Origin of the sequence: Pseudarthrobacter sp. TAF60_1, from assembly GCF_052113505.1 — a bacterium.
Lineage (GTDB): Bacteria > Actinomycetota > Actinomycetes > Actinomycetales > Micrococcaceae > Arthrobacter.
Genome location: NZ_JBFRDI010000009.1, coordinates 1 through 55,532 on the forward strand (window position 1 = coordinate 1; position 55,532 = coordinate 55,532).

General features: G+C 65.4%; 58 protein-coding genes. 13 read left to right on the plus strand and 45 right to left on the minus strand.

Annotation, left to right across the window (positions count from 1 at the left end; translation table 11 throughout):
- Window positions 1–48: 48 nt before the first annotated feature.
- From AB4Y73_RS11745 to AB4Y73_RS11780, 8 genes are all read right to left on the minus strand, one after another.
- Window positions 49–1,353, minus strand: coding sequence for an MFS transporter (locus tag AB4Y73_RS11745; RefSeq protein WP_441871724.1), 1,305 nt, complete (start codon window positions 1,351–1,353; stop codon window positions 49–51).
- A gap of 57 nt (window positions 1,354–1,410) precedes the next feature.
- Entirely contained in the window at window positions 1,411–2,307 is an 897-nt protein-coding gene (locus tag AB4Y73_RS11750) for an SseB family protein (RefSeq protein ID WP_441871726.1), read from the minus strand.
- Window positions 2,308–2,316: 9 nt separating this feature from the next.
- The gene (priA, locus tag AB4Y73_RS11755; protein ID WP_441871728.1) at window positions 2,317–3,063 is read right to left on the minus strand and encodes a bifunctional 1-(5-phosphoribosyl)-5-((5-phosphoribosylamino)methylideneamino)imidazole-4-carboxamide isomerase/phosphoribosylanthranilate isomerase PriA; all 747 of its coding nucleotides are present in this window, start codon (window positions 3,061–3,063) and stop codon (window positions 2,317–2,319) included.
- A 75-nt stretch (window positions 3,064–3,138) separates the two neighbouring features.
- On the minus strand, window positions 3,139–3,297 hold the full coding sequence (locus AB4Y73_RS11760; protein WP_441871730.1) for a hypothetical protein: 159 nt from the start codon (window positions 3,295–3,297) through the stop codon (window positions 3,139–3,141).
- Entirely contained in the window at window positions 3,298–4,029 is a 732-nt protein-coding gene (hisH, locus tag AB4Y73_RS11765; protein ID WP_441871731.1) for an imidazole glycerol phosphate synthase subunit HisH, read from the minus strand.
- The gene (gene hisB / locus AB4Y73_RS11770) at window positions 4,026–4,652 is read right to left on the minus strand and encodes an imidazoleglycerol-phosphate dehydratase HisB (RefSeq protein WP_441871733.1); all 627 of its coding nucleotides are present in this window, start codon (window positions 4,650–4,652) and stop codon (window positions 4,026–4,028) included. Before hisB ends, hisH begins: the two co-directional genes overlap by 4 nt.
- Window positions 4,653–4,712: 60 nt before the next feature.
- Entirely contained in the window at window positions 4,713–5,831 is a 1,119-nt protein-coding gene (locus tag AB4Y73_RS11775; RefSeq protein WP_441871735.1) for a histidinol-phosphate transaminase, read from the minus strand.
- An 89-nt stretch (window positions 5,832–5,920) separates the two neighbouring features.
- Window positions 5,921–6,319 carry a LysM peptidoglycan-binding domain-containing protein gene (locus AB4Y73_RS11780; RefSeq protein WP_441871737.1) on the minus strand — a complete coding sequence of 133 codons (399 nt, stop codon included), beginning with the start codon at window positions 6,317–6,319 and terminating at the stop codon, window positions 5,921–5,923.
- A gap of 340 nt (window positions 6,320–6,659) precedes the next feature.
- Between AB4Y73_RS11780 and lexA the strand changes: the two genes are divergently transcribed.
- The gene (lexA, locus tag AB4Y73_RS11785) at window positions 6,660–7,406 is read left to right on the plus strand and encodes a transcriptional repressor LexA (protein ID WP_441871739.1); all 747 of its coding nucleotides are present in this window, start codon (window positions 6,660–6,662) and stop codon (window positions 7,404–7,406) included.
- A 69-nt stretch (window positions 7,407–7,475) separates the two neighbouring features.
- On the opposite strand, the gene AB4Y73_RS11790 is transcribed toward lexA, so the two are convergent.
- On the minus strand, window positions 7,476–9,533 hold the full coding sequence (locus tag AB4Y73_RS11790) for an ATP-dependent DNA helicase (RefSeq protein WP_441871741.1): 2,058 nt from the start codon (window positions 9,531–9,533) through the stop codon (window positions 7,476–7,478).
- The gene (hflX, locus tag AB4Y73_RS11795; RefSeq protein WP_441871743.1) at window positions 9,526–11,091 is read right to left on the minus strand and encodes a GTPase HflX; all 1,566 of its coding nucleotides are present in this window, start codon (window positions 11,089–11,091) and stop codon (window positions 9,526–9,528) included. Before hflX ends, AB4Y73_RS11790 begins: the two co-directional genes overlap by 8 nt.
- 461 nt (window positions 11,092–11,552) lie before the next feature.
- Between hflX and AB4Y73_RS11800 the strand changes: the two genes are divergently transcribed.
- Window positions 11,553–12,167 (plus strand): class I SAM-dependent methyltransferase, encoded by a 615-nt coding sequence (locus AB4Y73_RS11800; protein ID WP_441871745.1) that lies wholly within the window; start codon window positions 11,553–11,555, stop codon window positions 12,165–12,167.
- On the opposite strand, the gene dapF is transcribed toward AB4Y73_RS11800, so the two are convergent.
- From dapF to AB4Y73_RS11830, 6 genes are all read right to left on the minus strand, one after another.
- Window positions 12,148–13,092, minus strand: coding sequence for a diaminopimelate epimerase (dapF, locus tag AB4Y73_RS11805; protein ID WP_441871747.1), 945 nt, complete (start codon window positions 13,090–13,092; stop codon window positions 12,148–12,150). The two genes, AB4Y73_RS11800 and dapF, sit on opposite strands and share 20 nt — an antisense overlap.
- A gap of 88 nt (window positions 13,093–13,180) precedes the next feature.
- A complete protein-coding gene (miaA, locus tag AB4Y73_RS11810) occupies window positions 13,181–14,077 on the minus strand; it encodes a tRNA (adenosine(37)-N6)-dimethylallyltransferase MiaA (protein ID WP_441871749.1) in 897 nt (298 codons plus the stop codon).
- Window positions 14,078–14,080: 3 nt separating this feature from the next.
- Complete coding sequence (gene miaB, locus AB4Y73_RS11815; RefSeq protein ID WP_441871751.1) at window positions 14,081–15,700, minus strand: tRNA (N6-isopentenyl adenosine(37)-C2)-methylthiotransferase MiaB; 1,620 nt, start codon at window positions 15,698–15,700, stop codon at window positions 14,081–14,083.
- Between the two features lie 42 nt (window positions 15,701–15,742).
- Window positions 15,743–16,333, minus strand: a complete 591-nt coding sequence (locus AB4Y73_RS11820; RefSeq protein WP_441872013.1) for a regulatory protein RecX — start codon at window positions 16,331–16,333, stop codon at window positions 15,743–15,745.
- Window positions 16,334–16,440: 107 nt separating this feature from the next.
- Window positions 16,441–17,496 (minus strand): recombinase RecA, encoded by a 1,056-nt coding sequence (gene recA, locus AB4Y73_RS11825; protein ID WP_255770455.1) that lies wholly within the window; start codon window positions 17,494–17,496, stop codon window positions 16,441–16,443.
- Between the two features lie 206 nt (window positions 17,497–17,702).
- Window positions 17,703–17,924 (minus strand): DUF3046 domain-containing protein, encoded by a 222-nt coding sequence (locus tag AB4Y73_RS11830; protein ID WP_441871753.1) that lies wholly within the window; start codon window positions 17,922–17,924, stop codon window positions 17,703–17,705.
- A 41-nt stretch (window positions 17,925–17,965) separates the two neighbouring features.
- On the opposite strand from AB4Y73_RS11830, the gene AB4Y73_RS11835 reads away from it, so the two are divergent.
- On the plus strand, window positions 17,966–18,544 hold the full coding sequence (locus tag AB4Y73_RS11835; RefSeq protein WP_441871755.1) for a MarR family winged helix-turn-helix transcriptional regulator: 579 nt from the start codon (window positions 17,966–17,968) through the stop codon (window positions 18,542–18,544).
- A 72-nt stretch (window positions 18,545–18,616) separates the two neighbouring features.
- Here AB4Y73_RS11835 and AB4Y73_RS11840 read toward each other — a convergent pair whose 3' ends face one another.
- The 8 genes from AB4Y73_RS11840 to AB4Y73_RS11875 form a co-directional block, all read right to left on the minus strand.
- Entirely contained in the window at window positions 18,617–19,069 is a 453-nt protein-coding gene (locus AB4Y73_RS11840; RefSeq protein WP_441871757.1) for a helix-turn-helix domain-containing protein, read from the minus strand.
- A gap of 160 nt (window positions 19,070–19,229) precedes the next feature.
- Window positions 19,230–19,709 (minus strand): CinA family protein, encoded by a 480-nt coding sequence (locus tag AB4Y73_RS11845; protein WP_441871759.1) that lies wholly within the window; start codon window positions 19,707–19,709, stop codon window positions 19,230–19,232.
- An 8-nt stretch (window positions 19,710–19,717) separates the two neighbouring features.
- Window positions 19,718–20,350, minus strand: coding sequence for a CDP-diacylglycerol--glycerol-3-phosphate 3-phosphatidyltransferase (gene pgsA, locus AB4Y73_RS11850; protein WP_441871761.1), 633 nt, complete (start codon window positions 20,348–20,350; stop codon window positions 19,718–19,720).
- 9 nt (window positions 20,351–20,359) lie between these two features.
- Window positions 20,360–23,290, minus strand: a complete 2,931-nt coding sequence (locus tag AB4Y73_RS11855) for a DNA translocase FtsK 4TM domain-containing protein (RefSeq protein WP_441871764.1) — start codon at window positions 23,288–23,290, stop codon at window positions 20,360–20,362.
- A gap of 162 nt (window positions 23,291–23,452) precedes the next feature.
- Entirely contained in the window at window positions 23,453–25,144 is a 1,692-nt protein-coding gene (locus AB4Y73_RS11860) for a ribonuclease J (RefSeq protein WP_441871766.1), read from the minus strand.
- Window positions 25,145–25,185: 41 nt separating this feature from the next.
- Window positions 25,186–26,094: a 4-hydroxy-tetrahydrodipicolinate synthase gene (gene dapA, locus AB4Y73_RS11865; RefSeq protein ID WP_441871768.1), complete on the minus strand. Its 909-nt coding sequence runs from the start codon at window positions 26,092–26,094 to the stop codon at window positions 25,186–25,188.
- A 75-nt stretch (window positions 26,095–26,169) separates the two neighbouring features.
- Complete coding sequence (locus tag AB4Y73_RS11870; RefSeq protein WP_441871770.1) at window positions 26,170–26,916, minus strand: carbon-nitrogen hydrolase family protein; 747 nt, start codon at window positions 26,914–26,916, stop codon at window positions 26,170–26,172.
- Window positions 26,917–26,920: 4 nt separating this feature from the next.
- Window positions 26,921–27,349, minus strand: a complete 429-nt coding sequence (locus tag AB4Y73_RS11875) for a hypothetical protein (protein WP_441871773.1) — start codon at window positions 27,347–27,349, stop codon at window positions 26,921–26,923.
- 130 nt (window positions 27,350–27,479) lie between these two features.
- Between AB4Y73_RS11875 and AB4Y73_RS11880 the strand changes: the two genes are divergently transcribed.
- The 3 genes from AB4Y73_RS11880 (at window position 27,480) to AB4Y73_RS11890 (ending at window position 29,702) form a co-directional block, all read left to right on the plus strand.
- Complete coding sequence (locus AB4Y73_RS11880; RefSeq protein WP_441871775.1) at window positions 27,480–27,737, plus strand: SHOCT domain-containing protein; 258 nt, start codon at window positions 27,480–27,482, stop codon at window positions 27,735–27,737.
- On the plus strand, window positions 27,734–28,306 hold the full coding sequence (locus AB4Y73_RS11885; protein WP_441871777.1) for a sulfocyanin-like copper-binding protein: 573 nt from the start codon (window positions 27,734–27,736) through the stop codon (window positions 28,304–28,306). The genes AB4Y73_RS11880 and AB4Y73_RS11885 overlap by 4 nt, the downstream gene beginning before the upstream one ends.
- Before the next feature lie 160 nt (window positions 28,307–28,466).
- Window positions 28,467–29,702, plus strand: a complete 1,236-nt coding sequence (locus AB4Y73_RS11890; RefSeq protein ID WP_441871779.1) for a heparan-alpha-glucosaminide N-acetyltransferase domain-containing protein — start codon at window positions 28,467–28,469, stop codon at window positions 29,700–29,702.
- Here AB4Y73_RS11890 and AB4Y73_RS11895 read toward each other — a convergent pair.
- The 7 genes from AB4Y73_RS11895 to AB4Y73_RS11925 form a co-directional block, all read right to left on the minus strand.
- Entirely contained in the window at window positions 29,699–30,178 is a 480-nt protein-coding gene (locus AB4Y73_RS11895) for a hypothetical protein (RefSeq protein WP_441871781.1), read from the minus strand. The genes AB4Y73_RS11890 and AB4Y73_RS11895 overlap by 4 nt on opposite strands.
- 3 nt (window positions 30,179–30,181) lie before the next feature.
- Window positions 30,182–30,952 (minus strand): 4-hydroxy-tetrahydrodipicolinate reductase, encoded by a 771-nt coding sequence (gene dapB, locus AB4Y73_RS11900; RefSeq protein ID WP_441871783.1) that lies wholly within the window; start codon window positions 30,950–30,952, stop codon window positions 30,182–30,184.
- 123 nt (window positions 30,953–31,075) lie between these two features.
- Window positions 31,076–31,537, minus strand: coding sequence for a molybdenum cofactor biosynthesis protein MoaE (locus AB4Y73_RS11905; RefSeq protein WP_441871785.1), 462 nt, complete (start codon window positions 31,535–31,537; stop codon window positions 31,076–31,078).
- Window positions 31,527–32,090 (minus strand): MogA/MoaB family molybdenum cofactor biosynthesis protein, encoded by a 564-nt coding sequence (locus tag AB4Y73_RS11910; RefSeq protein WP_441871787.1) that lies wholly within the window; start codon window positions 32,088–32,090, stop codon window positions 31,527–31,529. The genes AB4Y73_RS11905 and AB4Y73_RS11910 overlap by 11 nt, the downstream gene beginning before the upstream one ends.
- A complete protein-coding gene (moaC, locus tag AB4Y73_RS11915; protein WP_441871788.1) occupies window positions 32,087–32,581 on the minus strand; it encodes a cyclic pyranopterin monophosphate synthase MoaC in 495 nt (164 codons plus the stop codon). The genes AB4Y73_RS11910 and moaC overlap by 4 nt, the downstream gene beginning before the upstream one ends.
- On the minus strand, window positions 32,569–33,813 hold the full coding sequence (locus tag AB4Y73_RS11920) for a molybdopterin molybdotransferase MoeA (protein ID WP_441872015.1): 1,245 nt from the start codon (window positions 33,811–33,813) through the stop codon (window positions 32,569–32,571). The genes moaC and AB4Y73_RS11920 overlap by 13 nt, the downstream gene beginning before the upstream one ends.
- A 23-nt stretch (window positions 33,814–33,836) precedes the next feature.
- On the minus strand, window positions 33,837–35,399 hold the full coding sequence (locus AB4Y73_RS11925; RefSeq protein WP_441872017.1) for a molybdopterin-dependent oxidoreductase: 1,563 nt from the start codon (window positions 35,397–35,399) through the stop codon (window positions 33,837–33,839).
- A 198-nt stretch (window positions 35,400–35,597) separates the two neighbouring features.
- Between AB4Y73_RS11925 and moaA the strand changes: the two genes are divergently transcribed.
- The 3 genes from moaA (at window position 35,598) to AB4Y73_RS11940 (ending at window position 38,683) form a co-directional block, all read left to right on the plus strand.
- Window positions 35,598–36,761: a GTP 3',8-cyclase MoaA gene (gene moaA / locus AB4Y73_RS11930; protein ID WP_441871790.1), complete on the plus strand. Its 1,164-nt coding sequence runs from the start codon at window positions 35,598–35,600 to the stop codon at window positions 36,759–36,761.
- Window positions 36,762–36,767: 6 nt separating this feature from the next.
- Complete coding sequence (locus AB4Y73_RS11935) at window positions 36,768–37,034, plus strand: MoaD/ThiS family protein (RefSeq protein ID WP_441871792.1); 267 nt, start codon at window positions 36,768–36,770, stop codon at window positions 37,032–37,034.
- A 140-nt stretch (window positions 37,035–37,174) separates the two neighbouring features.
- A complete protein-coding gene (locus AB4Y73_RS11940) occupies window positions 37,175–38,683 on the plus strand; it encodes a DUF222 domain-containing protein (RefSeq protein WP_441871794.1) in 1,509 nt (502 codons plus the stop codon).
- Between the two features lie 17 nt (window positions 38,684–38,700).
- Here the strand turns inward: AB4Y73_RS11940 and AB4Y73_RS11945 are convergent, their stop codons facing one another.
- Complete coding sequence (locus AB4Y73_RS11945; protein WP_441871796.1) at window positions 38,701–39,813, minus strand: helix-turn-helix transcriptional regulator; 1,113 nt, start codon at window positions 39,811–39,813, stop codon at window positions 38,701–38,703.
- 242 nt (window positions 39,814–40,055) lie between these two features.
- On the opposite strand from AB4Y73_RS11945, the gene AB4Y73_RS11950 reads away from it, so the two are divergent.
- Window positions 40,056–40,337, plus strand: coding sequence for a hypothetical protein (locus tag AB4Y73_RS11950; RefSeq protein ID WP_441871798.1), 282 nt, complete (start codon window positions 40,056–40,058; stop codon window positions 40,335–40,337).
- A gap of 126 nt (window positions 40,338–40,463) precedes the next feature.
- Here the strand turns inward: AB4Y73_RS11950 and AB4Y73_RS11955 are convergent, their stop codons facing one another.
- From AB4Y73_RS11955 to AB4Y73_RS11985, 7 genes are all read right to left on the minus strand, one after another.
- The gene (locus tag AB4Y73_RS11955; RefSeq protein WP_441871800.1) at window positions 40,464–40,925 is read right to left on the minus strand and encodes a DUF1579 domain-containing protein; all 462 of its coding nucleotides are present in this window, start codon (window positions 40,923–40,925) and stop codon (window positions 40,464–40,466) included.
- Between the two features lie 86 nt (window positions 40,926–41,011).
- On the minus strand, window positions 41,012–42,355 hold the full coding sequence (locus AB4Y73_RS11960) for a M16 family metallopeptidase (RefSeq protein WP_441871802.1): 1,344 nt from the start codon (window positions 42,353–42,355) through the stop codon (window positions 41,012–41,014).
- Between the two features lie 126 nt (window positions 42,356–42,481).
- Window positions 42,482–44,737 (minus strand): polyribonucleotide nucleotidyltransferase, encoded by a 2,256-nt coding sequence (locus AB4Y73_RS11965; protein ID WP_441872020.1) that lies wholly within the window; start codon window positions 44,735–44,737, stop codon window positions 42,482–42,484.
- Between the two features lie 242 nt (window positions 44,738–44,979).
- The gene (gene rpsO / locus AB4Y73_RS11970) at window positions 44,980–45,249 is read right to left on the minus strand and encodes a 30S ribosomal protein S15 (protein WP_441871804.1); all 270 of its coding nucleotides are present in this window, start codon (window positions 45,247–45,249) and stop codon (window positions 44,980–44,982) included.
- 216 nt (window positions 45,250–45,465) lie between these two features.
- Complete coding sequence (gene kynU / locus AB4Y73_RS11975; RefSeq protein WP_441871806.1) at window positions 45,466–46,725, minus strand: kynureninase; 1,260 nt, start codon at window positions 46,723–46,725, stop codon at window positions 45,466–45,468.
- Window positions 46,722–47,576: a tryptophan 2,3-dioxygenase gene (gene kynA / locus AB4Y73_RS11980; RefSeq protein ID WP_441871808.1), complete on the minus strand. Its 855-nt coding sequence runs from the start codon at window positions 47,574–47,576 to the stop codon at window positions 46,722–46,724. The genes kynU and kynA overlap by 4 nt, the downstream gene beginning before the upstream one ends.
- Before the next feature lie 51 nt (window positions 47,577–47,627).
- The gene (locus tag AB4Y73_RS11985) at window positions 47,628–48,611 is read right to left on the minus strand and encodes a bifunctional riboflavin kinase/FAD synthetase (RefSeq protein ID WP_441871810.1); all 984 of its coding nucleotides are present in this window, start codon (window positions 48,609–48,611) and stop codon (window positions 47,628–47,630) included.
- Window positions 48,612–48,864: 253 nt separating this feature from the next.
- Here AB4Y73_RS11985 and AB4Y73_RS11990 point away from each other — a divergent pair, with 253 nt between their 5' ends.
- A complete protein-coding gene (locus AB4Y73_RS11990) occupies window positions 48,865–49,506 on the plus strand; it encodes a DUF937 domain-containing protein (RefSeq protein ID WP_441871813.1) in 642 nt (213 codons plus the stop codon).
- Between the two features lie 24 nt (window positions 49,507–49,530).
- Here AB4Y73_RS11990 and AB4Y73_RS11995 read toward each other — a convergent pair whose 3' ends face one another.
- From AB4Y73_RS11995 to truB, 3 genes are read right to left on the minus strand one after another with little or no spacing between them, the layout of a single operon-like run.
- Window positions 49,531–50,013 (minus strand): hypothetical protein, encoded by a 483-nt coding sequence (locus tag AB4Y73_RS11995; RefSeq protein ID WP_441871814.1) that lies wholly within the window; start codon window positions 50,011–50,013, stop codon window positions 49,531–49,533.
- A 1-nt stretch (window position 50,014) separates the two neighbouring features.
- Window positions 50,015–50,368, minus strand: a complete 354-nt coding sequence (locus AB4Y73_RS12000) for a hypothetical protein (RefSeq protein ID WP_441871816.1) — start codon at window positions 50,366–50,368, stop codon at window positions 50,015–50,017.
- Between the two features lie 2 nt (window positions 50,369–50,370).
- On the minus strand, window positions 50,371–51,309 hold the full coding sequence (truB, locus tag AB4Y73_RS12005) for a tRNA pseudouridine(55) synthase TruB (protein ID WP_441871818.1): 939 nt from the start codon (window positions 51,307–51,309) through the stop codon (window positions 50,371–50,373).
- 128 nt (window positions 51,310–51,437) lie between these two features.
- On the opposite strand from truB, the gene AB4Y73_RS12010 reads away from it, so the two are divergent.
- Window positions 51,438–52,601 (plus strand): pyridoxal phosphate-dependent aminotransferase, encoded by a 1,164-nt coding sequence (locus AB4Y73_RS12010; RefSeq protein WP_441871820.1) that lies wholly within the window; start codon window positions 51,438–51,440, stop codon window positions 52,599–52,601.
- A gap of 10 nt (window positions 52,602–52,611) precedes the next feature.
- Here AB4Y73_RS12010 and trxA read toward each other — a convergent pair whose 3' ends face one another.
- Window positions 52,612–53,046, minus strand: a complete 435-nt coding sequence (gene trxA, locus AB4Y73_RS12015; protein WP_441871822.1) for a thioredoxin — start codon at window positions 53,044–53,046, stop codon at window positions 52,612–52,614.
- A gap of 14 nt (window positions 53,047–53,060) precedes the next feature.
- Window positions 53,061–53,546 carry a nucleoside deaminase gene (locus AB4Y73_RS12020; RefSeq protein WP_441871824.1) on the minus strand — a complete coding sequence of 162 codons (486 nt, stop codon included), beginning with the start codon at window positions 53,544–53,546 and terminating at the stop codon, window positions 53,061–53,063.
- Between the two features lie 199 nt (window positions 53,547–53,745).
- Between AB4Y73_RS12020 and AB4Y73_RS12025 the strand changes: the two genes are divergently transcribed.
- Complete coding sequence (locus tag AB4Y73_RS12025; protein WP_441871826.1) at window positions 53,746–54,858, plus strand: ScyD/ScyE family protein; 1,113 nt, start codon at window positions 53,746–53,748, stop codon at window positions 54,856–54,858.
- A 93-nt stretch (window positions 54,859–54,951) separates the two neighbouring features.
- Here the strand turns inward: AB4Y73_RS12025 and rbfA are convergent, their stop codons facing one another.
- The gene (rbfA, locus tag AB4Y73_RS12030) at window positions 54,952–55,461 is read right to left on the minus strand and encodes a 30S ribosome-binding factor RbfA (protein WP_441871828.1); all 510 of its coding nucleotides are present in this window, start codon (window positions 55,459–55,461) and stop codon (window positions 54,952–54,954) included.
- Window positions 55,462–55,532: the final 71 nt, after the last annotated feature.

Genomic DNA, 55,532 nt, shown 5'->3' on the forward strand with positions numbered 1-55,532 from the left:
GGGCGGACCACGGTGGTCCGCCCGCCGCCGTCGTTGGTTCCGGAAGCGTCAGCCGCCCACCCGGCGGCGCCGCAGCGCCTGGAGCAGCAGCCCCACCAGGCAAAGCAGGACTCCGGCCACGCCCACCGCAACAAACCCCCCGGACGGTCCCGACCCGTCGATGAAGATTCCGGCGAGCGGCGCGCCCAGCGCAACACCGGCGGTCAAGGCCGAGCCGTACCAGCCCATCGCCTCGCCGCGACGGTCCTCGGCCACCAGCTCCGCCACCTTTTCGGAAGCTGCCGAGAGCACGGGTGCGCACATCAGTCCCGGAAGGATCGAAACAAACGCCAGGGTCCAGGTATCGTGCGCGAAGCCCATCGGGATGGTCAGGGCCGCCATGCCGAGGAGCAGGAGGATGGGCGACACCGGCCGGTGCATGGCCCCGTAGACCAGCCCGCCGATCACGGACGCGGCGCACCAAAAGAGGAATACGATGCCGATTTCGCTTTGGTGCCCGCCGGTTTCCAGGGCCGCAACAATTCCGACGTCGGTGCCGCTGAGCACCATTCCAGCTCCAGCCGCAACCGCAAAGACCGCTGCGACGGCGGCAGTGAACCAGGCAAAATTGTGGGCGACCTTGCCCCGCAGGCCGGGCTGCCCGGCGCGGGCGGTTTCCACGCCGGCCGGCACAAGATCGGCCGCCGCCTCCTGGACGTGGACCGGTGCCGTGGACACCACTGCCGCTTCCGCCGCGTGCTGCTGATCCGTCCCGGCGTCCTCGGTCTGAGCAGAGCTGCGCGTGGGCGGATTGAACCACATCAGGAACAGACCTGCCAGGGACGTGGACAAGCCCACCACGGTAAGACCCAGCACGGTGAAGCCGCTGGTGGCGACGACGGCGCCCGCCGCGGGTCCGACCATGAACACCACCTCTGTGGTGATCGAGTCCAGGGCGAAAGCGGTCCGCCGCTGGGTCCCGTCGGCCAGCACGCCCAAGGACTGACGGATGACGCTGAAGATCGGCAGGGTCAGCAGGCCACCGATGAACACCAACGGCAACAGGAGTTCATAACTGACGTGCGGCACCACGGACCAGATGACGGTTTCGGAAATCACTGACGGGATCAGGGCCCTGCGCAGCCCAACCGTGTCAACACGCCGCCCGCGCCATGGCGCTCCCACGGCGATGCCAATGGTCATGATCGCTGCTGCTGCGCCGGCGGCGGCGTAGCCTTTGTCCAGGGTGAGGACAATGTGCAAGGTCAGCAGGACGCCTGCGGCAGAGTGTGGAATGCGGGCAACCATACCCACAAGCAGGAGCCGTCTGATCGGCTCGACGGCGAGCAACTCCCGGTAGAGAGCGAAATTCACGGATAATCCTTTGGGTCTGGCACGGTCAGCCCGAGGGGTCTCCCCGCTGACCGTCAGCTAGTGAACCGCGCGCCGCAACTTAATTTCCATCGAATCGACCCGCTCCCCAAACAATACATTCCGGGACCAGGCAGCTTGGAGTCCGGCGACGAGCTCCTGCACCCCGGCGGCATCAAGGCCGTCCTCGAGGTAGAGCACCACCTGCAGTTCGGGTCCGGCGCCGCCCCCCGGGAGCATGGCACCACCACCGGTCACCGCTGCAACTCCCGAGCCCGGCAGCAGCTCGATGTTACGGACGGCCGGGAAGGCAGCTGCTGCGGCGGCCATTTCGGCTGCCAGCACGGCATCGGTGTAAGAGGGAATCCACTCCTGTTGCTGTGCCAGCGCCCATACGGCGGGCCGACGGACCACGAAGGTAACGTCCGAGCCGGGGTCAAGGACGAGCAGTTCGGCCCCTTCGGCCACGGCTGATAGCGCGGCGCGGGCCGCGTACACGGCCACGGGCCGAGCGTCAGGGTGCCAGGCGGCGAGGTTGCCCGCGGACGTGAACACAGGCATGGCTGTCCGGCCGTCTGCGGCCTTGAGGGTGACCAGCGCCATGTCGGCCTGCTTATCTGCCGTCAGCCCGTCCACGCCCTCCGCTTCGGCGCCGAGCTGGGCGATGATGGGGATGAAGACACGGGCAGTGGCGAGCGATGCCACCACGGCCCCTTCGTCACTGCTGCCGCCGACCAGCGCCTTCACGGCGGCGAGGTAACCGGCATCGGCTGTCCCGTCGTCGTCCTCGAAGTTGTGGATCCTGGCGTCGTCCCCGGCCAGGCTCCGGCCTTCCCAGGGCCTCCCCGCCGAGTCGGTCGGGCCACCCGCACCGGCCAGGGCTGCCGCGATGTGTCCGGGGAGGTGGCGCTGGACAGGAGTCCCGCCTGCCGCTCCTGAATTGTGCGTGCTGTCCACGGGAACCGGCTAGCGGCGGCCGGCGACGTCGAGGGCTTCCGGCAGGGTAAAGGCACCCGCGTAGAGCGCCTTACCGACAATTGCGCCCTCCACGCCCAGGGGCACCAGAGACCGGAGCACTTTAAGGTCGTCGAGGCTGGAGATACCGCCCGAGGCCACCACCGGCTTGCCGGTCTTCTCCACCATCTGACGCAGCAGTTCCACGTTGGGCCCCTGCAGGGTGCCGTCCTTGGTGACGTCGGTGACAACGTACCGGGAGCAGCCGGCGTCTTCCAGGCGGCCCAAAACCTCCCAGAGGTCGCCGCCTTCCTTGGTCCAGCCGCGGCCCGCGAGCGTCGTGCCACGGACGTCAAGGCCGACGGCGATCTTGTCGCCGAAGCGTTCGATGGCCTTGCGGGTCCATTCCGGGTTCTCCAGCGCCGCAGTCCCAAGGTTGACGCGGGCCACGCCCAGGTCAAGTGCCGCCTCGAGGGACTCGTCGTCCCGGAGCCCGCCGGAGAGCTCCACCTTGATGTCCAACCGGCCCACGACTTCGCGGAGCAGTTCGGCGTTGGAACCACGGCCGAAGGCAGCGTCGAGGTCCACCAGGTGCACCCACTCGGCACCCTGCTGTTGCCAGTTGAGGGCCGCCTCCAGCGGCGTGCCGTAGCTCGTCTCGCTGCCGGCCTCCCCCTGGACCAGCCGAACGGCCTGGCCGTTTACGACGTCGACGGCGGGCAGCAGTTCAAGAACCGGCAGGTCGGTTGCGGTGGTCATCTCAAATCCTCTTCAATATTCTGATGCTATGGGAGCGAAGTGTGGTGCTACAGAATCCGGTGGTGTGGCGGGCGACTAGTTGCCGGGAAGCGTCAGCAGGTAGGCCGCCAACAGCGACATTCCCGCCAGGACGTAGAAGCTGATCTGCGTCCACAGCGGTTTGCGCTGCTGCCTGAAGGACAATGCTCCGCCCATCAGGAGGCCCGCCAGGCCCATCAGGACGATGGACCACATTTAGGCCGCATCCGTGGTGGCCGGCTTGCGAAGGCCGTCCACCCAGTTGCGCAGCAGCCGTGCCCCGGCATCGCCGGACTTTTCCGGGTGGAACTGGGTGGCGCAGAGCGGTCCGTTCTCCACCGCGGCGACGAAGCGGGCGCCGTGCTCGGACCACGTCACTAGCGGCGCAGTCATCCGGGGCTGGATTACATCGAAGTTCCAGTCCTGGACGCCGTAGGAGTGGACGAAGTAGAACCGCTCGTTCTCAACGCCGGCGAATAGCTTTGAGCCTTCCGGCACCTCCACGGTGTTCCAGCCCATGTGCGGCACAACCTCCGCAGGGAGCAGCTCCACCTTGCCGGGCCACTCCCCCATGCCTTCGGCCTCGGTCCCGTGCTCAACCCCGGCTTCGAACATCACTTGCAGGCCCACGCAGATGGCCAGCACCGGACGCCCGCCGGCCACCCGCCGGCCAATCAGCCGGATGCCGTCCACGGCTTTGAGCTCGCGCATCACCGTTTCAAAGGCACCCACGCCAGGCACCACCAGCCCGTCGGCATTGAGAACATCCTCAGGCTTGGCGCTCAGGATGACCTCTGCACCGGCCCGTTCGAGGGCGCGTACCGCTGAGCGGACGTTGCCTGACCCGTAGTCCAGAACGGTGACCGTGGGTTTGCCTTGGGGCGACACCGGCTTCTTACCCGTAGCGGGATCGATGACAGCGCCATCACGAAGGATCTGGCCGGTCACAAGGCACCCTTCGTGGACGGAATCCCCTCAACCCGGGGGTCGGGTTCGACGGCGGCGCGCAGGGCGCGGGCGAAGGCTTTGAACTGCGCTTCCACGATGTGGTGCGGGTCGCGGCCGGCAATGACGGTCATGTGCAGGCAGATGCCCGCGTGCAGCGTGATGGCCTCGAAAACGTGACGGGTCAGCGATCCGGTGAAGTGGCCGCCAATCAGGTGATACTCCTGCCCGGCAGGCTCACCGCCGTGGACGAGGTACGGGCGCCCCGAGACATCCACGACGGCGTTCGCAAGGGCCTCGTCGAGGGGCACAGTGGCCTCCCCGAACCTGCGGATGCCGGCCTTGTTGCCCAGCGCGGAGCGCAGGACCTCGCCGAAGGTAATGGCGACGTCTTCCACCGTGTGGTGGACGTCAATGTGGGTGTCACCGGTGGCCTTGACCGTCATGTCAATAAGCGAGTGCTTGCACAGCGCCGTCAGCATGTGGTCGTAGAACGGGACGGACGTGTCGATGTCCGATACGCCTGTTCCGTCGAGGTTGATCTCCACAAGCACTGACGATTCGCTGGTGGCACGCTCCATGCGTGCGGTCCGGGGCTCGGCAGCATTCGATCCGGTGGAACTCATGATTATCTGGTCCTTTAACGCAGGAGTGGTGGGGCGCACTGGAGCGCCGGTACTTCAAGTCTAGGCGGGGAGCTTCGCCTGGCTGGCCAGGATGCCTTCCAGGGAGGTCAGGAAGGCTGTGGTTTCACTCTCAGTTCCGGCCGTGACCCGCAGGTGGCCGGGGATCCCGACGTCCCGAATCAGGACGCCAGCATCCAGCAATTGCTGCCACACCTCGCGCGGGCTTTCCAGGCCGCCGAAGAAGACATAGTTCGAATCAGAGGCCGCCGGCTTGAGGCCCATCCGGGTCAGTTCAGTGACTATGCGGTCCCGCTGCTCCTTGATGTCCTGGACGTCTGCCATCAGGGCAGTCCGGTGCTGGAGGGCGGCCAGGGCGGTGGCCTGGGTGATCGCGGAGAGGTGGTAAGGCAACCTGACCAGGCGGAGGGCATCCGTCACCTCCGGCGCGGCCGCCATGTAGCCGAGACGCGCCCCCGCAAGGGCAAACGCCTTGCTCATGGTGCGGGAAACGATCAGGCGCTCCCTGCCTGGCAGCAGCGTCAGGGCGCTGGGCGTTCCATCATGCGCGAACTCGTGGTACGCCTCGTCCACAATCACAATGGTCTTGCTGGCCTCGCCGGCCGCGTACACGGCCTCCACCACGTCAAGGCCGAGGCCGGTCCCGGTGGGGTTGTTGGGCGAGCAGAGGAAGACTATGTTCGGCTGCAGCTCCTTGACCTGCAATGCGGCTGATTCCGCGCTCAGGCCGTACCCTTCAGCGCGCTGACCCACGATGTAGTCGGTGTCGGTGCCGCTGGCCAGCAAGGGGTACATGGAGTACGTGGGCGGGAACCCGAGGGCCTTACGACCTGGCCCGCCAAATGCCTGCAGGATCTGTTGGAGGACCTCGTTGGATCCATTGGCGGCCCAGATGTTCGTGGCATCCAGTCCGTGGCCAAGGTATTCGGCCAGCGCTTCCCGGAGCTCGGTGAACTCACGGTCCGGGTAGCGGTTGAGCCCAACTGCGGCTTCCGTTACAGCTGCTGCGATGGCGGCCTGCACGTCCGCCGGAACGCCATGCGTATTCTCATTGACGTTCAGCAGGATGGGAACATCCAACTGCGGGGCACCGTAGGGGGTAAGTCCGCGAAGGTTGGTCCGGAGGGGAAGTCGGTTCAGACGCTCTAGCTGGTCATTCACCTGAACAGTTTAGTTCCGAAGCAGACCGCCGGAAAATGTGACGGGCGCCGGTGGACGAATCCCGTGCTTCCACCGGCCCCTCCCTGCGGCTAACGGCTGGGAACGAAAAGCTGCTGGCCGGGCACCACCCCACCGCCCGTGAGGTTGTTCAGCTGAACGATGTCCGCAATGACATCCCGGGCGTCGCGCTGGGGTGCTGCTGTGCCCGCAATGGCCCAGAGGGACTGCCCCGGCTGGACCGTCACCGTGATGGTGGGGGTGACGGACAGACCAGCTGCTGAATCCGCCGCCTTTGCCGGAGAGGTCAGAAAACCAACCAGTGAGAGAAGGACCGCAGCAAGGAGCACCAACGGGATGCCGATGAGGACTACCCTGCCCCTGCGGGTGAGCCGGAGCGGCGGCAGGGATTCCTTGCGCTGCTGGGACGTCAGGTGCTCGACGGAAACGAACTGCGGACGGGAATCCTGTGAAGCAGATATAGCTGACATGAGATGAGCCCTCCTGGACCATACTGTGCTGCCCGGCGTGGCCTCCACGTTGCCAATGCGCTAAGGCTCAGGCCTCCGCATGTAGCGGATATTCGAATCCGCCGGCAATGAGTAGAACACATATTCGAACTTTGCTTTCTCAGTTTTAGCACTTATCAACGAACATTGTCGAGACTCGCTAGAACAAATGTTTGAAAAAGCCATGTGGCTGGCCTACGTTTGGATCAAAGATCAGCCACTTGTGTAGTTGATCAGCAGGGTCTGACATTCAAAGCAGCCCGGGCATTCCGGCAACTAACGGCCGGACCGGAACCGGGGCAACCGAAAGGCATTGGCGAACATGGCAGCACCAGCCGCCGAGGGCAAGGCGACTCCGCAGGGCCGCCAGCCCCAGAGGACCCCCAAGGGGCTCACTGCCCGTCAGAAGAAGATCCTTGAAACCATCCAGCGTTCCGTCAATGACAACGGCTACCCGCCCTCCATGCGGGAAATCGGAGACACTGTGGGCCTGGCCAGTCTTTCGAGCGTCACCCACCAGCTCTCCCAGCTGGAAAAGCTGGGCTACCTCCGCCGGGACCCGAAGCGGCCCCGGGCCATGGAAGTTCTGATGCCTCTGACGCTGGACGGCGGAACCGGCAAGAACGGCACCTCGGCAAAGCCGGCAGTCCTGCACAGCGTCGGCGGTGCTGTCACCGAACTGCCCACCGCCATGGACACTGCCATGGTGCCGCTGGTTGGGCGCATCGCGGCGGGTGGACCGATCCTGGCCGACCAGGTGGTGGAGGACGTGATGCCGCTGCCCCGCCAGCTTGTGGGTCAGGGTGAACTCTTTATGCTTCGCGTGGCCGGCGACTCCATGGTGGACGCCGCCATCTGCGACGGCGACTGGGTAGTGGTCCGCCGGCAGGCAGACGCCGCCAATGGGGACATCGTTGCGGCCCTGCTGGACGACGAAGCCACTGTCAAGACGTTCCGCCAGCGCGATGGCCACACATGGCTGTTGCCCCAGAACACCCAGTACGAGCCGATCCTCGGGGATCACGCCACGATCATGGGTAAAGTCGTCTCGGTCCTGCGGTCGCTGTAGAACCGGTCGCTTCAGAACCGCTCGCGGCAGGGTCCGGACGCCCTTATTCCGGGCGCCGCTATCGCGCTCTCAGGCGCCTTTCCCGGCCAGCCTTTCAAGGGCGGCAAATGCTGTCTTGCGGTCCGTAGTGGGCCAGAAGGGCGGAAGCGCAGCGCGAAGGAAACCGGCGTAACGCTCCGTGGCAAGACGTGAATCGAGTACGGCCACCACCCCCTTGTCCCCCGTCGAGCGGATCAGCCGGCCTGCCCCCTGGGCCAGGCGGATGGCCGCGTGCGTAGCTGAGACCGCCATGAAGCCGTTACCGCCTGCCTGCGCCACGGCGCGGGAGCGGGCAGTCATAAGCGGATCATCGGGCCGCGGGAACGGAATGCGGTCAATCACCACCAGCCGGCACGACCCGCCGGGAACATCTACACCCTGCCACAGCGACATGGTGCCGAACAGGCAGGTATCGGATTCGTCGGCGAACTGCTTCACGAGCGCCGTCATGGTGGAGTCCCCCTGGCAAAGAATGCTGAGCCCGAGCCGGGGGCGCATCGCCTCAGCCGCCTCTTCCGCTGCACGGCGGGATGAGAAGAGGCACAATGCACCGCCGCCGGAAGCACGGATCAGTGCCTCCAGTTCGTCCAGCGCCGCCGGTGACGCACCGCGCCCAGGCTTGGGCAGGTGGCCGGCCACATAGAGGATTCCCTGCTTGGGGTAGTCGAACGGCGAGCCGACATCAATGCCGGTCCAACTCGGCGCGCCCTCCCCTACGAGCCCCAGTCCTCCGGCGGCCGGTTCAAACGCTGAGCCGATAGCCAGGGTTGCCGAAGTCAGCACCACGGTGTGGCCGGCGAACAACCCCTCACGCAACTTGCCGGCAACACTGAGCGGCGCGATGTTGATCAGCGGGGGGGCTGTCTCGTCGGGTTGCGAGTAGCCCTGCTGCGGGTCGAAGGAGTTGGCCCGGGAAAACCACACCACTTCGCGGTTCTCGCGGGCCACGATGAGGCGTTCGCACAGTTCAAGGATCAGCATCAGCCGCGAGCGGGCAAGCTGCCGCCCGCCGTCGGCCGTTTGGCTGCCGTCCCCCTTGGAATCTGAAAGGGCAGCCCGGCAGGCCTCCCGCAACTGATCCACGCAGTCCAACTGTTCGTCATTGAGCCCGTTGGGCAGCAGCCCGTTCGGAACCCCGGCCAGGGCGAGTTCGAGGTTGGCGGCGGCCGCATTAAGGGCATCAACAGTGATGGCGGTATGTTTACGGGCGCCCGCCGCCGCCGCGTGGACCATGGCCACGGAAAGCTGACCGGAGACCGCACCCGTGACCCTGTCCTGGAGTTCGTGGGCCTCGTCCACTACCACCACGTCATATTCCGGCAGCACGGCCAGGCCCTCAAAGGCGCTGACTGCCAGCATGGCATGGTTGGTGACCACGACGTCGGCTTCGGCCGCATCGTGGCGTGCCAGTTCGCTGAAGCACTCGGCCGCCATCGGGCACTTCTGCGCGCCCAAGCATTCCATCGACGTCACAGAGACCTGTCGCCAGGCGCGGTCGGTGACGCCGGGAAGGAGCTCGTCACGGTCTCCGGTGGCGGTCTTTTCCGCCCATTCGCGCAGCCGGACCACTTCCTTGCCCAGCTGCGAGGACGGGCCGCCGAGGGCGGCGGCGAAGTGCGGGACGCTGGTGTCTTCGCCGAGGGAAAAGAGTTGGCCCTCGGCGGGTTCCTCGGAGGGGAACCCACCTTCGAGCTTGTGCCGGCACACATAGTTTGAGCGGCCCTTGACCAGGGCCACCTTGACGGGGCGGTCCAGGGCAGGGGTAATGGTTTTCAGCAGCCGGGGAAGGTCCCTGCCCACAATCTGGGTCTGCAGGGCAAGGGTGGCAGTGGAAACGAGGGTGGGCTTGTCGCTCACGAGGGAATGCGCGATGAGCGGGATCAGGTAAGCGAGGGACTTGCCGGTGCCGGTGCCGGCCTGGACCAGGAGATGATCGCCGGTTTCGATGGCCTTCGCCACCTGCCGCGCCATTTCGTGCTGACCGGCCCGGCTTTGGCCGCCCATCCCGGCGACGGCACGGTCGAGCAGTTCAAGGACGAACTGCTCGCCGGCCGTATCGGAAATCTCCCCTGCCACCAGGTCAGTCATTGCTGACGAAGGGTTCCAGTTCAGCCGCCAGGCCCTCCCGGACCATGACCACAACGCGTGTGCCGTGTTCGCCGTGATCCAGGCTGAGGATCTCGGCATCGGTCTCGTGCAGCTTGCTGATGAGGTCGCCACGGTCGTACGGGATCAGCAGCTCAAGTTTGACGCTGGGCCGCGGAATGCCGTCGCTGATGGCCTTGAGGAGTTCGGCAATCCCCTGGCCGGTCCGGGCGGACACCACCACGTGGCGGGGCTCCCGCTGCTTGAGGCGCTCCACCACAAACGGGTCGGCGGCGTCGGCCTTGTTAAGGACGATGATCTCGGGCACGTTGCGGGCGTCCACTTCGCTGAACACCTTGCGGACGGCAGCGATCTGGCCTTCTGGGTCCGGATGCGAAACATCCACCACGTGCAGGATCAGATCGGAGTCAGCCACTTCCTCCAACGTGGAGCGGAACGCTTCCACCAACTGGGTAGGCAGGGACCGGACGAATCCCACGGTATCGGCCAGCGTGTAGCCCAGCCCGTCGGAGGTCTCTGCTTTGCGAACAGTGGGATCCAGGGTGGCGAACAGGGCGTTCTCCACCAGCACACCGGCGTCGGTAAGCCGGTTGAGCAGGGAGGACTTTCCGGCGTTCGTGTACCCTGCGATTGCCACAGACGGCACTGAATTACGACGGCGGTTGGCCCGCTTGGTCTCCCGTGCCGGCTTCATCGCGGCGATCTCCCGCCGCAGCTTGGCCATGCGCGTACGGATCCGGCGGCGGTCCAATTCGATCTTCGTCTCGCCGGGTCCACGCGAACCCATGCCGGCGCCGGCGCCACCCACCTGGCCACCGGCCTGGCGGGACATCGATTCACCCCAGCCACGCAGGCGTGGCAGCAGGTATTCAAGCTGCGCCAGTTCTACCTGGGCCTTGCCTTCACGGCTCTTGGCGTGCTGGGCGAAGATGTCCAGGATCAGGGCCGTGCGGTCAATGACCTTGACCTTGACGATGTCCTCGAGGCTACGGCGCTGGGACGGCGCCAGTTCGGCATCGACCACCACGGTGTCCGCGCCGGTAGCCATGACGATTTCCTTGAGCTCCTGTGCCTTGCCGGAGCCAAGGAATGTGCCCGGGTCCGGCTTGGCACGGCGCTGCACCAACCCGTCCAGGACTTCCGAGCCTGCCGTCTCGGCGAGGGCTGCGAGCTCCCGGAGGGAGTTCTCAGCGTCCGCGAGGGTGCCCTCGGACCAGAGCCCTGCCAGCACCACCCGCTCGAGCCGCAACTGCCGGTATTCGACTTCGGTGACGTCTTCGAGTTCGGTGGAGAGGCCGGCCACGCGGCGCAGGGCCCGGCGTTCGTCGAGGTCCTGCTGGTCGCCGTCGTAGCTTGTGTGTTCGTCTTCCTGGCGGGAAATGGCCTGTGCCCTGCCAAGCACGGCCTTCTCGCCGTCGGTGGCCTTGACGTTCCGGGCCGGGACATCCTTGGCGAGAATCCGGTCGATGACAGCTTGGATTTCCTCGGGACTCATGTCCTGGGCTGCTGGATCGGAACCGGTGTTGGGCTGGCTGGTCATGTTCTCCTTTGAAGGGTGGGCAATTTCAGAATAGTGCCGTTTATTGGTGTCTGGTGAAGTATTCGCGCTGGGCTGACGGCTTGCAGTCATCCTGGCCTCCTGGTCTGCCCTGCGTTCCGTTCAAAGCGGCGTCGCGCAGGGTGGGTGGCATCACTGCTGATGCATGGAGTGATGGAAGTGGCGCAGGCAAGCTCAGAAAAGGGACCGGCGGGGGCTGATCACTCGAGTCTGGCCCTGGGGCAGGACAGGTGCTGACGACCTGCCCTGTGTCGCACAGACGGAAGGCTGATTACCTGCATCGCTGTGGGGCACGGGCTACGGGACGGGCGGCGTGGAATACACGGGCCCGGGCCGGCTACTCGAAGATCAAGGACATGGGTTCAAGATTAGCAGAACCGGGCGCTTTGATTTCGCGTTGCCCGTTTCGCTTTGTCCTGCACGGCCAACTAATCTGGCCAGTTATGGAGTCCGCACACTATTTCAGCGCATCGCCCGCCGGGCCGTTCACCCGCAAGCCCCTCACGGTGGAACTGGCCGGCGCCACGCGCACGCTGCAGACCTCCGCGGGGATCTTCAGCCCCGACGGCATCGACAAGGGAACAGCGGTCCTCCTTGCTGAAGCCCCGGCACCTTCACCCACCGGCAACCTTCTGGACATCGGCTGTGGCTGGGGGCCCATCGCCCTGACCCTCGCCCTGCGGGCTCCCCATGCTCGGGTCTACGCGGTGGACGTCAATGAACGCTGCATCACGCTGACCAACGAAAACGCGGCCCTGCTGGGGCTGGGGAACGTGGTGGCCAGCACCCCTGACGCGGTGGACCCCGGCCTGCGCTTCGATACCATCTGGTCCAATCCGCCTATCCGGATCGGCAAGGACGAACTGCACAGCCTGCTCATGCTGTGGCTCCCCCGGCTGGCCCCCGGCGGCTCAGCGTGGCTGGTGGTGCAGAAGAACCTTGGTTCCGACTCGCTTCAGCGCTGGCTGTCCGCTGAGCTGGATGGCTCGTTCACCGTCTCCAGGGAAAGCACCGCAAAGTCCTTCCGGATCCTCCGGGTCAGGAAAGCGTCCCGCTAGCCACAATCACGGCAGGGCCGCTCAGTTCGACGTGCTCGTGGCCTGCGGCCCCGGCGAAGAACTTGACCCCGACTACCCCGCCCGGCACGTTAACCAGCCAGGAGTCCGGCGCCTCGGCCCCTGCCCAGTGCCTGGTGGCCACCGCTGCGGCGCAGGCGCCGGTGCCGCAGGACTGCGTCTCGCCGACGCCCCGTTCGTGGACACGCATGGTGACGGTGCCGACGCCGTTGTGGACCAGCGGTTCGGCGGGCACTACAAATTCGACGTTGGTGCCGTTAGCGGGCACGGGATCCACCAGCGGGGCGGTGAAAAGCCTGGTGGCTTCCAGCTCGGACAGTTCCGCGAGGGCCACCACAGTGTGTGGATTTCCCATGCTGACGGACAGCGCAGGCCTGGGAACTTCCAGGCCGTCCGCGGTCACGAGGGAATCCACGGCCTTGGCCGTTGCTTCCCCGGGGAAGATGAACGCCCACGGCCCCATGTCCACCGCGTAGCTGTCGCCTGTCCGGACGACCGTCTTGGGACCCCCACGCGTTCCGATGGTAAGCGATCCGCCGTCGGGCAGGTCAACCAGGCCTTCAGCACGCAGGAAGTGCACAAAAACGCGGACACCGTTGCCGCACATCTCCGAGAGGGACCCGTCCCCGTTGCGGTAGTCCATGAACCATTCCGCTTCGGGGCTGGTTTGCAGCAGTTCGCGGCCTTCGGACAAGTAGCGCGACGGAACGGCCCTGATCAGGCCGTCCCCGCCGATGCCGCGGTGCCGGTCGCACAGGACGGCTACCTGCCCGGCGTCGATGGTGTGGACGCCGTCAGGATCGGCGATCAGCACAAAGTCGTTGCCCGTGCCGTGGCCCTTGGAGAAGCGGAGACCGCCCAGCGAACGGTAGGCGGGCTCGGTGGTCTCTGCGGGGGTTGCGTCCATGTTCCTAGGTTACCGGCCTGGCATTATTCGGCTAAAACGGCCGACGGCGGCGGACACTTTGTGGGAATGCGACAAGGTCGCTGCCGCGTCAGTTACATAGCGCAGCGGCCTGGGCAACGAGGTGCGGCGCCTGCCAGTCCAGCCAGCTGATGCGGGGATCCGCACGGAACCAGGTGAGCTGGCGCCGGGCGAATTGCCGGGTGGCCACGATGGTGTCCTCGGTTGCCTCCGCGACGGTTGAGACGCCGTCGAGCACCTTCAGGAACTGGGCATAGCCCAGGGCCCGCTGCGCGGTTTTGCCGCCACGCAGCCCAGCGGCGTCCAGCTGGCGGACTTCCTCCAGCAAGCCTTGGTCCATCATCCGGTGGACCCGCAATGCCAGCCGTTCACGCAGTACGTCGCGGTCCACGGCCAGCCCGATCTGCACAGCAGGCTGGAAATACTCGCGCTGGGGCATGAAGGAACTGAACGGCCTGCCGGTGAGCTGGTGAACCTCGAGGGCCCTGACGATGCGCCGGGCATCGTTGACCCGGCCGGCGGTAACCGGATCCACATCCCGGAGCCGGGTCAAGAGAGCCTCCTGACCGACCTCCGCGAGCTCGGCCTCAAGCTGGCGCCGAAGATCGGGGTCTGTGCCCGGGAACTCCAGCACGTCCAGGGCTGCCCGGACGTAGAGGCCGGATCCGCCAGCCAGGATGGCCCGCTTGCCGCGGGCGTGGATGCCCCTGATGACCTCCCTGGCATGCTGCTGGAAGTCAGAAACGCTGGCTTCCTCGGTGACGTCCAGGGTGTCCAGGAGGTGGTGGGGTACGCCGCGCCGTTCGGCCGGGGTGATCTTGGCGGTACCGATGTCCATGCCCCGGTAGAACTGCATGGCATCGGCATTGATCACCTCACCGTCCAGCTCGAGTGCAAGGCTGACCGCAAGATCGGATTTACCTGAGCCAGTGGGACCGACTACCGCGACGACCGGAGGTTCGGCCACCGGTCAGCGGCTCCGGACCGGCAGCGTAGGCATGCCGAGCGAGACCCCGGTCCGGCCTGCGCCCGCGCCACCTTCCGCGCCACCTGCGGCGCCTGGTGCCGGAGCGCCGCACGAATCGGCCTGCGACCTGTCCCAGGCATCCCCGGCACGCGACCGGCGCAGGCTGTAGTCCTGCAATGCAGGGTCCGCTACCAGGTGGAAGGCGGCGGCTTCCGTCACCGTGACCGTGACCAGGTCACCGGGGCGCGGCGACTCGGCACCTTCGGGAACCGAGAAGTGCACCAGCCGCTGGTCCCGCGACCGGCCGGAGAGCCGGTGGGTCTCTTCAGACTTCCGCCCGGATTGGGCAGTGACCATGACCTCCACACGCCGGCCCAGCTGCTTCGCGTTTTCTTCGGCGGCAATCCGGTCCTGCAAGGCGGTCAGGCGTTCGAAGCGCTCCTGGACTACGGCCTTGGGCAGCTGATCGGGCAGGTCCGCGGCAGGAGTGCCCGGCCGCTTGGAATACTGGAATGTGAAGGCGGTAGCGAAGCGCGATTTCTCCACCACATCGAGGGTGGCCTGGAAGTCCTCCTCCGTCTCACCGGGGAAACCCACGATGATATCGGTGGAAATGGCGGCATGCGGAATTTTTTCACGGACCTTGTCCAGGATGCCCAGGAACTTGGTGGACCGGTAGGAGCGCTTCATGTCTTTCAGGACCTTGTCCGATCCGGACTGCAGCGGCATGTGCAGCTGCGGCATGACGTTGGGAGTCTCGGCCATCGCATCAATGACATCGTCCGTGAATGCGGCCGGGTGGGGGCTGGTGAACCGAACCCTCTCCAGGCCTTCAATTTCCCCGCAGGCGCGCAGCAGCTTCGAGAAGGCCTGCCTGTCGCCGAACTCCACGCCATAGGAGTTGACGTTCTGCCCGAGGAGGGTGACTTCAATCGCCCCATCGTCCACAAGCGCCTGGATTTCGGCCAGGATCTCGCCGGGGCGGCGGTCTTTTTCCTTGCCGCGCAGGGCCGGGACGATACAGAACGTGCAGGTGTTGTTGCAGCCGACAGAGATGGAGACCCATCCGGAGTAGACCGAGTCCCGCTTAGTGGGCAACGTGGAGGGGAAAACATCGAGGGATTCGAGGATCTCCAACTGGGCCTCGTTGTTGTGCCGGGCCCGGTCCAGCAACGCCGGAAGCGCTCCGACATTGTGGGTACCGAACACGGCATCCACCCAAGGGGCCTTCTTCAGGATGGCCTCGCGGTCCTTTTGCGCCAGGCAGCCGCCCACCGCGATCTGCATCCCCGGGTTGGCCGCCTTCACCGGGGCCAGCATGCCCAGGTTGCCGTAGAGCTTGTTGTCCGCATTCTCACGGACCGCGCAGGTGTTGAACACCACAACGTCTGCCTGCTCACCCTGGGCCGCCACGTAACCGGCTGCCTCGAGCATGCCGGCCATCCGCTCCGAATCATGGACGTTCATCTGGCAGCCGAAGGTGCGCACCTGATAGGTGCGCGGCTGCGGCGCGTCTGTAGCGTAAGGCGCGTCTGTGGCGTGCAGTGCGTCTGTAGCCTGCGGTGCGCCAGAGGCTGCGGAGGGGACGGTACCGGATGCGGGGGAAGGAATGGTCAAACTCACCTGTTAAGGGTACCGGCTCCGCGGAGGCGCCGCCCCGGCAGCCTACAGCTCAGGCTCGTAGCCGTCATGGTCGGCTTGGTGGCCACCCAGCCGGGCGTCGATGACCTCCCCTACCACCCTGAATGCCTGGGCGGGCTGGTAGCCCTTCCTGGCCAGCATGGAGGCGAGGCGCCTCGTCATTTTGTCCCGCTCTGCCCTGTCCGACAGGTCCGTGCCGGGCCGCAGCTTGCGTTCCACCAGTACGCGGGCGGCGGCTTCCTCATCCGCGTCGGAGAGTTGCTCCAGAGCGGCAGCGGCGGTGTCGGCGTCGATGCCCTTGTCTGACAACTCGCGGCGGAGCGCCCCCTTGGCCAGCTTCCGCGACTGGGACCGGCTGCGTACCCACATGTCGGCGAAGTCGGCGTCGTCGATCAGGCGGACTTCCTCGAACCGGTCCAGGACCGCTTCGGCGACGTCTTCGGGGACGTTTCGTTCCGCGAGCTTGCGGGCCAGCTGCAGTCGGCTTTTCGCCGAACTGGTCAGCTGGCGCAGCACTATGGCGCGTGCAACGGAGGCGGGGTCAGGCTCTACGTCTTCAATCACGGGCGACGCCGGATCGGGTCCGTCCGGGGCTGGACTGCCGGGCCGGGCCATGCTGCGCCGCCCGCTGGTCCCCTTACGCCGCCCGCGTCCCTCCCCGGTGTCCCACTCACCCATGAATTCGAGGTGCTTTAGAACGCACGGCCCTGTAACCCGTCAATTTAGAAGCCGTCGACGGCTTTCAGCTTGGGCGAATCCTTGGACTCGTCTGCAGCGGGCTTGACACCCACGCCCAGCTTCTCCTTGATCAGGCGCTCCAGTTCAGCGGCCAGTTCCGGGTTGTCGCGCAGGAAACGGCGGGAATTCTCCATGCCCTGGCCCAGCTGGTCGCCGTCGTAGGTGAACCACGAACCGGACTTCTTGATGATGCCGTGCTCAACGCCCATGTCGATGATGCCGCCCTCACGGGAAATGCCCTGGCCGTAGATGATGTCGAACTCGGCGATCTTGAAGGGGGGCGCCATCTTGTTCTTGACGATCTTGGCTTTGGTGCGGTTACCGACAGAGTCGGCACCTTCCTTGAGGGTCTGGATCCGGCGGACGTCGATGCGGATGGAGGCGTAGAACTTCAGGGCCTTACCACCGGTGGTGGTTTCCGGGGAGCCGAAGAACACGCCGATCTTTTCGCGGAGCTGGTTGATGAAGATGGCAGTGGTCTTGGTCTGGCTCAGGCGGCCGGTGATTTTACGCAGCGCCTGGCTCATCAAGCGGGCCTGCAGACCCACGTGGCTGTCACCCATGTCACCCTCGATTTCCGCACGCGGTACCAGTGCGGCGACGGAGTCGATGACGATGACGTCCAGCGAGCCGGAACCGATCAGCATGTCCATGATTTCCAGGGCCTGCTCACCGGTGTCAGGCTGGGAGACCAGGAGTGCGTCGGTGTCGACACCCAGTTTTGCGGCGTATTCCGGGTCCAGGGCGTGCTCGGCATCGATGAACGCGGCGATGCCGCCCTGGCGCTGGGCATTCGCGACGGCGTGCAGGGCCACTGTGGTTTTACCGGAGGACTCCGGGCCATAGATCTCTACGACGCGACCGCGGGGCAGCCCCCCAATTCCCAGGGCGACGTCCAGGGCGATGGAGCCGGTGGGGATGACCTCGATGGGGGCACGGACTTCGTCCCCCAGGCGCATGACCGATCCTTTGCCGAACTGCTTGTCAATCTGGGCCAGCGCTGCTTCCAACGCTTTTTCACGATCCGGGGCTGCCGCCATGGTTCACACCTCTAATGCTTTCTCGCTTTGGAGTGGCCTCAGGGGCCTTTATTGGTCATCTCTGACGCTAATGGCACCCTCCGACATTCAAGCCGGGCGACATCGCGTATGTGGATAACCCACTACAAAAAGCATAGCTTTACCCGAACAGATATTCGAACAGATCCGACGGCGTGTCAGCGGCAGGGAGTTCAGCGGCAAGGAGATTAGTCGCGGGGCTTCACGTCGCGTCCCAGGCGCCGTTCCGGCGGAACGTCCTGCACCTCGCACACGGCCAGCCATACGTCGCGTGGGCTCACCCCGGCGCCCAAGGCCTGGTCTGCGGTGCGTCCCCCGACACCGGCCAGGACCAGGGTGCTGCTCAGGACCCGGGAGTAGCCTGCCCCGAATTCGTCGTCCATAAGCCGCCAATAGTCACTGATCCGCACCAATAGAGTCTCTCATGATCCCGGACCCTAGAATTGTTGCCATGAGCAACCCAGCCGATGGCCGTCCAATGGAAGCACCTGCTGAGGCAGGCGTTCCTGCCACGGGTGCCCGTGGGGACACCCTCGACGAAACGCTCAACACGGTGGAGCACCAGATCAGTCTATTTTGGCGGCGTGCGCGGTCAGTGTCCCAGCAGCTCTCACGCCAGGTCCACCCGGACATGGAGCCGGCGGCCTACGGCCTGCTCGCGGTCATCCGGCGGGAGGGCCCCATCCGTTTAACCGACCTTGCCCAGAACATTGGCGTGGGCAAGCCGTCTGTCAGCCGCCAGATCGCCTTCCTGGAGAGCATCGGGTTGGTCTCCAAGGAGGCCGATCCCCTGGACGGTCGGGCGCAGGCCATCCGCCTTACCGAAAAAGGTGAGGAGAAGATGCACCAGGTCCAGGACGCACGCCGGCGGGACTTCCGTGAGCGCTTGGAGGAATGGCCGGTGGAGGAACTGCAGACGCTCGCCGAATACATGGCCAAGCTCAACTCGATCTTTGACCTGGATGTCCTGGGCAAGGACTCAGCCGCGCGAGGCGGCGCGGCGCGCCGGGAGGGCAACACCACCAGGTAGCCGCAGACGACGAAGCCTCGGGCCGCTGGCCGGAGGCTTCGTCATGAGCGGGTAAAACCTCTGCGGGCCGGCTTACCGTGCGCCGGAAAGGAGCCCTGTGGAGAGTTCGTTTGTGAGTTCAGCGTTCAGGTCGCGCTCAAGATCGCGGCCGTAGCGCTGTGAGAATTCCTGGGGAACGGTGTCCGGAACAGCAACGCCTTCGGCGACAGCTACGCGGTCGCTGACTTCACGAAGCATGATGGACAACGGAACGTCCAGGGCGGAGCAAATTGACGAGAGGAGCTCTGACGAGGCTTCCTTCTGGCCGCGCTCCACTTCGCTGAGGTAGCCGAGGGATACGCGGGCACTATGCGAGACTTCGCGGAGCGTACGCCCCTGGCGTTGGCGGACATCGCGCAGGACATCACCGATTTCGTGGCGAAGTACAACCATTTTGCGCTCCTTCTGTTCGCTCTTAGCCTGATTGGCGAGGCCCACATCCTTCCAGCGGACAACGCCGTTTACGGATACGGGCTGTTTTACCATCTGTATCGCCTTGCTCCTTCATCAGTCCGGCCATGAGAACCGGAGTTGTTATTTATCCTAGGCGCCTCGGCTCTGCCAAAGCGACACAATGTAATAACTAATAGGTTCGGGGATTTGTTCCCGGCAACTTTACGCCCGGTAGCTTCCAGGGGATAGGGCCCTAAGGAGACAGGACGGTGAGCAGCCTTTCCAAGGCCGCCCCGCAAGCTTGCCCGCGGATATCTGCGCGGTTCCCGGTGAAACTGTATTGGAACGCGGAGGCGCCTTCGGCGGTTGCTACCCCGATAAAGACCGTGCCGACTTCTTTGCCGTCGTGTGCCTCCGGTCCGGCGACCCCGGTGGTGGCGACCCCGATGTCCGCGCCGAGCGCAGACCGGACGCCCGTGGCCATGGCGGCGGCGACGTCGCCATCCACCGAGCCGACGGCGTCCAGCAGCTGGGCCGAAACACCCAGGACGTCGACTTTCACGGAGTTCTGGTACGCCACCACCCCGCCCTGCAGCATCCCGGAGGCCCCGGCTGTATCGGCCAGTACGGCGGTGACCATCCCCGCGGTAAGTGACTCGGCGGCAGCAACGGTGCGGCCCGTTTCCAGGGCATTCCTGACTGCCTGTTCCGCCAAATGGTGAAGATTTGTCACGTCAGCTCCTAGGTGCCAAGCGTTGTGTTCCGCCGCTTTCCCTGCGCCCGCAGACGAAGGGCTTCCACCACGTATTCGACGCCGGTCCATACCGTGATGAGCACAGCCACCATCATGACCGAGAAGGCCACCCATACGAGCCAGGGTGCCAACGCGCCCAGTGGCAGCAGATACAGGAAGATCGCGGCAGTCTGCACCACGGTCTTGAGCTTGCCGCCGCGCGAGGCCGGGATGACACCGTAGCGGATGACAAAAAAGCGAAGTGCGGTGATGCCCCATTCCCGGACGAGGATCACGATGGTGACCCACCATGGCAGCTCACCAAGCAGGCACAGCATCACGAGCGCCGAGCCGATCAGGAGCTTGTCGGCGATGGGATCGGCGATCTTGCCGAAATTGGTGACGAGCCCTCGGCTCCTGGCGATATCGCCGTCGAGCTTGTCCGTGTAGATTGCGACAGCAAAGGCCAGCACTGCCGCCCACCGCCACGGACCTGACTCGCTGAGCAGCCCGGGGGCATCGAGGACGAGGAACCAGACGAAGAACGGGACGAGCGCGATGCGCAGCATGGTCAGGATGTTGGGGAGATTCCAAATCCCGGGGCTGCTCGAGCCGGCGGCAGTTGCTTCGGTGCTAGTCACCCTTCTAGGCTACCGTCCGGTGAGCGACCAGGCGTCTTCGGACCCGTCTTCGTCGTCGCCATTGGAACTCGTGTCTGCGCCGTCGAAGTATTCGACGCCCTGGCTGCGCTGGTCCAGGTCCGCCTGGACCAAATCTTCCGCGTAGCCACCCTGGGCAATGTTGGCGTTGGCGTTATCGCTGAGCGCAGCGGTCTGGGAGTCCGCAACAACCGGCGCGTCCTGACCCTTCATGGCTGCCAGCACCGCGGCCAGATCGTCGGGTTTGACCAGGACGTCGCGTGCCTTGGAACCTTCCGAGGGGCCAACCACTCCCCTGGACTCCAGCAGGTCCATGAGCCGGCCTGCCTTGGCGAAACCGACGCGAAGCTTGCGCTGGAGCATCGAGGTGGAACCGAACTGCGTAGTGACCACGAGTTCGGTGGCCTGCAGCAGGACTTCGAGATCGTCCCCGATGTCGTCGTCGATCTGCTTCTTCTGTGCCTCGGGTGCCACGTCATCGCGGTACACGGCCTTGAGCTGGCCCTTAACGTGTTCCACTACCTTGTGGATTTCCGACTCGGTGACCCAGGCGCCCTGGACGCGCATGGCTTTTGAGGCGCCCATGGGCAGGAACAGGGCATCGCCCTGGCCGATGAGCTTCTCCGCGCCGGGCTGGTCGAGGACCACGCGTGAGTCGGTGACCGACGAGGTGGCAAACGCCATGCGGGACGGCACGTTGGCCTTGATCAGGCCGGTCACAACGTCCACCGACGGCCGCTGCGTGGCCAGGACCAGGTGGATACCGGCAGCACGCGCCAACTGAGTGATGCGGACGATGGAATCTTCGACGTCGCGGGGGGCCACCATCATGAGGTCCGCGAGCTCGTCAACGATCACCAGCAGATAGGGGTAGGGCCGGATGACTCGCTTGGAACCCTCGGGCGGGATCACTTTGCCGGCCCGGACCGCCTTGTTGAAGTCGTCGATGTGTTTGAACCCGTAGTTGGCGAGGTCGTCGTAGCGGGCATCCATTTCCCGCACCACCCACTGCAAGGCTTCGGCGGCCTTCTTCGGGTTGGTGATGATGGGGGTGATCAGGTGCGGCACGCCTTCATAAGCGGTCAGTTCTACGCGCTTGGGGTCCACCATGACCATGCGCACTTCGTCGGGGGTGGCCCGCATCAGGATGGATGTGATCATCGAGTTCACGAAGGAGGACTTACCGGCGCCGGTGGCACCGGCGACGAGCAGGTGCGGCATTTTTGCGAGGTTCGCCACGACGTAGCCGCCTTCGACGTCCTTGCCCACGCCCATCACCATGGGGTGATCGGTCCGGCGGGCGTTCTGGCTGCGGAGCACATCGCCGAGGGATACCGTCTCGCGGTCCGTATTGGGGATCTCGATGCCGATGGCCGACTTCCCGGGAATGGGACTCAGGATGCGCACGTCGCTGGAAGCCACAGCGTAGGAGATGTTCTTGGACAGGGCCGTGACCCGCTCCACCTTGGTTCCCGATGCCAGTTCAATCTCGTAGCGGGTCACGGTGGGGCCACGGCTGAAGCCGGTCACCGTGGCATCCACGTTGAACTGCTGGAGGGTGTCGGTCAGGGCGGCGACGACGGCGTCATTGGCCTCCGTGCGCTCCTTCGGGATGGACCCGGGGGTGAGAACGTCCGACGACGGCAGGGTGTACGTGACGTCGCCCGCGAGTGAGAGTTGCTCGGTCCGCTGGGGAATGGGTGTGGGCAGCGGCACCGGGGTGACGGGTTTGGCCGGCACCTGCGGGACGGCGGCGGGGGCCGCGTTGAGCGAGCCGGCGGCCACCATCCCGGGGGACACCAAGGGAATGGCTTCTGTAGCGTTCTCCGCCGGGCTGTGTCCTGCAGTACCGAGGCCCTGGGCGGCCTTGATCTTTTCGACGGCGATTTCAGCCTGCGTGGGGCGGCGCACACCAGGAGCAGGACGGGGTCCGCGGCCTGATTTTTCACCTTCGACATCTTCGTCGTCGATGACCGCGTGCTCAAAGGCCTCGTCACCCACGTAGCCTTCGAGCCCGGCGTCGGACTCTTCATCCTTGCCGAAGAAGCGGCGCTTCTTCTTCCTCGGGGGCGCCGTGGGGCGGGTTTCTTCAAGATAGCTGCGGTCGTGGCGGTCACCGGCGTCCCCGGGCTCCTGCAGGTCCAGGCCCATGAGGTGTTCGTAGGCTGCGCGGAGCCTACGAGGAATGGCCGCGAAGGGTGTGGCCGTGATGATCAGCAGCGAGATAAAGGCCAGGACGCCGTACAGCACAAGGGGCACCACGGGATGAATGGCGGCTAGCGGTGTAGCCGCCAGGAAACCGAGCATGCCGCCCGCCTGGCGGAGGCCATCGAAGCCATCGGCGACCGTGGGCTGTCCGCCCAGCACGTGCGCGAGGCCGCAGCCGGCGAACGTCATGATGAGGAAGCCGATCCCCACGCGGTTGTTTCCGCGGCCGTCGTCGGGCTGCCGGAAAAGCCGGAAAGCGCAGACAAAAAGCATCAGCGGCAGGAGCAGTGACACCCAGCCGAACGTGCCGTTGACAACGCTGTAGACGGCGTCCGGGAACCATCCCGTGAGACCCCACCAGGCGAAGGTAGCGATAAATACACCGAGCGCGAGGTTGAACAGCGCTGCGCCGTCGCGGCGGTCCTCTGCCGGCAGGTCACTGACGTCGGAACCGATCCTGCGGACTCCCCCGCCCACCAGGTGCCCTACGCCCAGCCACGCACCACCGACCACGCGCAGGAGCCAGGGCTGCCGCTGCTCGACGGCGGGAAGCTGGCGGGTGCGCGCGGCACCGGTGGAGGATCCGGCCCTTCCGCTGGCGCCGCCGCCTCTCGGCGCTGCTGAACCTGCGCCGCGGCCCGCGGAGCTGCCGGATTTGGCGGTGTTCGTGCCTCGGGCGGTGCCTTTGGGCGCGGGGGTAGTACGAGTGGCCATACTTGCCACGGTACCGGATCTGGTGCAATATTCCGCGGATTTCCGCCTGATCCGGGGCCTCCATGTTGCCCACCGGCAGGCCCGCCAGCCATGTCCAGGGACAGCGGAAGGCCCGGTTCCGAAGAACCGGGCCTTTCAGCTCGCCGTAAGGTTCGGGCGCTGCTACGCCTCGAGGACCACCGGGATGATCATGGGCTTGCGGCGCAGCTTGCGGTTGACCCACGTGCCCACCACACGCCGGACAACCTGCTGAAGCTGGTGCGTTGTGTGGTCCGTGCGGTTGAGCACGGCTTCTTCCAGGGCGGCGTTGATCTTGGGGATGATTTCGTCGAAGACGGAATCGTCCTCGGCAACACCGCGGGCGTGGATCTCGGGTCCCGAGACCACCTTGCCGGTGGCGCGGTGGATGACCGTGATGATGGAAATGAAGCCTTCATCACCGAGCGTCTGACGGTCCTTGAGGTCAGCTTCCGTGACCTCGCCGACGCTGGAACCATCCACGTAGACAAAGCCCACTTCGACCTGGCCCACTACGTCGGCGCGGTGATCCTTGAGGTCGATGACGGTGCCGTTGTCGGCAAGGATGACGCTGGCGGTGGGAACGCCGGACTCGATGGCGATCTTGCCGTTGGCGATCAGGTGCCGGGTCTCGCCGTGCACCGGCATGGCGTTGAGCGGCTCAAGGATGTTGTAGCAGTACAGCAGTTCGCCGGCCGCTGCGTGTCCCGAGACGTGGACCTTTGCGTTGCCCTTGTGGATGACGTCGGCACCGAGCTTCAGCAGGCCGTTGATGATCCGGAACACGGCGTTCTCGTTGCCCGGGATCAGGCTGGACGCCAGAATCACGGTATCGCCGTCGCCCACCACCACGCGGTGGTCGCCGTTGGCCATGCGGGACAGTGCAGCCATCGGTTCGCCCTGCGATCCGGTGGACATCAGCACAACACGGTTGTCCGGGAGGTTGTCAATGTTCTTGATGTCTACCAGAAGTCCCTCGGGCACGTCGAGGTAGCCGAGCTTTGCCGCGATGGCCATATTGCGGACCATGGAGCGGCCCACAAAGGCCACTTTCCGGTTGTGCTTGGCCGCTGCGTCAAGGACCTGCTGCACGCGGTGAACGTGCGAGGAGAAGGACGCCACAATGATGCGCTTGGTGGCCTGGCCAAAGAGCCGTTCCAGCGTGGGGCCGATTTCCTTTTCGGCCGTAGTGAACCCCGGCACGTCAGCGTTGGTGGAATCGGACATAAAGAGGTCAACGCCCTCTTCGCCCAGCTTGGCGAAATGACGGAGATCGGTGATCCGGCCGTCCAGCGGAAGCTGGTCCATCTTGAAGTCGCCCGTGTGCAGGACGGTGCCGCCGGCGGTGCGGAGAAATACTGCCAGGGCATCCGGGATGGAGTGGTTGACTGCAACGAACTCGCACTCAAAGGGGCCGAATTTTTCGACCTGGCCTTCTTCAACGGTCATCGTGTAAGGACGGATCCGGTGTTCCTGCAGCTTGGCCTCAATGAGCGCCAGCGTCAGCTGTGAGCCCACCAGGGGGATGTCGGCGCGCAGCCGCAGGAGGTAGGGAACGGCGCCGATGTGGTCCTCGTGGCCGTGGGTCAGGACAACGGCCACGATGTCGTCGAGACGGTCCTCGATGTAGGAGAAATCGGGCAGGATCAGGTCAACGCCGGGCTGGGTTTCCTCAGGGAAGAGGACACCGCAGTCGACGATCAGCAGTTTGCCGTCGATCTCGAACACGGCCATGTTCCGGCCGATTTCCCCCAGCCCGCCAAGCGGAACAATGCGAAGCGTGCCTTGCGGCAGGCGTGGGGGCGTGACAAGGCCGGGAAGGGCGGTTTGGGTCATAGTGCACTACTTTCCAGGCGGAAGGGTGCCGGTCTTAGCCCTCAGGAAAAGACCAGCCCCGCTTCCGCCAAGTCCTCGCGGATGGTTTCGATCTCGGCTTCGTCCGGCTCCACGAGGGGCAAACGGACAATCGAGTTGGGCAGGACTCCCTGCCATTTAAGAATTTGTTTGGCTGCAACGGCTCCCTGGACGCGGGTCATCGTTGCCCGGACCACGGGCAGCAGCTCGAAGTTGATCTTGCGGGCGGTTTCCTGATCGTTGGCGTTGACGGCGTCGATCAGTTCGCGGAAGCGGCGGGTAGCGATGTGGGTTGTCACGCCCACCAGGCCGACAGCGCCCAGGGACATCCAGGGCAGGGTCAGCCCGTCATCTCCCGAATAGAAATACAGGTCCGTCTCTGCCATCACGCGGCTGGCCGCCATGAAATCTGCTTTGGCATCCTTGACGGCAACAATGTTCGGGTGCTGGGCAAGACGAATCATGGTTTCGGGCTCGATGGGAATGGAGGAGCGGCCCGGAATGTCATAAAGCATGACCGGCACGTCCGTGGATGACGCAACGGTCTCGAAGTGCGCACGGACGCCGGCCTGGCTGGGCTTGTTGTAGTAGGGCGTGACGAGCAGGAGGCCATCGACGCCGAGGGCGGCCGCCTGCTGGGAGAGGTGCACGGAGTGTGCGGTGTCGTTGGTTCCGGTACCGGCAATGATGGCGGCACGGTCCCCCACAGCTTCCTTGACGGCGCGGAACATGCCAAGGTTTTCTTCGTCCGAAAGGGTGGAGGTTTCCCCTGTGGTGCCGGTGACCACGAGTCCGTCGCAACCATCATCCACGAGCTTGGTGGCCAGCTCCGCCGCCTGCCGGTAGTCCACGGCACCGTCCTTGGTGAAGGGCGTGACCATGGCGGTGAGGAGCGTACCAAGGGCAGGGATGGTGGAGGAATTGTGAGGCATGGAAAAAACGTTACCCTGTCAGCCGCCGGTTAGGACAATGGCAGAGGGGTGATACGCGTCAAATAGCTGCCCTCATCAGCGGAATTTGCCCAAAGCGCCTCGCTGCAGGACCGCCGTGATGACTTCGGTGCCGGTTCCAACCGCGTGTTCCATCCGGTGGCCATCAGGCCCCCAGAATCCGCTAAGCCCGCAGGAATGCCCCAGCGGCGTGGCCCCGCCCAGGTTCGCCAGCACGCCAAACATCCGTTGGTCCATGGCCCTGGCACCGAGGTGCAGGGCAAGCCGCCGCTCCTCCTCCACCGTGTAGACCGCCGACACCGCATAGATGTCGGCGCCTGTCATCGCCGCCTCGGTGGAGTGGGCGGGGACCGACGCATCGGCTCCGATAGCCAGTGCTATGCGCCAGCCGTCCAATTCAAGGAGAAGGGCGCCGTCGCCTGCGGTGAAGAGGGCCTGTTCCGGCCCGCGGAGGTGGGTCGTGAACCCGAAATCGATGGAACCGCCCGGGTGGATGGCAAGGGTCGCCAGCCGGTGCGTGCCGTCAGGCTCCCGATGGGCAGCCCCGGCAACGGCAGTAATTCCTGTCCTGCGGCAGATTTCACGGAGGTCGCCCAGCCGCGGATCGTCCAGCCGGAGCCAGGCCTCATCAGCAGACAGCAAAGCCAGGTCGTAACCGGTCAACGACATTTCCGGGAAGATCACCAGCCTCGCGCCGTGGGATTCGGCGTCTTCGATCAGCCGGACGTGTTCCTCAACATTCGGCACGATCCCGCCCGTCAGTGCCTGGTATTGGATGGCGGATACTGTCAGGGCCTCGGTCACCCTTTCATCCTAGGCAACCACCCTGCCGTGGCGCACCAGGCAGCTTTGCATCCGGCACGTCGCCCGGATGGCAGTACCTCTGGACTGCGGCCTCCCGCAATCCTTCTGCCCAGGCTGCCAGCCGCTGGGCGGACCGGACGTAGTGAAACAGCTCCGTAGGCGTGAGCGCGTCAAGGTCCGTTTCGCCCAGCCGGCGCGCCAGTTCGGCTCCCGGCGGCTGTGCTGTGAGGGCTATGCCTTCCTGGTGCCACTGGATGTCCTCCGCCGACCGGCCCGCCACCAGTTGGCGGAAGAGGAAGTCAACCACCCCCGGGCTCATGGCCTTCATTAGCCCGGCCGGCTGCACCGCGGTGCCGGTGTCAGGTGCGGACCCCTCGCGTCCGCCAGCGGCTGGAGGTTTCGGGAACTGCTGCGGCTCGAATGGAGTGTGCATAACGTTCATGTTATTCGAACATATATTCGAATACAAGCGGTGGCGGGGTAGCGGCATGCGCACCCGCCGGGCCCTTATGCCCTGTTCCGGGAGGCGGCATGAACGTAGCTTCGCAAGAGGAGGTCTGATCATGATGGGTGGCTGGTACGGGAATGGCTGGGGTATCGGGGCGTGGGTGGCCATGGCTCTGTTGATGCTGATTTTCTGGGGTGGAGTGGTAACCGTCGTTGTGCTCCTGGTCCGGCGTCCCCATGCGGGTGAGAGACCAGCCGCACCGCAGCCGCCGCACCAGGAGGCCGAGCGTATTCTCGGTGAGCGTTTCGCCCGCGGGGAAATCGACGAACAGGAGTTCACAGCCAAGCGGGCGGCGCTCAGGCGCCAGGAATGAAGACCCCTTCCCGCCGCGGGCAGGTCATCCTCGGGACTACCTCCGTGATTCTTCTGACCGCACTCTCCCTCGTGGCGGTCGGCATCGTGGGCAGTCTGCTGAACCCCGGGGGTGGCGGTTTTCTGTCCCGGACCCGGTGCGTGGTTCCGGATCTCCCCGGGCAAGTCGTCGGCGTTTCATTGACGGACATGGCCGGGCCCATGATGCGCCGGCCCAACGGCATGATGGGCGGCGCCATGCGGATGGCGGCAGACCGAAGCACGGTGGCACACGGCACTGTGTCTTTCCTGGTAACCAACGCGGGCAGCGTTAGGCATGAACTGGTGATCCTTCCCCTTCCTGACAACCAGATCCCTGGCACCCGCCCGATTGGCGGGGACGCCAAAATCGAGGAGACGGCCAGCCTAGGGGAAGCGTCCAACACCTGCGCCGACGGCGCCGGGCAAGGAATCCTGCCCGGTGTCTCAGGCTGGGTCACCATCACGCTGCCGCCAGGGCGCTATGAACTGGTCTGCAACCTCCCCGGCCACTACGCCGCCGGCATGTACACCCAGCTCACGGTGATCTAGTCCCGTGCGGGAGAGCTGAACCTGGCAGGGAACAGCTGCTGCCGTCGGAGACCGGCTTCGCTGCGGCCCAAAAGCCACCCGCTACCGATATTCCCGCCGGCCCAGCATGTTGGGGACCTGTTGACTGGGGCTGGGCAGATGGGTGTGAGACCATCGCCTCATGACGTCCCGAGCCACAGCAAGACCCTCCCGGGCGCCCCGACCTTCCTCCCCCGCCAGCCGCCTCCGTGGAATCGACGCGGCCAGGGGGCTCGCCCTCCTGGGCATGATGGCCACGCATCTGCTGCCCACGTTCGAAGCCAACGCGGACCTGACTCCCACCTGGATCGGCCTGACTTTCTCTGGCCGGTCAGCGGCCCTGTTCGCTGTGCTGGCGGGAGTCGGACTGGCACTGTCAACCGGCAAGCAGGTGCCGCCGGAAGGAGCTGCCCTCACCGCTGCCCGCCGCGGCGTCGCCCTGCGTGCACTCGTGATTGCCGCCGTCGGACTTTCCCTGGGCGGCTTGGAAGTCAACGTTGCCATCATCCTGGTCCACTATGCCCTGCTGTTTCTGTGCGTCCTGCCGTTCCTGGGACTGAGGCTTAAAGTGCTCTGTGCGTGGGCCGTCGGCTGGATCCTGCTGTCACCGGTGCTCGCGTACCTGCTCCGCCCCTGGCTGATGGCAGCCACCCCGCCCCTGCACCTGGGCCGGAACCCGTCCTGGGAGGACCTGTCAACGCCCCTCCCCCTCCTGGGCGACCTGTTCCTGACCGGCTACTACCCTGTCTTCCAGTGGTTGGCCTATTTGCTGGTTGGCCTGGTGATTGGCCGGCTGGCACTGACAACGGTGCTGGTTCCGATCCTGCTGCTGACCGTCGGTACAGCAGTGGCCGCCCTGGCCAAGGCCTTGGGTACTGCCGCCATGGAGAGCTGGGGTGGTCGCGCAGCGCTGGTGCAAGTGCTGAACGCCCCGGACTATCCTCTCGATAGCGTGCTCCGGGTCAACCTCACCGGAATCCGGCAGGAAGGCTCGTGGTGGTGGTTGGCGTCCGCTGCGCCGCATTCCGCCACCACCCTGGACCTTGCGCACACCTCAGGGGTGGCCGCAGCGGTGGTGGGCGCGTGCCTCCTGCTCGGCAGGCTGGCGGACTGGCTGGACCTGGACCTCTTGCTCCCGCTGCGTGCTGCAGGCGCCATGACGCTGACGCTCTACTCGGCGCACGTCTGGGTGGTGTCCGGGTTCTACCTGAAGCCCCTGCCGGCCGGCTGGACGGAGGACGGCATGTACTTTGCGCACGCCGCGACAGCCATCACGGTGGGCATCGTTTTTGTACTCCTCAAGAGGCGCGGGCCGCTCGAATGGCTGGGCCACGCGGCCAACCAGCGTGGCCGCAGCGGACGGATCGGCCCCGGTTAGGCCGGAGCGTTGTCGCGGAAGAGACGGCCGGCGTCCCGCATTGAGGCACGGGCGCGCTTGCGGTCCCCGGCGGCGTCGTAGGCGCAGCTCAGGCGGAACCAGGAGCGCCAGTCCTCGGGTGCGGCTTCAGCTTCGGCCTTGTACTTCTCAAACTCCTGGTCAGCTGCAGCCCGGATGATCCGGCCAGCAGGGGTGCGCGGGAGATCGTCCACGGGCAGTCCGCCCTCGGCTTCCAGAATGCGGGCCATCTTTTCAGTGCGGGCACCGAACATGAGCTCCCGGATCAGCGCCCAGGCACCGACGATCGGCAGCACCAGGTACGCGGCGCCGATGGCTTTGGCCGCAAGGTTGTTGTCCGTGAGCAGCAATATGGAGCGCTGGAAGGACACCACCAGGTAAAAGACCAGCAGCAGCGTAACGGCACCCACCCAAATCTTGGTGCGGTTCTTCCGGAACGCGATGAGGAAAGCGCCCACGGCCTAGAGCCCCAGGTCCAGGTAGCCGTCCAGGCCCACCGTCAGTCCCGGGTTCGCCGCGACCTTGCGGACGCCGAGCAGCACACCGGGCATGAAGGAGGCGCGGTCAAAGGAGTCGTGCCGGAACGTCAGCTGCTCCCCCGGCCCGCCGAGCAGGACTTCCTGGTGTGCCACGAGTCCGCGAAGCCTGACACTGTGGACGCGCACTCCGTCCACGTCGCAGCCACGGGCGCCGGCGAGTTCGCTGGTGGTTGCGTCAGGGCTGGCCGGCACGTTTGCCGCTGCGCGTTCCGCAGCGATGAGCTGGGCGGTGCGGACGGCGGTTCCGGAGGGCGCATCCACCTTGTCCGGGTGGTGCAGTTCGATGATTTCCACGGATTCAAAGTACTGGGCGGCCTTGGCGGCGAACGCCGAGGCAAGCACCGAACCGAGGGCAAAGTTGGGCGCGATCAGCACGCCCGTCTCCGGGTGCTCGGCGAGCAGGGCTTCCAAGGCGGCGAGCCGGGCGGCATCCCACCCGGTGGTTCCCACCACGGCGTGCATACCGTGCTCGACGGCGTACCTTACGTTCGCTTCGGTGCTCTCGGGAACGGTGAGGTCCACCACGAATTCGGCTCCGGAGGTTGCCAGTTGATCCAGCGAATCGCCGCGCCCCAGGGCGGCTACGAGCTGCATATCGGCGGCGGCTTCGACAGCCTTGACGGCTTCGGCGCCCATGCGCCCGTTGGCGCCAAGGACAGCCACACGGCTGACGGCGGGGTGTTGTTCGGTCATGCCATTAACCCTACCGTCGGGCCCGGTACGGGACGGAACCTGCGGGCGTGCGTTACCTCGCATGCGTCGGGTCCCGCGCGGAAGCGGCCGGCGGTTAGTGCCAGCAGCACGTGCCCGCCATAGTCAGCTGCCCGCGCCGACCCATTCCACGGTGCCGTCGGTGAAGAACTGTTCCTTCCAAATGGGAACCTGGTCCTTGATCCGGTCCACCAGTTCGGCGCACACGGCGAACGCCTGGCCCCGGTGGGCGGCAGAGACCGCGCATACCAGTGCAGGATCACCGATTTCCAGCATGCCGACGCGGTGCGCGGCCCAGATCCGGACAGGTTGCGTGCCGGATTTGCCGTCTGCGTGCTCGGCAACCAGCCGGGCGACGACGTCAGCCATCACCTGGTGCGCCGTGGGGTGCGCGCTGTAGCTGAGACGCTCGACTGCCTTGCCGCCGTCGTGATTCCTTACCACCCCGCTGAAGCTGACCACCGCGCCGGCGGTGTCCGACTCGACGGCGGCGATGGCCTTTTCCACGGAGATCGGCTCCGCGCTCAAGACGGCGTGGACAATTTCAAAAACTGATTCAGTGCCCATTCCGGCCCTCCAACTGGTCGCAAAGGTGCCCGATCACGGGATCGAGGACGGCAAGCCCGTCCATGACTCCCTTGGGTGAACCGGGCAGGTTGATGATGAACGTGCGGCCGGCAGCTCCGGCGTAGCCCCGGCTCAGCACGGCAAGCGGCGTTTTGGCCGCCCCGGCACGCCTGATGGCCTCCATAATTCCGGGGATCTCCCGGTCCAGCAGGGGAAGTGTCACATCAGGGGTCCGGTCGTCCGGGCTGAGCCCGGTCCCTCCGCTGGTGATGACGACGGCGGGGTGCTGGGTGAGGAGCGCCCGGATCGCCGCACCAACGGGCTCGCCGTCGGGCACCACCATGGCGGGATAGGCCTCGAAGCCGTGTTCGGTCAGCCAATCGATGATCACGGGGCCGGTCTCGTCCTCGTAAATTCCGGCCGCGGCCCGGGTGGAGGCAATGACAACCCCCGCCTTCCGGCCCTGTACCTCGCCGTGGGTATGGTTCCCATGCGCGTGCGGCTCCGGCGTATGTGGCTCGGGCAGGAACGTGTTTTCGGTGGTTCCGCTCATAGTGTCCAGTCCCCGCTCTTGCCGCCGCTTTTCGCCAGCACTTTGATGTCGGTCAGTACCGCGTGCTTATCGACGGCCTTGATCATGTCGTACACGCTGAGGGCCGCCACGGACGCCGCCGTGAGCGCTTCCATTTCCACTCCGGTAACGCCGCGCGTCTTGACCGTGGCAAGGATAGCCACGGACTCCGTCCCCAGCTCAAAGTCGACGGTGACTTTGGAGAGCGGCAGCGGATGGCAGAGCGGAATGAGGTCCGGCGTCTTCTTGGCCGCCATGATCCCAGCCACGCGGGCGACAGCCAGGGCGTCACCCTTGGGCAGTCCGCCGGAGCCGAGCAGGCCCAGCACTTCGCGCGTTGTCCGGACGGTGGCGGTAGCGGTGGCCACCCGGGTGGTTTCGGCCTTATTCGACACGTCCACCATCTGGGCGCTGCCATCCTGGCGCAGGTGGGTCAGTGCCGAAGGGCTTTGTTCTGGATTCACAGCATCCATACTTCCACCTCGTCACCCTCGGCGAGCGCCGAGACCCCCGCCGGGACATGAACCAGCGCGTTGGACCCGGCCAGCGCATGCATGAGATGGGAGCTGTCGCCCCCTTCCAGGCGCACAGTGCCGCCACGATCGAAGCTTCCCCGGCGGACCTGGTGTTTGTGTTCCGGCGATGTGAGGCCATGAGCCAGCCGCGCCGGAATTGCGGTCCGGGGTGCGGGCGAGCCAAACATTTCGGAGAGCACCGGCCGCAGGAACATCTCAAAGGACACGAGGCAGCTCACGGGGTTACCAGGGAATCCCAGGAACGGCACGCCGTCGAACGTCCCGATCCCCTGCGGGCCACCCGGCTGCATGGCGACGTGCACGAACTCGGTTGTTTGGCCGTCCATCGCCTGCCGAACCACTTCGTAGGCCCCCTTACTGACCCCGCCGGTGGTAACAATCAGGTCCACGGCTCCCAGGTGGCTGCTTAGCAGGGCCCGAAGTTCTTCCGGCCGGTCAGAAGCGATGGCGGTGCGCACCACGGCCAAGCCCGCCTGGCGCATGGCACTTTCGAGGAGTGTGCCATTGGAGTCGTAGATCTTTCCTGCCGGCAGGGGTTGGCCAGGCTCCACCACTTCGTCCCCGGTGGTGGCCAACAGCACCGTCACTGTCCGGTGCACCGTCACCTCCCCGATGCCCAGGGCCGCCAACAGTCCAAGCTGCGCCGGCCCCAAATATGCTCCGGCTGCCAGCGCCCGCTCCCCCGCCGCAATATCACTGCCGACCGCGCGGACAAAAGTGCCTTCCGCCGTAGCGGGCAGCCACACGGCGCTTGCCACTCCGGGGACGGGAAACCTGTCCGGAACCGCACGTTCCACGGGCACGACGGCGTCGGCCCCGGCAGGAATCATGGCCCCCGTCATGATGGGGGCGGCTGTGCCGCGCTCAAGGGGAACGGGGGTGGCACCTGCCGGGACGGGATCAACCACCCTGAGCTCCGCACCGCCGTCGGGCAGGTCCGCACTGTTGATGGCGAAGCCGTCCATTTGGGAGTTCGCGAACGGCGGAAGGCTTAAGGGCGCCGTAATGTCCCGGGCCAGGCCCTTCCCCAGAGCGTCCCGTAACTCCAGCGTTTCCGCCCGCGCTTCGGTCAGCAGGGGCGCGAGCAGTTGGGCGACGGCGGCACGATGCTCGGCCACGGACCGCGCCGTGTGCGGAGCAGCGCCGTGGTGGTGCGGAGGGCTGTGCATGGTCCTGCCTTCGGTGGACGCCGTCATGGATTCACGTCAACTCTAATGGTGTGGAAGCCGGTGGCTCCGTCCGGCGCAACCGGCCGGCGCTCCTCAGCCTGCGGATCACCGTTGAGGTCCGTGGCGCGGACCTGGACTTCGTACTGGCCCGGCGTCAACTGCATGCCCAGCTGCCATTGGTACCACGTATCCAAGGAGATTCCGGGGGCGAGGTCGGCCTGCTGCCACGGTCCGCCGTTGACGCGCAACTCCACCTTGCCGATGCCGGTGTGCTGCGACCAGGCCACGCCGCCGAACATCACCCGGCCCGACCTGACTCCCCTGCCGCTGCGCGGCGCATCGATCCGGGACGCCGTCTTGATGGGGCCGCGCTCGGACCAGCCGCGGGGCGTCCAATAGCCTTCGTCGTTGGCGAATTTGGTGAGGCGGAGTTCCGTGAGCCATTTAGTGGCGGACACGTAGCCGTAGAGGCCGGGCACTATCATCCGCACGGGGAAGCCATGCTCGAGCGGCAGCGGTTCGCCGTTCATACCTACGGCGAGCAGGGCGTCCCTGGTATCGGTGAGGACCTCCAGCGGAGTGCCTGCCGTCCAGCCGTCGGAGCTTCGTGACAACACCATGTCTGCACCGGCCTGCGGGCGTGCCATGGCGAGCAGTTCCCGCACCGGCCACCCTAGCCAGCGGGCGTTGCCGATCAGGTCCCCACCCACTTCATTGGACACGCAGGCGATGGTGATGTGCCGTTCAATCAGCGGTTTGGCCAGCAGGTCGGCCAGGTTCAGTTGGATCTCCTGGTCCACCATCCCCGTCACCCTGAGTGTCCAGGTATCGGGGTCAACGCCCGGGACGATCAGGGCGGTGTCGATCCGGTAGAAATCCCTGTTCGGTGTGACCAGGGGCTGCATGCCGTCAAGGCTTACTTCAGCGCCCGCCGGAATCGCAGGTGCCCCTGATGCTGCGGCGGGCAGCTTCAATTTCTCGCGGGCGGTACTGATGCCCGCGGCCGCGCCCCGCCAGACTCCGGCAACTATCCCGCCCACAGCCGTCACGCCAGCAGCGGTTGCCAGGACCTGCAGGAACGTGCGCCGCCCAGTTCCGTGCTTTATCTCTGGGGCCGAGTCGGCTGGAGTATCTTCCTTGAGCCGGCGGATGAGGAACCGCAACAGGAGTACGCCAGCAACCGCTGCGGCCAGAGGGACCGGAACGGCCCCGGGGGTCAGCTGCGCGCGGGTCAGGACGGCTGCGAGCCCAACCAGCCCAAAGACGGAAATCACGGCCGCGCCGGCGAAACGCCTTCGCTGCTCCAGGATTCCGGCGAAAGCCCCGACAGCTGCAATCACGAGGAGCATGCCTGCCACGAATACTGTCTTGTCGGCCGTGCCAAACAGGCCAACAGCCCACTCCTTCACGCCCGGCGGCAGCGCGTCGATCAAGGCCCCGCCCACCGCCGTCAGCGGTGACAGGGAGGGACTCAGCATTCCGGCCAGGAGCTCGCCGGCCACCACCGCCGCGACCGCTGAAACTATCCCCGCCGTGGCGGCCCAGCGGCTGCTGCCTTGAGCGGCACGCGGGCTAACGGGCCGCATTCCGGGGCTCGCGCCGTCGTCGGCCGTTTGCTCCACGGGCTGGGACCTGTCCATGCCTCCAGCATAGGTTCGCGGCAGCTTGTCGGCACCGGGCTTTGCCGCATATCGGCTGGAGGCAGGTGCCGGACCGGACGTTGCGCCCGGTCCCGGGCGTCACGGGCGTGATGCGCCGGGGCAAACGTGGCGTAGCCTGAATTCATGAGCGTTCAGCTAGGCATGCCGCAACCCCGGGACGGTGCTGGTCCTGCCCTGCCTCCTGCCCGGCCGGCGGACGCGCCCGCGGGGCTCGCCGACCGGTTTGGCCGCCGCGCCACCGACATGCGGCTGTCTCTGACGGACAAGTGCAATCTTCGCTGTACATACTGCATGCCGGCCGAGGGCCTTGAGTGGCTTGCCAAGCAGGCGGTGATGACTGCGGAAGAGATCGTGCGAATCGTCCGGATCGGCGTGGAACTGCTGGGTGTGCGGGAACTTCGCCTGACTGGCGGGGAGCCCCTGGTCAGGGCGGACCTGGTGGATATCATCGCCGCGCTCCGCAGCAATCATCCGGATCTCCCGATCTCCATGACTACCAACGGTGTTGGGCTGGACAAGAAGGCTGCCGCGCTCAAGGCTGCGGGTCTCACGCGCATCAACGTGTCGCTGGATTCGCTGCACGAAGAGACCTTCGCCAAGCTCACGCGCCGGCCGTTCCTGGACCGTGTGCTCGCGGGGGTCGATGCCGCGTGGGCGGCCGGTCTGGGGCCCGTCAAGCTCAATGCCGTGCTGATGCGGGGCATCAACGACGCCGAGTCCCCGGCCCTGCTCGCCTGGGCCCTGGACCGTGGCTACGAACTCCGGTTTATCGAGCAGATGCCGCTGGACGCCGACCATGGCTGGACCCGCCGGAACATGATCACAGCCACGGAAATCCGTTCCCTGCTTTCCGTGGACTATATCCTGAGCCCGGACCCGCGCGCCCGCGACGGCGCCCCTGCCGAGCGCTTTGAAGTACGACGGCGGGAGGCCGGGTCTGGCTTCGGCGCCGATGGGGCTGCCTTAGGCGCTGAGGGTCCGGTGCTGGATACAGATGCTCCGGTGCTGGGCACCGTGGGGATCATCGCCTCTGTTACGGAGCCGTTCTGCGCTGACTGCAGGCGCACCCGGATTACCGCCGAGGGCAAGATCATGAGCTGCCTCTTCTCGCGGGAGGAGTTTGATTTGCTTGGCCTTCTTCGCCAGGGGGCCAGCGACGAAGCCTTGGCCGAACGCTGGCAGGACGCCATGTGGGTCAAGCCCAAGGCGCATGGAATGGACCACACGGGGCTCGGCGCAGCGGACTTCGTCCAGCCGGACCGCAGCATGAGCGCCATCGGAGGCTGAATTTTCTTGAACGTACGTTACTTCGCTGCCGCGCGTGCCGCTGCAGGTGTGGAGGAGGAAGTGTACGAGCTTCCCGCCGGGGCCACTGTGGCCGATCTGTTGGAGACAGTCCTCGCAGTGGAACGGGCCGAGCCGCCTGCCGGCACTCCTCCCCTGCAGCGCATCCTCTCCCGGAGCAGTTTCCTGCTCAACGAGGTGGCCGTCCGCGACCACGCCACTGTGTTAAATCCCGGCGACGTGGTGGACGTGCTGCCGCCGTTCGCCGGCGGATAAAAGGTTCCGGCCAAGGCCGAAGCGGCGGTTCGCAAAGCCTTGCTGTTGCTACGTTCATTTTCGCGGGGCCGCCCTCAAGGTTATCCACATAGCCGCTAATCCACGGGCTATTTGTCGGTGCCTGCTGGGATGCTTTGGGTATGGAACGCAGAGCGGCGGTGGAGGCAGCGGAGGCCCTGGTAGCTTCGGCCACCGCGCTTGTTGAAGCTTTGCGGGGAACTGGAACGGCCGCTGCCGCTGCCCAGCCCGGTGATCGTGATGCTGATCCGCTACGCGCGATGGCGGATGATTTCTTGGGCGCGCTGGCCCAGGCCTCGCGGATTGATGCCCAAGTGGCAGCGGTGCGGGTCCATCTGGCGGCGGGTTACTCGCATGCCATGGAGGCCCTCGCTCCGCCGCCTGCGTCCCCGCAGGAACACACAGCTCAGGAGATGGCCGTCGTAGCGGAGGTCGCTTGTGCCATGACGGTCAGGGAACCGGCCGCCGCAGGTCTGTTGGTAGAGGCCCGGGAGCTGACGTCGGTGCTGCCTTTGACGTTGTCGGCGTTGGAGGCGGGGTCGATTTCGTGGCAGCATGCCCGGATCATGGTGGATGAGACCAGCGGCCTGGGGCCGGTGGGGGCGCGGGCATTGGAGGCGCATTTTCTTGACCCTGACGAGCCGAGATCGGTTCGTGCCTGCCCAGTAGGTGAGTTGGTCCCCGGCCGGTTCCGTGCAAAGGCCCGGATGTGGCGGGAACGGCACCACCCGGCGAGCATCGAGAAGCGTCATGCGAAATGTGTCGCGGACCGGCGGGTGTTGTTTTCCCCCGACCGGGACGGCATGGCCTGGCTCTCGGCCTACCTGCCGGCGGACACCGCGTCCGGGATATGGGAGCGGACCACCACCGCCGCCCGCGCCATGCAGGGCCCCGACGAGACCCGCACGCTCACCCAGCTGCGCGCCGATAACGTCGCCGCGTGGCTCCTTGGGGGGAATACCTGGGCCGGGGAACGACCCGACGGCACAGCCGCGACTACTGCCGGTGACGTGCCGTCGCCGAGGGCTCAGGTGCTGGTGACCGTGCCGGTGTTCGCTCTGATGGGCCTGACCGATGAGCCGGCGATGCTGGATGGGTACGGGCCCATCCCGCCGTCGATGGCCCGGCGTCTTGTCGCCGATGGTGCCGAGTCGTTCCACCGTGTCCTGATCGACCCGCGTGACGGTGCGCCGCTGGAGATCGGCCGGACCAGTTACCGGGTGACCAAAGCCCAACGCCAGTGGCTCAGGCTCCGCGACGGGAAGTGCCCGTTCCCCGGCTGCAACAACCAGTCCCTGGACAACGAAGCCGACCACGTCCTCGCCTGGGCCAAAGGCGGCGCCACCGGGATCAGCAACCTCGGCCAGCCATGCCGCCGCCACCACCGCCTCCGCCACACCACCGCCTGGACACCCACAGGCGCGACCAAGGACAAACCACCCGGCTGGATCTCACCCGCCGGACGGCACTACCAAAGCGAACACCCCGATTGGGAACCACCCCACTGGCCGGAACAGCTGCCCCCGGTTGCCAAGGGGGACCCATCGGGCCACGACGATCGTCCTGATGACCTCGACGGAGCATTGTTGACGTATCCCAAGGACGGCAACTCCGAGTTTGAGCTGCCCTAGGTGCACCGACCCCCGGCTTATGGCGCCGTGCCTAAGGCCATAGCCAACAGGGTTGCCCGGCTGCGAACGCCGCAGGCATCAAATACTTGTTTGAACTGATCCTGAACGGTGTAGGTGCTGATGCCGAGGGCCGTCGCCATCGCAGCGGTGTCAACGCCTCCTGTACCTAGCTCAAGCAACTCCCTTTGCCGTGGTGTCAGGCCAAAACTCCGGGCGAAAATATCCAGCCGATCCTCAGGAGGACAAGCCTGGATAGTGACCGCCAACGGCGGCGTGGACCCCGATGCAGCGGGCCCCATCCGGCTGGCCCTGAGCATGGCCCAGCGGCCAGACCCCAGATACGCGCGGGACCATGCGGGATGGCCATCCACTCCCGCCTCGAGGGCCAACAGTTGGGCGGCGACATTCAATACCTCGGCCGGAACACGCTGGAAGGGCGACGGTCCAGCTTGGAGAAGCCCCAGCCATTCGTCAACAGAAGACGTTCCACCCACGACTGCCATGTCCTCGTCTAGGGTCAGGAGACCCTGTGGAGGCAAGTCGGCTTTCGGACGTCCGCCCATAGGCGAGGCTTTCGTCGAGGGAGTTGGCCCCGGTCTGGAAAACTGCCTTGAGACAGACCGGCGAAGCGCCGGCGTCACTCGGTGGACTACCGCCGCCACGAACCGAACCTCTTCGGCCGCGAAAGCCCCTTGATCAGTCGTCCGCCAGAGATCAAGCCAGCCCCAGTAGCCATACTTGTCCGAAAAGCCCGCATACAGGACATCCGACACCCCGTAGCGGCTCAGCAACCTCTCCCAGACAAGGCTCTGCGATGGATTCCCGCCAGTTTCGCCCAACAGTGTCGTCACGGGTGATCCCCTGCCCGCCAGCGTGGTCCAGCGCCCTACGGTCGTCAGATACTTCAGCCGGATCAGCTGCGGCAGATCCTCCGGGTATGGAAACCGAGCCATGGGGGAAACTCCCGCTCCCGTAACAGGGTCTGAAAGCGGCCAGACGAAGGCAGTGAACGGCATGACGCGGCCCAACTCGGCCAGCACACCGGCACGCAAGGCGTGGGAGTCCGGCATCGAATCACCCAGGAGTCGGATCCGCTCCAGGCTTCGGCTCCAGGACGTTCCGGTCGTCATTCCCTCAGTATGCACTCCGGCGACTCCATCTCCCTGCGGATCAGTATCGCCGTGCGGATCGCTATCGCCCTGTGCATCAGTATCGCCCTGTGCATCAGCGTCCCCGCATCCCGGGCAGTCCCCCAGAATTCTGGGATGGCCCACGGATCGCCGGGCACTTACGGTGAGAATACCCACCCGAGGAATACAACCGGTAACTGCAGAGCCCCAGAACATTGCTGTCCGGCTAAGGAGAATCAGTCATGTACACACTTCAGATAGAGCATGGAATTACGGACTTTGGCCTATGGAAGCAGGCCTTCGACCGCGATCCGGTGGATCGAGCTGCGTCCGGGGTTGTCGGCCACAGGATTTCCCGGCCGGTGAACGACTCCCATTACATCGTGGTGGAGCTCGACTTCAATGAACTCAACCAGGCCCAGCAGTTGCTGGCGAATCTGCAAGCCAGGGTTTGGAACTCATCAGCCGCCTCCCCTGCCTTGCACGGGGCACCGCAGACCCGAATCTTGGAAACAGCAGGCTGAGGCGGTACCCCGGCTGAGCCTGCACACGCGCTGAGGCAATACCCGGCTGTGCTCGGGCGCTGAGCCCTACGCGGACGTGCTGAGCCTGCGCGGACGTCGAGGCGCCGCACGCGGGCTGACTGGGTCTCAGGCCCGGCGGCACTCCGAGCTCATCAATGGCGCGTAGTCTGGGGAATCGCCTCGACGCAGCTCCGCGATGTGCGTAAGTACTCCCTCATCCACCCGAAAGGTGTGGCGCGCAGTCCCCCGGTCGCTGTGGCGCTCCACCCGGAGAACACCGCCGTGCCACGTGCACCGGGAGGGCGCTTCGTGCGGCAAGCCCATGCTGTCCCCGTGATACCAGAGGACGTCGTTATGGTCCGGATCGACAGTGAACACCCCGTGGCCGTCAAGATGAGCGCCGTTTGTTTCAGTATGCCGGTAGCTCTGTACCACGGCGAACCCTCCCGCCGCCCGGGTGAAGCTGATTTCCGCCACGGCAGACCGCTCGGGCCCCCCAGCTGACGACGCAAAACGCGTGGTTCCCCGCCAATGCCCCAGGAAGTCTTCCAGCACGGCGTGCACTGCGCCTGACTGCGGAGGGTTCATGGCTTCATTATCGCCGCACAATGGCTTTCCGGACAGCAACCTCTCCGGCCAGCGTCACCGCCGGCTGACCCCCCCGCTGATCACGGTCAGAGGCCGAACGTCTCAGACTCCTCGAACGGCCCGACTACGGTGACGGTCCGCGGGGCGGCCGCCAATTCCCGGGCCAAGTCCTGGACCTCCTGGGCCGTGACCGACTTGATGAGCCGCAGCGTTTCGTCGATGTCCTGGTACTCGCCGGAGACGAGCTCGGCGCGGCCCAGGCGGGACATCCTGGAACCGGTGTCCTCAAGGGCCAGGACAATACCGCCGCAGAGCTGGCCCACAGCTTTGCGGAGTTCGTCGTCGGAGATCCCGCCTTCGGCGAGCTTGTCCAGCTCCCGGCCCAGCAGATCCAGCACTTGGCGAACCTTGGACGGTGTGCACCCCGCGTACATTCCGAAGTAGCCGGCGTCGGCGTAGGAAGACGCGAAGGAGTACGTGGAGTACACGAGGCCTCGCTTCTCGCGGATCTCCTGGAACAGCCGGGACGACATGCCCCCGCCCAGGACAGCGTTGAGCACGCTCATGACGTAGCGGCGCTCATCCGTGGCAACGATTGTGGGACAACCCATGATGATATTGGCCTGCTCCACCGCACGCTTGACCACGTGCAGGCCGGCAGTGCCAACGATTTCCGCGCGCTCGGTGGAACGGCGATCAACAGGGGCGGCGTCGGGCTCAAGGGACCAACCGGCAGAGTGGAGCGCATCGACCACAAGGCTGCAGACGACGTCGTGCTCCAAGCCACCGGCAGCGGTGATAACCAGCTCGTCCGGGCGGTAGTAGCGGCGGTAGTGATCCCAGACCGAGTCCCGGGCGACGGCGCGGATGGCAGCCGGAGTGCCGCCGATAGGGCGGCCCAAGGGGTGGGTACCCAACACGGCCGCAACAAAGTTTTCATGCGCCACGTCCGTGGGATCATCGCTGTCCATGGCGATCTCTTCCAGGATGACGTCGCGTTCCTGCTCCATCTCGGCCGGATCCAGGACCGCGCCGGTGATCATGTCGGCAATGACGTCGATGGCCATGGGCAGGTCCGTGTCCAGCACCCGTGCAAAGTAGCAGGTGCTCTCCTTGGCCGTGGCAGCGTTGGACTCCCCGCCCACCTCATCGAAGGCCGAGGCGATTTCCAGGGCGGTCCGGCGCTTGGTGCCCTTGAACAGGAGGTGCTCCAGGAAGTGCGTGGAGCCGTGCTGGCCCGGCGCCTCGTCGCGTGAGCCTACCCCTACCCAGAACCCGATGGTTGCCGAGCGCTGGCCCGGCATCGCTTCGGTGAGCACCCGCACGCCGCCGGGCAGCACCGAACGCCGGACAACGGAGCCGCCGTCGGAGCCGTGGACCAGGGTGTCGCCGGGCTGGTTCTGCTCAAGCGGGAGGGGTACAACAGTCAATTGAAGCCTTTCAGGAGTGGCGGCCGGATCTGGCTGCCATCGTAACAGCGGCGGGGCCGGTGGATCCTCCACCGGCCCCGCCGATTCATGCTGTGACGCAGGAGAATGCTGCTCCGCGTCAGTGGACTACAGCGCCTCTACAGCACCCTCTGCAGCGGAAGCGTCAACGCTGTCGCCAGCGCCTTCCTCTTCAGCCACGACAGGGGAAAGCGACAGCTTGCCACGGTCATCGATCTTGGTGATTTCAACCTGGATCTTCTGGCCGACCGAAACCACGTCATCAACGTTATCCACGCGCTTGCCGTTGGCCAGCTTGCGCAGCTCGGAGATGTGCAGCAGGCCGTCCTTGCCCGGGGTCAGGGAAATGAAGGCACCGAAGGTGGTGGTCTTGACGACCGTACCCAGGTAACGCTCGCCGATTTCCGGAACCTGCGGGTTGGCAATGGCGTTGATGGCGGAGCGTGCTGCGTCTGCAGACGGACCGTTCGTGGCGCCAATGTAGACCGTGCCGTCATCCTCGATGGAGATGTCAGCGCCGGTGTCTTCCTGGATCTGGTTGATCATCTTGCCCTTGGGCCCAATGACCTCGCCGATCTTGTCAACCGGGATCTTGACCGCGATGACGCGCGGGGCGAACTCGGAGAGCTCGTCCGGGGTGTCGATCGCGGAGTTGATGACATCCAGGATGTGCAGGCGGGCTTCGCGGGCCTGCTTCAGTGCTGCAGCCAGCACGGAAGCGGGGATGCCGTCGAGCTTGGTGTCCAGCTGGATGGCCGTGACGAACTCGGAGGTACCGGCAACCTTGAAGTCCATGTCCCCGAAAGCATCTTCGGCGCCCAGGATGTCAGTGAGGGCTGCGTAGCGGGTTTGGCCGTCAACCTGGTCGGAGACCAGGCCCATCGCGATACCGGCAACGGCTGCCTTCAGCGGCACACCAGCGTTGAGCATCGACAGCGTGGAGGCGCAGACGGAACCCATCGACGTCGAACCGTTGGAGCTGAGGGCCTCAGATACCTGGCGAATGGCGTAGGGGAATTCCTCGCGGGACGGCAGGACGGGCACGAGGGCGCGCTCGGCCAGGGCACCGTGGCCGATTTCGCGGCGCTTGGGCGATCCCACGCGGCCGGTTTCACCGGTGGAGTACGGCGGGAAGTTGTAGTTGTGCATGTAGCGCTTGCGCGTTACGGGTGACAGCGAGTCGATCTGCTGTTCCATCTTGAGCATGTTCAGCGTGGTGACACCCAGGATCTGGGTTTCGCCGCGCTCGAAGATGGCCGAGCCGTGTACGCGGGGCAGAACCTCAACCTCGGCAGTGAGCTGGCGGATGTCCGTCAGGCCACGGCCGTCGATGCGGACCTGGTCCTTGAGGATGCGCTGGCGCACAACCTGCTTGGTGACCGAGCGGAATGCTGCGGACAGCTCCTTCTCGCGGCCTTCGAACTGGCCGGCCAGGGCTGCGGTGGTTTCGTCCTTCAGGGCGTCCGTGGCAACGTCGCGGTCCTGCTTGTCCGCGATCTGGAAGACAGCGGCCAGCTTCTCAGCGGCGGCGGCCTCAACAGCTGCGTAGACGTCGTCCTGGTAATCAAGGAAGACGGGGAACTCAACGGTGGGCTTGGCGGCGCGTGCAGCCAGGTCGGACTGTGCTTCGCACAGCGCCTTGATGAACGGCTTGGCAGCCTCGAGGCCCTCGGAGACAACCTCTTCGGTGGGCGCGGTGGCGCCCTGTTCCTTGATGAGGTTCCAGGAGTTGTCCGTCGCTTCGGCTTCAACCATCATGATGGCGACGTCGTCACCGGCGATGCGGCCGGCTACAACCATGTTGAACACGGAGTTCTCAAGCTGGGAGTGCTTGGGGAAAGCAACCCACTGCGAGCCGTTCTCGTCGGCAACGAGGGCAACGCGGACGCCGCCGATCGGGCCGGAGAACGGAAGGCCGGAGAGCTGGGTGGACATGGAGGAGGCGTTGATGGCCACCACGTCGTAGAGCTCGTCAGGGTTGATGGCCAGGACGGTCACCACGATCTGGACCTCGTTGCGAAGGCCCTTCACGAAGGCCGGACGCAGCGGGCGGTCCATGAGGCGGCAAGCCAGGATGGCTTCGGTGGAGGGACGGCCTTCACGGCGGAAGAACGAGCCCGGGATACGGCCGGCGGCGTACATGCGCTCTTCAACGTCAACCGTCAGCGGGAAGAAGTCGAAGCCTTCGCGCGGGTGCTTGCCGGCGGTGGTGGCGGACAGCAGCGCGGTGTCTTCGTCGATGTACACCATTGCTGCGCCGGCCGCCTGCTTGGCAAGACGGCCGGTTTCGAAGCGGATTACACGCTTGCCAAAGCGGCCATTGTCAATGACGGCTTCTGAGAACTGGATTTCGGGACCCTCCAAGAGAGTCACCTCCGTTTCTGTTTCACGGAGTCCAGCCGCATCAACCCAGACCAGCATCTGTCGACTGGCCCTGCACCCGGTCGTCGATCGAGATCCACGGGCCGTGGCTTCAATCAACGAAGCCGTTTCCCGGGGATCACTACCGAGGACCGCGAATGCGTGATGCGGTTGATCCTCCTGTTTAATTTTCTTCTGAAGAAGGCGGCCCGATCCGCGAGGAAAGGGCCGCCCCTTAAGCCTGACTAGCGGCGCAGGCCGAGACGCTCGATGAGCGCACGGTAGCGGGTGATGTCAGTGTTCTTGAGGTAGGTCAGCATGCGCTTGCGACGACCAACCATGGCCAGCAGACCGCGCTGGGTGTGGTAATCGTGCTTGTGCACCTTCATGTGCTCAGTCAGATCCTTGATCCGCTGAGTCAGGACTGCAACCTGGACCTCCGGTGAACCGGTGTCGGCCTCGGACGTTGCGAAATCCTTGATGATGGTCTGCTTTACAGCGGCGTCAAGTGCCACAATAACTCCTAGAGATGTGCCGTGAGGCCCGAATCAGTAATTCACTGCCGGGTCTGCCCGCGCAGGAATTCCCTGAATTTCAGGGTCTTTCCACGCATGGCAGGAACCAGCCGCCACGGACTGCAGCCAGATCCAACGTTCAGTTTACCGGCAGCGCCACAGACTTGTCGAAACCGCCGCTCCGGTACGAAAAGCGCAGGCGCCGCGGCAGGAACGTTACCGCTGCAGGACGTCCCGGAGTGCGGCCATTCCCCGGTGCACTTCAGCGAAGCTGGTGCTCAGCGGGGACAGCCCGATCCGGATCCCCTGCGGCGCCCGGAAGTCTGGAATGACATCCTGTTCCCACAGCGCCGAGGTCACGTTCCGGAATGCCGGATGGTCCAGGGTGATGTGACTCCCCCTGCGTTGGGGATCCCGCGGTGACGCCAGTTCCACCCCGAGCGGCCTGAGCCACGCGTCGTAGAGCTCCACGGTGTAGGCGGTGAGTTCCAGCGACTTCTGCCTAATGGCCGCCATGCCGGTTTCGTCGATGAGGTCCAGGGTTCCGCGCATGGCCAGCATCCCGAATATGGCCGGCGTACCGCTGAGGAAACCCCGGATGCCGGGCGCAGGCTCGTAGCCCGCAGCCATCTCAAACGCGTCCTTGCGCCCCATCCAACCCCAGATCGGCTGCCGGAGGCCGGGCAGGTGGCGAGCGTTGACGTAAGCAAAGGCGGGCGAGCCTGGTCCCCCGTTGAGGTACTTGTAGGTGCACCCCGCAGCAAAATCAACGTCCGCGGCATCGAGGTCCAGCTCCACCGAACCGGCGGAATGGCAAAGGTCCCAGACCACCAGGGCTCCTGCGCTGTGCGCGACCTCGGTAATCGCGCGCAGGTCGGCCAGGAAGCCGGAACGGTACGCCACATGGCTCAAAAGTACGACGGCGGTGGCTAGTCCGGTTGCGTCCCGCACCTGGTCAGGGGTTACCCCTGCTGCCGGATCGGCTTCGATCCAGGTGAGCGTCAGGCCTTCCTCCCGGGCGATTCCCTCAACGAGGTAGCGGTCGGTGGGAAAGTTGTCGGTGTCCAGGACAATCTCTGTCCGGGCAGGATCCGGTACGGCGGCCAGGGCCGCCCGAATCAGTTTGTAGAGCACCACGGTAGTTGAGTCGGCAATGACGGTCCGGCCAGGGGCTGCGCCGAGGACAGACCGGCCCAACTGGTCACCGATGGCCTGTGGCAGGTCCAGCCATTCCTCGTCCCAGCCGCGGATCAGCCGCCCGCCCCAGCCGTCCTGGATAAAAGTGCTGATGTCGGTCACGGTCCTTTTCAGCGGCCGGCCCAGGGAGTTGCCATCGAGATAGGAGAGGTCGGTGTCCGTGCCGATGAAATGATCCCGGTACCGAGCCAGCGGGTCCATGGCGTCAAGGTGCGCTGCCCGCTCCAGGAGGGCGGCGTCGTCGTGATTTTCCATCCGCGCATCCGTGGTGCTGCTCATTGGCCGATCTCCGTCCGTACCGCGAATAGTTCCGGGAAAAAGGTGAGCTCAAGGGCTTTCTGGAGGAACGCGGCGCCGCTTGATCCGCCGGTGCCGGATTTCATGCCGATGGTCCGCTGTACGGTGCGCAGGTGCCGGAACCGCCACAGTTGAAAGTTGTCTTCAAGGTCCACAAGTTCCTCGCAGGCCTCGTAAGCACCCCAGTTGTCCGCCGCGTTTTCGTAGATGTGCTTGAAGAGCGGCACCAGCTCCGGGCAAAACGCGTGGGCGCGGGTGACGTCCCGGTCCAGGACGGCCTGCGGCACGTCGTACCCCTGCCGGGCGAGGTAGGCCAGGAACTCGTCGTAGATGCTGGGAGCATTGAGCAGCTCCGTCAGCATGGCGTGGGCGGCCGGGTCTGATTCGAACACCGGCAGCATCTTGCGGTTCTTGTTGCCCAGGACAAACTCCACGGCCCGGTACTGGCTGGACTGGAAGCCCGAGGAATTGCCCAGGAAGCCGCGGAACTGGGAGTACTCCGTGGGCGTCAGGGTAGCAAGGACTGACCACTGTTCCGTGAGGGTCTTCTGGATGTGTTTGACCCGGGCAATGCCCTTGAGTGCGGAGCCGAGATCGCCGGCGCGGAGCCACGCGGCGGCACTGCGGAGCTCGTGCAGCACCAGCTTCAGCCATAGCTCCGTGGTCTGGTGCTGGATGATGAACAGCATTTCGTCGTGGTGCTCGGGCTGACTGACCGGGTGCTGGGCACTGAGAAGGGTGGGCAGCTGAAGGTAGGACGCGTAGCTCATCCGGGAACTGAAATCCCGGACGATTCCCTTGTCCAGCTTGCGGGTGTTCTTCTCAACGGTCACTGCGCTGCCTTTCTCCTTCACGACGCCGCCATCGGTTGGCGGTGGGCCGGGTCAGCGCCTCGCCAGGAGGTCGTGGGCCTGAATGACATCCAGGCGCATTTGGTCAACGAGAGCTTCAGGCCCACGGTAGGCCACCATGCCGCGGAGCCGCGCCAAGAATTCCACAACTACTGTCTGGCCGTACAGATCGAAGTCCTCCACGTCCTCATCCGGGCGGTCGATCACGTGGGCTTCGACCTGGCGGCTCACGCCGTCGAACGTGGGATTGGAACCCACTGAGATTGCGGCGGGCCAGCGCTTGCCGGCCTGGTCAACCAGCCAGCCCGCGTAAATTCCATCGGCAGGCACAAACCCGCTGGCCTCGTGGGCGAGGTTGGCGGTGGGAAATCCGAGGGCCCGTCCACGGGCAGCACCGTGCACCACTTCGCCACGCATGCGGTGGGGACGGCCCAGCACCTCTGCGGCAGTGGCGACGTCACCTTCCTGCAGTGCTTCCCGCACCCAGGTGGAGGAACAGCGGCGGTCCGTGCCGCCGTCATTATGCAGCGGGTAGCCTTCGGAGCCGAACTCGCTGATGACCTGAACGTCGAAGTTGAACTTCTCGCCGAGCTGTTTCATGGTGTCAAGGTCGCCGGAGTTGCCCCGGCCAAAGCGGGCGTCGTGGCCGATCACCACGTGGCTGGCGTGGAGGCTGTCCACCAGGACCTGGCCCACAAATTCCTCGGGAGTCAGGCTGGCGAGGTTCAGTGAGTACTTCATGACCAGGACGCCGTCCAGGCCCAGTTCACCCAGGGCCACCAGTTTGTCCTCCAGGCCCATGATCATCTCCGGCGCGGTCTCCGGCCGGTGGATCAGGGCCGGATGCGGATCAAAGGTCACGGCCACCGCTTTGGTTCCGTTAAGGCGGGCGGACCGGATGAGCTCGGAGAGCACTTGTTGGTGGCCGCGGTGGACGCCGTCAAAGTTGCCGAAAGTGACAACGGAGGGACCAAAGTCCGCCGGGACCTCGGACGGATCGTTCCAGATGTAGACCATCACCCTCGCCTTTTACTGCCTGCACTGACATCTATCCGAACGCGCCGGCGCCGGAACTCTCTAAGATTACCCGCATTCAGCCAGCCCTTCTGACGCGGCGCAGTGGCGGCCAGCAGCCGCAAAATCACGCGGCCTTTCCCCTAGTAGCAGGCCGGGCACCGGGATTACGATGCAAGGGCAATCCTCGTATGTCACCCCGCGCGTGCCCCAAATAACCATGTCCGCGTCCGTCGCGTCGCTGAAGGAGTACCTCATGACCGAGATTCACGACCTCCTGAACCAGATTGACGTCAATCAGGTGGCCTCCCTGCTGGGCACCGACCCGGCCTCGGCGCAGTCCGCCGTGGAAGCGGCGCTGCCCACCCTGCTGGCGGGCATGCACACTAACGCCCAGGCTCCTGACGGCGCCGCCTCACTTCAATCGGCTCTCGGCCAGCACCAGGACGGCCTGCTCGACGGCGGCGTGGACGTCAGCCAGGTGGACACGGCCGACGGTGAAAAAATTGTCGGTCACGTGTTTGGCGGCCAACAGGACCAGGTAGCCGCGCAGCTGGCCGGTACTGCGGCGCTGGGTGGTGTGGGCAGTGACCTCATCCGCAAGGTCCTGCCCATCCTTGCACCGATCGTTATGTCCTATCTGGCCAGGAAGATCTTCGGGCAGGGCGGTCAGGCAGGAGTTGGAGCCGGCGGAGTTGGAGAAGGACAGCAGGGCGGCATCGACATTGGCGGCATTCTGGGCGGAATCCTTGGAGCTGGTGCCGGCGCCGGTGCAGGAGCTGGTGCAAATGCTGGACCCGGCCAGGAGGGTTCGGTGTTGGACAGCATCCTGGGTGGCCTCGGCGATATGCCCGGCGGGCTGGGCGGCCTGCTTGGCGGCCTTTTCGGTAAGAAGTAGCTGCTTTTCGACCCGGTGGAGTGGCTAGTCCCCTGCGCCTGTCAGGCGCTTACCCGGCCGGCGACGGTACAGCCAGGCCAGCCCGAGGATGGGGAGCAGCAGCGGGATGAACGCATAACCCCTGCCGAAAAGCGACCAGACCGTCTCGTGCGGGAAGGCGACCGGATCGAAGAGGCTCAGCGCGCCGACTACAAGAACTCCGAAGAGCTCCACCAGCACGGCGACAAGCGAGACCTTGAACCAGGTACTGCCTGCCTTGGCCAACGAAACGGTGGCCACGAGGTATACAACCGCGGCGAAAGCGGACAGCAGATATGCCAGCGGAGCATCGGAGAACTTGGTCAGGATCTGGTAGCCGGCCCGTGCGGTGGCCGAGATGGCAAACACGGCATAGACGGCGATCAGGAGCCGGCCCGGGCCGGTATTGCGGGTGTCCTTGCCGGAGACGGATGCGTGGTCCGGCGTCGTTTCGGGATGACGAGCTTTCACGTTGCGGGCTTCTTCCATGTCAGTACCAGATCTGGTTCATTCGGGCGGCCATCACCACGGCAGTGACGCCGACGGCGGCCAGGACAAAGTTGCTCCAGCGGGTCCGTTCGAGAATGGACCAGTAAACGGCGCCCGGCGGCAGGAGCATTGCCGTTGCCAGGTAGCCCCAGAACTCCCAGGCTTCCCCGGCGATCGGTTCGCCCGCGATCACCCTCACGATGGAACCCACCAAATAGACCACTAGCGCCAGTTCCACGGCGGCGACGGAAAGGATAGTGATGTCATTGGGTGCCTTCTTGAGGATGCCGGCCACGAGGCAGATTCCAGTTGAGAGCAGTCCCACCACAAGAATGATGTAGAAAAAAGCGTCCATTCCTAGGCGTCCCCGCTGGCGACTGTCGCGGACGAGGCGTTGCCGGGCGCGAACACCAGCACGGGCTTGGCGAAGTTGCCCGCATCGGCCAGCAGCGCCACCAGGCTCCCGTCGGGAGCAAAAGCCGCCGCGGGGTGTTCGGTGCTGGCGGCCCCGGTAGTTCCTGCGGGCGCCCCTGCCGCGATCCGGCGGCCGAAGGAGATCTCGGTGGTTTCCTCAGCGGTCAGTTCGCGGTTGGGCATGAGGGCCCGGGCAGCCTGGGACATTTCCAGGACAGTCAGTTCTTCAGCCAGCTGCTCGAGGGTGCGGGCCTGGTCCAGTGTGTAGGGCCCCACCTGGGTCCGGCGGAGGGCCGTGAGGTGGCCGCCGACTCCCAGTCCGTCACCGAGGTCACGGGCAAGCGCCCGGATGTACGTGCCGGAGGAGCACTCCACGGTGACGTCGATGTCGATGACGTCACCGCCCCGCTCCCGCCGGATGCCATGGACCTCGAAGCGATGAATGGTGACCGGGCGTGCGGCGAGCTTCACTTCTTCGCCGGAGCGGACCCGGGCATAGGCGCGTTCACCGTTGACTTTGATGGCGCTGACGCTGCTGGGCACCTGCTGGATTTCGCCCGTGAGGGCCGCAACGCCGTCGTGAATTGCCTCATCGGGGACGACGGCGGCACTGACGGTGGCCATAACGTCGCCTTCGGCGTCGTCCGTGATGGTGGACTCGCCCAGGCGGATGGTGGCCGTATAGGTCTTGGACGTGCCCACAATGTACGTGAGCAGGCGCGTGGCCTTGTTGATCCCCACCACCAGTACCCCGGTAGCCATGGGGTCCAGGGTCCCGGCATGGCCCACTTTCCGGGTTCCGGCGATGCGCCGCATCCGACCAACCACATCATGGCTGGTCCATCCCTGCGGTTTGTCCACTATCACCAGTCCAGAAAGCACGCTTCCCAGTATATCGGCGCGGGCATCCGCCCCCGGCCACGAGATGGGGCCCCGGCCACGAGATGGCGCACCCACCGCTGTGATGCGCCGCCCGCCGGTGTGATGGGGCGCCGGTTAGGATGGCAGGCATGCCTGAGCTTGCTGCACACGCCCGAGACGTCCCCGTTAACCAGATCCGCGAGATCACCGAAGCTGCCTGGCGGACACCCGGTGCAATTGTGCTCAGTATCGGCGAACCCGGCTTCCCGGTCCCCCGCCATATCCTGGACGCCGGCATGGCCTGCCTGGATCGGGACGAGACCAACTACACGCCCAACGCAGGTATCCCGGCACTGCGGGAAGCCTTCGCCGCAAGATTCCGGGAACGTGCCGGGCTGGATCAGGACAGCCTCGGGACCGACAGGGTCTACGTGGTGGACGGCGCCCAGCAGGGCCTGCACTTTGCCATGAGCCTCCTCCTTTCTCCCGGCGATGAAGTGCTGATCCCCAATCCGGGCTATCCCACGTTCGCCATGACCGGCCGTCTCCTGAACGCCGTCCCGGTGCCCTACCCGCTGTATCCGGACCAGGACTTTCAGCCCCGGATCCAGGACCTTGAGGCGCTCATCACCGACCGGACGCGGGTCCTGATCCTGAATTCGCCGTCCAACCCGCTCGGCGCGGTCCTGGGTGAGGAACTGACCCGGCAGCTCGTTGAACTGGCGCGCAGGCATGACCTCTGGATCATTTCTGACGAGTGTTATGAGGCGTTCACCTACGATGTGCCGCACGTCAGCCCTGCACGGTTCGACAGCGATGTCCCCGGCGAGGCGCGCGTCTTCACCTCACTGACGCTGTCCAAGACATACGGGCTGACAGGCCTGAGGATCGGCGCACTGATCTGTCCGCCAGGCATGGAGCGAACCATGAACAACGTGATGGAAGCGATCGTCTCCTGCGTTGCCTCGCCGTCGCAGTACGCAGCGCTGGCCGCCCTGACCGGCCCCCAGGACTACGTGAGCCATGCCCACGCACACTACCGCGCCAACAGGGACGCGGCCTCCGCTGTCTTGGCTGCAAAGGGTATTCGCTACTTGAGCGCGCAAGGCGCCTTTTACCTCTGGGCCGATGTCTCCCACGCCAGTGGCGGCGACGTCCGCGGCTGGACGCACAGGTTCCTGGCTGCCACCGGCGTGGCGGTAGCGCCCGGCACGGCCTTCGGCTCCATCGGCGAGGGCTGGGTCCGGATCGCGCTGTGCGGCAACCGGCGGCAGCTCGTTGAAGGACTGGGCCGGTTGCCGGACCGCGGCTAGACGGCCCGGTTTACGTATGGCCGGCCAGGGCCGAATCAAGCCAGGCGCGAAGGGCGGGAGCCGGCGCTGCGCCGGCCTGTTTAGCCAGCACCTTGCCCCCGGCCATGACCATCAAGGTGGGAATGGCTTGGACGTCGAACCGGCTGGAGAGCCGCGGCGCCCGGTCAACATCGACTTTGACGAGTTTGATGCCGCCGGCCCGCTCAGTGGCCAGCTTGTCCAGGACAGGGCTCACCATCCGGCAGGGTCCGCACCAGGCGGCCCAGAAGTCAACGAGCACCGGGACCGGGGACTGCTCTGCCACGACGGCGAAGTCGTCATCCCCCGCGGCGGTGATCCATGGCAGTCCCTGCTTGCAGTTTCCGCAACGCGGACGGCCGGACGCAGCTGCCGGGACCCGGTTGGTCTTGCCGCAGCTCGGACAGGTGATCAGTGCAGGTTCCACAGGTGCCTCCGGATTCAGTATTCCTTGCGCTGCGCATTGGCGCGCCACGCGTCGAAAGGGGCGTCCGACGTCGGTATCGCCTCGTGTGCCACCGGCATGAGTTCCGGCCTGGTGCCTGCAAAGTAGTCGTAGAACATGGCATCGTCGAAACCGGCGGCCGCTGCACCGTAGCGGTCCGCCGCGAAGTAGACCCGGCTGATCCGTGCCCAGAGAGCGGCGGACAGGCAGAGCGGGCATGGCTCGCAGCTGGTGTAGAGCACTGCGCCGCTGAGATCGAAGTTTGCGGCCGCAGTGGCTGCGGTCCGGATGGCGACCACTTCTGCGTGTGCGGTGGGATCGTTGTCGCGGGTGACCCGGTTAACGCCCTCATGGAAGCGGCCGTCGGGGGTCACCACCAGGGCGCCGAACGGTCCGCCCCCGTCAGCCACGTTCCGGATGGCCAGCTCAATGGCCTGTTGCAGGTACGGGGTGGCGTCGTGGTGCTCGCTCGGCTGGGTCATAGCTAGATCCTAGCCATGACCCGGCGATCCGTGCCCATACTCCCCGCGCAAAGTAGGGGGCGTCGGCGAGGCAAATTCAGTCGACGTTGGCTGTCCGGAGGACTACTCTTGCGCCCGGGGGCTGTATAAGTTCACATCAACTTTGGTCTCATTGCCCGGCCCCGTCCGCGGGGTTGCGCACCTCAACCCGGAGGATGCAATGAAGAAGAAGTTTCCCTTGGCCGCGTGCCTTGCCGCGGCGGCGTTAGTCATTCCCATGGGCCCGGCCGTAGCAGGGTCCTCGTCGTCAGAGCCAGAGACCCTCGCCAAGGGGCTGCTCGCACCGCTAAGCCTCGCGGTCGACAAGAACGACTCTGTCCTCGTTACGCAGAATTTTGCCGGCCGCCTGGACCGTGTGAAGGATGACGGGCAACTCGCCAACCTCTACACCAGGGCCGGGTGGGATGTCTCCGGCGTTGCAACCCAGGGTGGAGCCACGTATTTCCTGGAAAGCGTGGGAGCCGGCGGAGGTAAGCCGGACGCGCTCAAAGGGTACGTGAAATCCATCGGCCGGTCGGGAGAGGTGCGCACCATTGCCGACCTCGCCGGCTACGAACGCGCCCACAATCCGGACGGTGACCAGCACCATGGCTTCGGCGACGACGTGTCCGCCGATTGCCTAAAAGGCTGGCCCGCTTTCCCTCCGGCCCGGTACGAGGGCCTCGTTGATTCCCATCCGTATGCCACCGCGGTTAAGGGCGACACGCTGTACATCGCCGACGCCGGCGCGAACGCCATCCTGGAAGTCGATGCGGATACCGGTGACATCTCGACCGTGGCCGTTCTTCCGCCGAGGCCGGCCGTCATCCCTGCCGGTGCCAGGATCCCGATCGACATGGCGGGAGGGACCGTTGAAGCCCCTGCCTGCGTTGTCGGCCACGAATATGCCTTTGAATCTGTGCCAACAGATGTGGAGATCGGCCCCGATGGGTGGCTCTATGTCTCTTCGCTCCCGGGCGGTCCCGAGGACACGTCCTTCGGAGCCCGTGGTGCGATTTTCAAGGTCAATCCCTGGACCGGCGCGACACGACTGTGGGCAGAGGACATTCTCAGCCCCACCGGCATCGCGGTAGCCGACAACGGTGACGTTTACGCGGCTTCGATGTTCGGTAACGAGATCGTCAAGATCGATGCGTGGAGCCGTGAGAGTACACAGTTCCTGGCGGTCAACGGCCCTGCGGCCGTGGAATTGAGTGGAGATACTCTCTACGCCACGGCGGGTTTCGGTCCCGGGGCACCGGCCGGAACCGTCATTAAGGCCAGCATCAATTAGATGCTGCCGGGTGCATAAGCCCAGCAGACGAAGGAAGCCCGGACTGCAATTGCGGCCCGGGCTTTCCTGTTGATGCGCTTGGCGACCAGACGGCTACTTGTTGCCGTCCTCGTCGAGGCCTTCGTCGTCGGTGAGGTCAAGGTCCTCTTCGTCGAAGTCGTCTTCATCGATCTCTACATCGGCGGGAATATCGCTCTTGTAGGGGTCGGGGTCGCCGGCATGCTTGGCGTTCTCGGCCAGGGCGGCCACTTCGGCGTCGCGCTTCTTGGCTTCCCGAAGCAGTTCCTCAAGATTGGAGGCGACCACAGGGATCTGGTCAGCCACGAATTCCAGGGTGGGGGTCAGCCGAACAGTAACGTTCCGTCCCACTTCCTGGCGCAGCACACCCTTGGCCTTCTCCAGCCCCTTGGCCGCATCCGACTGGACAGCCTGGTCACCGAGAACGGTGTAGTAGATGGTGGCGTGCTGCAGATCATTGGTCACCCGGGCATCAGTAACAGTAATGCCCTCCAACCGAGGATCCTTAACCTTCCGGCCAAGAGCCTCCGCAACAACAACCTTGATCCGCTGCGCCAACTTGGCAGCCCGTGCGGGATCAGCCATTTCCACTCCTAAAAATTTGGGATGTACGACGGCGCAGTGACAGATAAGCGTTTGAGTTGCCTTTGCTGCCA

Coding starts and splice junctions, on each gene's coding strand:
- priA (WP_441871728.1), bottom strand. CDS start 3,063: ATGACCACCGCAACCGACCTGCCGGTTCTTGAACTGCTGCCCGCCGTC.
- AB4Y73_RS11760 (WP_441871730.1), bottom strand. CDS start 3,297: ATGTGGTCCATCGTCCTGATGGGCCTGGCGGGCCTCCTGATGGGCGGA.
- hisB (WP_441871733.1), bottom strand. CDS start 4,652: ATGAGTTCCACCGGATCGAATGCTGCCGAGCCCCGGACCGCACGCATG.
- AB4Y73_RS11780 (WP_441871737.1), bottom strand. CDS start 6,319: ATGTCAGCTATATCTGCTTCACAGGATTCCCGTCCGCAGTTCGTTTCC.
- lexA (WP_441871739.1), top strand. CDS start 6,660: ATGGCAGCACCAGCCGCCGAGGGCAAGGCGACTCCGCAGGGCCGCCAG.
- AB4Y73_RS11790 (WP_441871741.1), bottom strand. CDS start 9,533: ATGACTGACCTGGTGGCAGGGGAGATTTCCGATACGGCCGGCGAGCAG.
- hflX (WP_441871743.1), bottom strand. CDS start 11,091: ATGACCAGCCAGCCCAACACCGGTTCCGATCCAGCAGCCCAGGACATG.
- AB4Y73_RS11800 (WP_441871745.1), top strand. CDS start 11,553: ATGGAGTCCGCACACTATTTCAGCGCATCGCCCGCCGGGCCGTTCACC.
- dapF (WP_441871747.1), bottom strand. CDS start 13,092: ATGGACGCAACCCCCGCAGAGACCACCGAGCCCGCCTACCGTTCGCTG.
- AB4Y73_RS11820 (WP_441872013.1), bottom strand. CDS start 16,333: ATGGCCCGGCCCGGCAGTCCAGCCCCGGACGGACCCGATCCGGCGTCG.
- recA (WP_255770455.1), bottom strand. CDS start 17,496: ATGGCGGCAGCCCCGGATCGTGAAAAAGCGTTGGAAGCAGCGCTGGCC.
- AB4Y73_RS11835 (WP_441871755.1), top strand. CDS start 17,966: ATGAGCAACCCAGCCGATGGCCGTCCAATGGAAGCACCTGCTGAGGCA.
- AB4Y73_RS11840 (WP_441871757.1), bottom strand. CDS start 19,069: ATGGTAAAACAGCCCGTATCCGTAAACGGCGTTGTCCGCTGGAAGGAT.
- AB4Y73_RS11855 (WP_441871764.1), bottom strand. CDS start 23,290: ATGGCCACTCGTACTACCCCCGCGCCCAAAGGCACCGCCCGAGGCACG.
- AB4Y73_RS11860 (WP_441871766.1), bottom strand. CDS start 25,144: ATGACCCAAACCGCCCTTCCCGGCCTTGTCACGCCCCCACGCCTGCCG.
- dapA (WP_441871768.1), bottom strand. CDS start 26,094: ATGCCTCACAATTCCTCCACCATCCCTGCCCTTGGTACGCTCCTCACC.
- AB4Y73_RS11875 (WP_441871773.1), bottom strand. CDS start 27,349: ATGCACACTCCATTCGAGCCGCAGCAGTTCCCGAAACCTCCAGCCGCT.
- AB4Y73_RS11880 (WP_441871775.1), top strand. CDS start 27,480: ATGATGGGTGGCTGGTACGGGAATGGCTGGGGTATCGGGGCGTGGGTG.
- AB4Y73_RS11885 (WP_441871777.1), top strand. CDS start 27,734: ATGAAGACCCCTTCCCGCCGCGGGCAGGTCATCCTCGGGACTACCTCC.
- AB4Y73_RS11890 (WP_441871779.1), top strand. CDS start 28,467: ATGACGTCCCGAGCCACAGCAAGACCCTCCCGGGCGCCCCGACCTTCC.
- dapB (WP_441871783.1), bottom strand. CDS start 30,952: ATGACCGAACAACACCCCGCCGTCAGCCGTGTGGCTGTCCTTGGCGCC.
- AB4Y73_RS11905 (WP_441871785.1), bottom strand. CDS start 31,537: ATGGGCACTGAATCAGTTTTTGAAATTGTCCACGCCGTCTTGAGCGCG.
- AB4Y73_RS11910 (WP_441871787.1), bottom strand. CDS start 32,090: ATGAGCGGAACCACCGAAAACACGTTCCTGCCCGAGCCACATACGCCG.
- moaC (WP_441871788.1), bottom strand. CDS start 32,581: ATGGATGCTGTGAATCCAGAACAAAGCCCTTCGGCACTGACCCACCTG.
- AB4Y73_RS11920 (WP_441872015.1), bottom strand. CDS start 33,813: ATGCACAGCCCTCCGCACCACCACGGCGCTGCTCCGCACACGGCGCGG.
- AB4Y73_RS11925 (WP_441872017.1), bottom strand. CDS start 35,399: ATGCGGCCCGTTAGCCCGCGTGCCGCTCAAGGCAGCAGCCGCTGGGCC.
- moaA (WP_441871790.1), top strand. CDS start 35,598: ATGAGCGTTCAGCTAGGCATGCCGCAACCCCGGGACGGTGCTGGTCCT.
- AB4Y73_RS11940 (WP_441871794.1), top strand. CDS start 37,175: ATGGAACGCAGAGCGGCGGTGGAGGCAGCGGAGGCCCTGGTAGCTTCG.
- AB4Y73_RS11945 (WP_441871796.1), bottom strand. CDS start 39,813: ATGACGACCGGAACGTCCTGGAGCCGAAGCCTGGAGCGGATCCGACTC.
- AB4Y73_RS11950 (WP_441871798.1), top strand. CDS start 40,056: ATGTACACACTTCAGATAGAGCATGGAATTACGGACTTTGGCCTATGG.
- AB4Y73_RS11955 (WP_441871800.1), bottom strand. CDS start 40,925: ATGAACCCTCCGCAGTCAGGCGCAGTGCACGCCGTGCTGGAAGACTTC.
- kynU (WP_441871806.1), bottom strand. CDS start 46,725: ATGAGCAGCACCACGGATGCGCGGATGGAAAATCACGACGACGCCGCC.
- AB4Y73_RS11985 (WP_441871810.1), bottom strand. CDS start 48,611: ATGGTCTACATCTGGAACGATCCGTCCGAGGTCCCGGCGGACTTTGGT.
- AB4Y73_RS11990 (WP_441871813.1), top strand. CDS start 48,865: ATGACCGAGATTCACGACCTCCTGAACCAGATTGACGTCAATCAGGTG.
- AB4Y73_RS11995 (WP_441871814.1), bottom strand. CDS start 50,013: ATGGAAGAAGCCCGCAACGTGAAAGCTCGTCATCCCGAAACGACGCCG.
- AB4Y73_RS12000 (WP_441871816.1), bottom strand. CDS start 50,368: ATGGACGCTTTTTTCTACATCATTCTTGTGGTGGGACTGCTCTCAACT.
- AB4Y73_RS12010 (WP_441871820.1), top strand. CDS start 51,438: ATGCCTGAGCTTGCTGCACACGCCCGAGACGTCCCCGTTAACCAGATC.
- AB4Y73_RS12020 (WP_441871824.1), bottom strand. CDS start 53,546: ATGACCCAGCCGAGCGAGCACCACGACGCCACCCCGTACCTGCAACAG.
- AB4Y73_RS12025 (WP_441871826.1), top strand. CDS start 53,746: ATGAAGAAGAAGTTTCCCTTGGCCGCGTGCCTTGCCGCGGCGGCGTTA.
- rbfA (WP_441871828.1), bottom strand. CDS start 55,461: ATGGCTGATCCCGCACGGGCTGCCAAGTTGGCGCAGCGGATCAAGGTT.